Source organism: Stenotrophomonas lacuserhaii (genome assembly GCF_014836545.1).
GTDB classification, from domain to species: domain Bacteria; phylum Pseudomonadota; class Gammaproteobacteria; order Xanthomonadales; family Xanthomonadaceae; genus Stenotrophomonas; species Stenotrophomonas lacuserhaii.
On record NZ_JACSQS010000001.1, the window covers coordinates 296,599 to 353,217 of the forward strand.

53 protein-coding genes (2 of these 53 cut by a window edge) are annotated in these 56,619 nt (G+C 68.0%); 31 read left to right on the forward strand and 22 right to left on the reverse strand.

The genetic code is table 11. The features are described 5' to 3' along the window. The 9 genes from H9654_RS01445 to H9654_RS01485 form a co-directional block, all read left to right on the forward strand. A protein-coding gene (locus H9654_RS01445; RefSeq protein WP_101100668.1) for a DUF2975 domain-containing protein crosses the window boundary here: on the forward strand, positions 1 to 254 show its 3' portion. 217 nt of this gene lie to the left of the window's left edge; only the last 254 of its 471 coding nucleotides appear in the window; its start codon lies off the left edge, out of view; its stop codon occupies positions 252 to 254. Beyond that, a complete protein-coding gene (locus H9654_RS01450) occupies positions 254 to 481 on the forward strand; it encodes a helix-turn-helix domain-containing protein (RefSeq protein ID WP_191768426.1) in 228 nt (75 codons plus the stop codon). The genes H9654_RS01445 and H9654_RS01450 overlap by 1 nt, the downstream gene beginning before the upstream one ends. A gap of 49 nt (positions 482 to 530) precedes the next feature. After that, entirely contained in the window at positions 531 to 2,075 is a 1,545-nt protein-coding gene (locus H9654_RS01455; RefSeq protein WP_191768428.1) for a TerC family protein, read from the forward strand. A gap of 219 nt (positions 2,076 to 2,294) precedes the next feature. Beyond that, positions 2,295 to 3,155, forward strand: a complete 861-nt coding sequence (locus tag H9654_RS01460) for an STAS domain-containing protein (RefSeq protein WP_191768430.1) — start codon at positions 2,295 to 2,297, stop codon at positions 3,153 to 3,155. Between the two features lies 1 nt (position 3,156). Continuing rightward, the gene (locus H9654_RS01465) at positions 3,157 to 3,519 is read left to right on the forward strand and encodes an STAS domain-containing protein (protein ID WP_101100628.1); all 363 of its coding nucleotides are present in this window, start codon (positions 3,157 to 3,159) and stop codon (positions 3,517 to 3,519) included. Continuing rightward, a complete protein-coding gene (locus H9654_RS01470) occupies positions 3,516 to 3,917 on the forward strand; it encodes an anti-sigma regulatory factor (RefSeq protein ID WP_191768432.1) in 402 nt (133 codons plus the stop codon). The genes H9654_RS01465 and H9654_RS01470 overlap by 4 nt, the downstream gene beginning before the upstream one ends. Beyond that, positions 3,908 to 4,927, forward strand: coding sequence for an ATP-binding protein (locus tag H9654_RS01475; protein ID WP_191768434.1), 1,020 nt, complete (start codon positions 3,908 to 3,910; stop codon positions 4,925 to 4,927). The genes H9654_RS01470 and H9654_RS01475 overlap by 10 nt, the downstream gene beginning before the upstream one ends. Then, positions 4,924 to 5,796: a sensor histidine kinase gene (locus H9654_RS01480; RefSeq protein WP_191768436.1), complete on the forward strand. Its 873-nt coding sequence runs from the start codon at positions 4,924 to 4,926 to the stop codon at positions 5,794 to 5,796. Before H9654_RS01475 ends, H9654_RS01480 begins: the two co-directional genes overlap by 4 nt. Further along, on the forward strand, positions 5,783 to 7,699 hold the full coding sequence (locus tag H9654_RS01485) for a response regulator (RefSeq protein WP_191768438.1): 1,917 nt from the start codon (positions 5,783 to 5,785) through the stop codon (positions 7,697 to 7,699). Before H9654_RS01480 ends, H9654_RS01485 begins: the two co-directional genes overlap by 14 nt. A 15-nt stretch (positions 7,700 to 7,714) precedes the next feature. Here the strand turns inward: H9654_RS01485 and H9654_RS01490 are convergent, their stop codons facing one another. The 9 genes from H9654_RS01490 to mdcA all read right to left on the reverse strand — a co-directional run bounded on the left by H9654_RS01490 (position 7,715) and on the right by mdcA (position 15,925). Further along, positions 7,715 to 8,434 carry a GntR family transcriptional regulator gene (locus tag H9654_RS01490; RefSeq protein ID WP_191768440.1) on the reverse strand — a complete coding sequence of 240 codons (720 nt, stop codon included), beginning with the start codon at positions 8,432 to 8,434 and terminating at the stop codon, positions 7,715 to 7,717. Positions 8,435 to 8,518: 84 nt separating this feature from the next. Then, the gene (locus H9654_RS01495; protein ID WP_191768442.1) at positions 8,519 to 9,865 is read right to left on the reverse strand and encodes an SLC13 family permease; all 1,347 of its coding nucleotides are present in this window, start codon (positions 9,863 to 9,865) and stop codon (positions 8,519 to 8,521) included. An 88-nt stretch (positions 9,866 to 9,953) separates the two neighbouring features. Next, positions 9,954 to 10,871, reverse strand: coding sequence for a malonate decarboxylase subunit epsilon (gene mdcH, locus H9654_RS01500; protein WP_191768444.1), 918 nt, complete (start codon positions 10,869 to 10,871; stop codon positions 9,954 to 9,956). Next, a complete protein-coding gene (gene mdcB / locus H9654_RS01505; protein ID WP_191768446.1) occupies positions 10,868 to 11,719 on the reverse strand; it encodes a triphosphoribosyl-dephospho-CoA synthase MdcB in 852 nt (283 codons plus the stop codon). The genes mdcH and mdcB overlap by 4 nt, the downstream gene beginning before the upstream one ends. Beyond that, the gene (gene mdcG, locus H9654_RS01510; protein WP_191768448.1) at positions 11,716 to 12,354 is read right to left on the reverse strand and encodes a malonate decarboxylase holo-[acyl-carrier-protein] synthase; all 639 of its coding nucleotides are present in this window, start codon (positions 12,352 to 12,354) and stop codon (positions 11,716 to 11,718) included. Before mdcG ends, mdcB begins: the two co-directional genes overlap by 4 nt. A 3-nt stretch (positions 12,355 to 12,357) precedes the next feature. Beyond that, a complete protein-coding gene (mdcE, locus tag H9654_RS01515; RefSeq protein ID WP_191768450.1) occupies positions 12,358 to 13,062 on the reverse strand; it encodes a biotin-independent malonate decarboxylase subunit gamma in 705 nt (234 codons plus the stop codon). After that, positions 13,059 to 13,949, reverse strand: coding sequence for a biotin-independent malonate decarboxylase subunit beta (locus tag H9654_RS01520; protein ID WP_191768451.1), 891 nt, complete (start codon positions 13,947 to 13,949; stop codon positions 13,059 to 13,061). The genes mdcE and H9654_RS01520 overlap by 4 nt, the downstream gene beginning before the upstream one ends. Next, the gene (gene mdcC, locus H9654_RS01525) at positions 13,946 to 14,269 is read right to left on the reverse strand and encodes a malonate decarboxylase acyl carrier protein (protein WP_191768453.1); all 324 of its coding nucleotides are present in this window, start codon (positions 14,267 to 14,269) and stop codon (positions 13,946 to 13,948) included. Before mdcC ends, H9654_RS01520 begins: the two co-directional genes overlap by 4 nt. Positions 14,270 to 14,281: 12 nt before the next feature. After that, the gene (gene mdcA, locus H9654_RS01530) at positions 14,282 to 15,925 is read right to left on the reverse strand and encodes a malonate decarboxylase subunit alpha (RefSeq protein ID WP_191768455.1); all 1,644 of its coding nucleotides are present in this window, start codon (positions 15,923 to 15,925) and stop codon (positions 14,282 to 14,284) included. A gap of 174 nt (positions 15,926 to 16,099) precedes the next feature. On the opposite strand from mdcA, the gene H9654_RS01535 reads away from it, so the two are divergent. Beyond that, positions 16,100 to 16,396 carry a DUF3817 domain-containing protein gene (locus H9654_RS01535; RefSeq protein ID WP_225211830.1) on the forward strand — a complete coding sequence of 99 codons (297 nt, stop codon included), beginning with the start codon at positions 16,100 to 16,102 and terminating at the stop codon, positions 16,394 to 16,396. 11 nt (positions 16,397 to 16,407) lie between these two features. On the opposite strand, the gene H9654_RS01540 is transcribed toward H9654_RS01535, so the two are convergent. Together H9654_RS01540 and H9654_RS01545 are read right to left on the reverse strand one after the other, a co-directional pair. Next, positions 16,408 to 17,544 (reverse strand): MFS transporter, encoded by a 1,137-nt coding sequence (locus H9654_RS01540; RefSeq protein ID WP_191768459.1) that lies wholly within the window; start codon positions 17,542 to 17,544, stop codon positions 16,408 to 16,410. 20 nt (positions 17,545 to 17,564) lie between these two features. After that, the gene (locus tag H9654_RS01545; protein WP_225211789.1) at positions 17,565 to 18,413 is read right to left on the reverse strand and encodes a DeoR/GlpR family DNA-binding transcription regulator; all 849 of its coding nucleotides are present in this window, start codon (positions 18,411 to 18,413) and stop codon (positions 17,565 to 17,567) included. A gap of 238 nt (positions 18,414 to 18,651) precedes the next feature. On the opposite strand from H9654_RS01545, the gene moaA reads away from it, so the two are divergent. From moaA to H9654_RS01650, 21 genes are all read left to right on the forward strand, one after another. Beyond that, positions 18,652 to 19,647 carry a GTP 3',8-cyclase MoaA gene (moaA, locus tag H9654_RS01550; RefSeq protein ID WP_191768882.1) on the forward strand — a complete coding sequence of 332 codons (996 nt, stop codon included), beginning with the start codon at positions 18,652 to 18,654 and terminating at the stop codon, positions 19,645 to 19,647. A gap of 8 nt (positions 19,648 to 19,655) precedes the next feature. Further along, positions 19,656 to 20,654, forward strand: a complete 999-nt coding sequence (gene moaCB, locus H9654_RS01555) for a bifunctional molybdenum cofactor biosynthesis protein MoaC/MoaB (RefSeq protein ID WP_191768461.1) — start codon at positions 19,656 to 19,658, stop codon at positions 20,652 to 20,654. Next, positions 20,651 to 21,907, forward strand: coding sequence for a molybdopterin molybdotransferase MoeA (locus H9654_RS01560; protein WP_191768463.1), 1,257 nt, complete (start codon positions 20,651 to 20,653; stop codon positions 21,905 to 21,907). Before moaCB ends, H9654_RS01560 begins: the two co-directional genes overlap by 4 nt. Continuing rightward, complete coding sequence (locus H9654_RS01565) at positions 21,904 to 22,164, forward strand: MoaD/ThiS family protein (protein WP_191768465.1); 261 nt, start codon at positions 21,904 to 21,906, stop codon at positions 22,162 to 22,164. The genes H9654_RS01560 and H9654_RS01565 overlap by 4 nt, the downstream gene beginning before the upstream one ends. Before the next feature lie 2 nt (positions 22,165 to 22,166). Beyond that, a complete protein-coding gene (locus H9654_RS01570; protein WP_191768467.1) occupies positions 22,167 to 22,658 on the forward strand; it encodes a molybdenum cofactor biosynthesis protein MoaE in 492 nt (163 codons plus the stop codon). 14 nt (positions 22,659 to 22,672) lie between these two features. Continuing rightward, a complete protein-coding gene (modA, locus tag H9654_RS01575; protein ID WP_191768469.1) occupies positions 22,673 to 23,416 on the forward strand; it encodes a molybdate ABC transporter substrate-binding protein in 744 nt (247 codons plus the stop codon). A 3-nt stretch (positions 23,417 to 23,419) separates the two neighbouring features. Beyond that, a complete protein-coding gene (gene modB, locus H9654_RS01580; protein ID WP_191768471.1) occupies positions 23,420 to 24,103 on the forward strand; it encodes a molybdate ABC transporter permease subunit in 684 nt (227 codons plus the stop codon). Next, entirely contained in the window at positions 24,093 to 24,788 is a 696-nt protein-coding gene (locus tag H9654_RS01585) for an ATP-binding cassette domain-containing protein (RefSeq protein ID WP_191768473.1), read from the forward strand. The genes modB and H9654_RS01585 overlap by 11 nt, the downstream gene beginning before the upstream one ends. A 394-nt stretch (positions 24,789 to 25,182) precedes the next feature. Beyond that, a complete protein-coding gene (gene glgA / locus H9654_RS01590) occupies positions 25,183 to 26,721 on the forward strand; it encodes a glycogen synthase GlgA (RefSeq protein WP_191768474.1) in 1,539 nt (512 codons plus the stop codon). Next, complete coding sequence (gene glgB / locus H9654_RS01595; RefSeq protein WP_191768476.1) at positions 26,718 to 28,955, forward strand: 1,4-alpha-glucan branching protein GlgB; 2,238 nt, start codon at positions 26,718 to 26,720, stop codon at positions 28,953 to 28,955. The genes glgA and glgB overlap by 4 nt, the downstream gene beginning before the upstream one ends. Further along, positions 28,952 to 30,691 (forward strand): malto-oligosyltrehalose trehalohydrolase, encoded by a 1,740-nt coding sequence (treZ, locus tag H9654_RS01600; RefSeq protein ID WP_191768477.1) that lies wholly within the window; start codon positions 28,952 to 28,954, stop codon positions 30,689 to 30,691. Before glgB ends, treZ begins: the two co-directional genes overlap by 4 nt. Further along, entirely contained in the window at positions 30,688 to 32,562 is a 1,875-nt protein-coding gene (locus H9654_RS01605) for a 4-alpha-glucanotransferase (RefSeq protein WP_191768479.1), read from the forward strand. Before treZ ends, H9654_RS01605 begins: the two co-directional genes overlap by 4 nt. After that, positions 32,559 to 35,099 (forward strand): malto-oligosyltrehalose synthase, encoded by a 2,541-nt coding sequence (gene treY / locus H9654_RS01610; protein ID WP_191768481.1) that lies wholly within the window; start codon positions 32,559 to 32,561, stop codon positions 35,097 to 35,099. Before H9654_RS01605 ends, treY begins: the two co-directional genes overlap by 4 nt. Continuing rightward, on the forward strand, positions 35,089 to 35,268 hold the full coding sequence (locus tag H9654_RS01615) for a DUF2934 domain-containing protein (protein WP_101100656.1): 180 nt from the start codon (positions 35,089 to 35,091) through the stop codon (positions 35,266 to 35,268). Before treY ends, H9654_RS01615 begins: the two co-directional genes overlap by 11 nt. Then, positions 35,255 to 37,360, forward strand: a complete 2,106-nt coding sequence (gene glgX, locus H9654_RS01620; protein WP_191768483.1) for a glycogen debranching protein GlgX — start codon at positions 35,255 to 35,257, stop codon at positions 37,358 to 37,360. Before H9654_RS01615 ends, glgX begins: the two co-directional genes overlap by 14 nt. 163 nt (positions 37,361 to 37,523) lie before the next feature. Further along, complete coding sequence (locus H9654_RS01625) at positions 37,524 to 37,925, forward strand: response regulator (RefSeq protein ID WP_318241103.1); 402 nt, start codon at positions 37,524 to 37,526, stop codon at positions 37,923 to 37,925. Between the two features lie 7 nt (positions 37,926 to 37,932). Then, positions 37,933 to 39,930: an HWE histidine kinase domain-containing protein gene (locus tag H9654_RS01630; protein ID WP_225211790.1), complete on the forward strand. Its 1,998-nt coding sequence runs from the start codon at positions 37,933 to 37,935 to the stop codon at positions 39,928 to 39,930. Positions 39,931 to 40,096: 166 nt separating this feature from the next. Beyond that, on the forward strand, positions 40,097 to 40,789 hold the full coding sequence (locus H9654_RS01635) for a YjjG family noncanonical pyrimidine nucleotidase (RefSeq protein WP_191768487.1): 693 nt from the start codon (positions 40,097 to 40,099) through the stop codon (positions 40,787 to 40,789). A 137-nt stretch (positions 40,790 to 40,926) separates the two neighbouring features. Continuing rightward, on the forward strand, positions 40,927 to 41,346 hold the full coding sequence (locus H9654_RS01640) for a host attachment family protein (RefSeq protein ID WP_191768488.1): 420 nt from the start codon (positions 40,927 to 40,929) through the stop codon (positions 41,344 to 41,346). 3 nt (positions 41,347 to 41,349) lie between these two features. After that, positions 41,350 to 41,673: a thioredoxin family protein gene (locus tag H9654_RS01645; protein ID WP_191768490.1), complete on the forward strand. Its 324-nt coding sequence runs from the start codon at positions 41,350 to 41,352 to the stop codon at positions 41,671 to 41,673. Between the two features lie 77 nt (positions 41,674 to 41,750). Then, entirely contained in the window at positions 41,751 to 44,105 is a 2,355-nt protein-coding gene (locus tag H9654_RS01650; protein ID WP_191768492.1) for a GH92 family glycosyl hydrolase, read from the forward strand. 284 nt (positions 44,106 to 44,389) lie between these two features. Here H9654_RS01650 and H9654_RS01655 read toward each other — a convergent pair whose 3' ends face one another. From H9654_RS01655 to H9654_RS01705, 11 genes are all read right to left on the reverse strand, one after another. Beyond that, positions 44,390 to 44,995 carry a nucleotidyltransferase family protein gene (locus H9654_RS01655; RefSeq protein WP_191768494.1) on the reverse strand — a complete coding sequence of 202 codons (606 nt, stop codon included), beginning with the start codon at positions 44,993 to 44,995 and terminating at the stop codon, positions 44,390 to 44,392. Beyond that, positions 44,992 to 45,993 carry an XdhC family protein gene (locus H9654_RS01660; protein WP_191768496.1) on the reverse strand — a complete coding sequence of 334 codons (1,002 nt, stop codon included), beginning with the start codon at positions 45,991 to 45,993 and terminating at the stop codon, positions 44,992 to 44,994. The genes H9654_RS01655 and H9654_RS01660 overlap by 4 nt, the downstream gene beginning before the upstream one ends. Further along, complete coding sequence (gene paoC, locus H9654_RS01665) at positions 45,990 to 48,188, reverse strand: aldehyde oxidoreductase molybdenum-binding subunit PaoC (protein WP_191768498.1); 2,199 nt, start codon at positions 48,186 to 48,188, stop codon at positions 45,990 to 45,992. The genes H9654_RS01660 and paoC overlap by 4 nt, the downstream gene beginning before the upstream one ends. A gap of 3 nt (positions 48,189 to 48,191) precedes the next feature. Then, positions 48,192 to 49,142, reverse strand: coding sequence for an FAD binding domain-containing protein (locus H9654_RS01670; RefSeq protein ID WP_191768500.1), 951 nt, complete (start codon positions 49,140 to 49,142; stop codon positions 48,192 to 48,194). Beyond that, positions 49,139 to 49,783, reverse strand: coding sequence for an aldehyde dehydrogenase iron-sulfur subunit PaoA (gene paoA / locus H9654_RS01675; RefSeq protein WP_191768502.1), 645 nt, complete (start codon positions 49,781 to 49,783; stop codon positions 49,139 to 49,141). The genes H9654_RS01670 and paoA overlap by 4 nt, the downstream gene beginning before the upstream one ends. 153 nt (positions 49,784 to 49,936) lie before the next feature. Then, entirely contained in the window at positions 49,937 to 50,572 is a 636-nt protein-coding gene (locus H9654_RS01680; protein WP_191768504.1) for a M23 family metallopeptidase, read from the reverse strand. Between the two features lie 71 nt (positions 50,573 to 50,643). Then, positions 50,644 to 53,043: a PAS domain-containing protein gene (locus H9654_RS01685; RefSeq protein ID WP_191768505.1), complete on the reverse strand. Its 2,400-nt coding sequence runs from the start codon at positions 53,041 to 53,043 to the stop codon at positions 50,644 to 50,646. Beyond that, on the reverse strand, positions 53,036 to 53,509 hold the full coding sequence (locus H9654_RS01690) for a response regulator (RefSeq protein WP_101100981.1): 474 nt from the start codon (positions 53,507 to 53,509) through the stop codon (positions 53,036 to 53,038). Before H9654_RS01690 ends, H9654_RS01685 begins: the two co-directional genes overlap by 8 nt. After that, the gene (locus tag H9654_RS01695) at positions 53,506 to 55,737 is read right to left on the reverse strand and encodes an ATP-binding protein (protein WP_191768507.1); all 2,232 of its coding nucleotides are present in this window, start codon (positions 55,735 to 55,737) and stop codon (positions 53,506 to 53,508) included. Before H9654_RS01695 ends, H9654_RS01690 begins: the two co-directional genes overlap by 4 nt. After that, on the reverse strand, positions 55,734 to 56,321 hold the full coding sequence (locus tag H9654_RS01700) for a biliverdin-producing heme oxygenase (protein ID WP_191768509.1): 588 nt from the start codon (positions 56,319 to 56,321) through the stop codon (positions 55,734 to 55,736). The genes H9654_RS01695 and H9654_RS01700 overlap by 4 nt, the downstream gene beginning before the upstream one ends. Positions 56,322 to 56,466: 145 nt before the next feature. Further along, positions 56,467 to 56,619, reverse strand: partial view of a YqaA family protein gene (locus H9654_RS01705; RefSeq protein WP_191768511.1) — the 3' portion only. Its footprint extends 273 nt past the window's final position; 153 of the gene's 426 nt are visible here — the last part of the coding sequence; its start codon lies off the right edge, out of view — the gene reads right to left on this strand; it ends in the stop codon at positions 56,467 to 56,469.

Below are 56,619 nucleotides of genomic sequence, written 5' to 3' on the forward strand. Positions count from 1 at the left end.
TGCGCGACCGGCAACCGTTCACCCGGGGCAATGTCACCCGCCTGCGCCGGATGGCCTGGCTGATGCTGGCGATGGAGCTGCTGTCGATCCTGATCGGCGTCTACGCCAGCTGGATGGGACCGCAGTTCGCCTGGATGGAAATAGGCGGCGGCATGTCGATCACCGGACTGGTGGCGGTGCTGATGCTGTTCGTCATCGCCCATGTGTTCGCCGTGGGCACTGCGATGCGTGAGGATCTGGACGGGGTGGTCTGATGGCGATCGTCATCACCCTGGACCGCATGCTGCAGCAACGCGGGATGACCCTGTCCGAGCTGGCCGGGCGCATCGACATCACCTTGGCGAACCTGTCCATCCTGAAAACGGGCAAGGCGCGTGCGATCCGCTTTTCCACGCTCGATGCGATCTGCCGCGAACTGCGCTGCACGCCCGGTGACCTGCTCGGGCACGATCCGGCCGCGGCCCAGGACGACGGCGCCTGATCCGGCAGCACCCGCACTTTCCCCTTCAATCACAGAAAAGAACCTACGCATGGAATGGCTGGCTGACCCCTCGATATGGATGGGGCTTGCAACCCTGGTAGTGCTTGAGATCGTGCTGGGCATCGACAACCTGGTGTTCATCGCGATCCTGGCCGACAAACTGCCCCCGCACCGGCGCGACCGCGCGCGGGTGATCGGCCTGACCCTGGCGCTGCTGATGCGGCTGGTGCTGCTGGCCGCGCTGTCCTGGATCATGAAACTGACCGAGCCGCTGTTCGAGGTGCTTGGCCATGATTTCTCGGGGCGCGACCTGATCCTGCTGGTGGGTGGCCTGTTCCTGCTGTTCAAGGGCACCATGGAACTGCACGAGCGGCTGGAAGGCCGTACGCACGAGGGCGGCGGCAACCGGGTATACGCCGGCTTCGGTACCGTGGTGGCGCAGATCGTGGTGCTCGATGCGGTGTTCTCGCTGGACTCGGTGATCACTGCGGTCGGCATGGTCGACAACCTGGGCGTCATGTATGCAGCGGTGACCATCGCGATGGCGCTGATGCTGCTGGCCAGCAAGCCGCTGACGCGCTTCGTCAATCGCCATCCCACCGTCGTGGTGCTGTGCCTGGGCTTCCTGCTGATGATCGGCTTCAGCCTGGTGGCCGAGGGCCTGGGCTTCAGGATCCCGAAGGGCTATCTGTACGCGGCGATCGCGTTCTCGATCCTGGTGGAAGGCTTCAATCAATGGGTGGGCTTCAACCGCGAGCGCGACCAGGCGCAGCTGCCGTTCCGCCAGCGCACCGCCGATGCGGTGATGCGCATGTTCGGGGTGCGCGATGCCGGCGCGCAGGAGGACGAGGGTGATCCGGCTGCTGGCGTCGGCGGGGAGCGTCTGCAACCGGTGGAGCAGGACATGATCCGCAGCGTGTTGACCCTGGCCGAACGGCCGGTGTCCAGCGTGATGACCGTGCGCACCGATGTGCAGTGGATCGATATCAGCCGTGGCACCGAAGATGTCATTGCACGGTTGATCGCCAGCCCCCACACCCGCCTGCTGGTCGCCGACGGCGACCTGGACCGCCTGCGTGGCGTGGTGCAGAGCCGTGACCTGCTGGCCAACCTGCTGCAGGGCAGACCGCTGCAGCTGGAGACCAGCCTGCGCGAGGCCCAGTTTGTTTCTTCCAACGCCAGCGCGCTGCAGGTGCTGGAGCTGATCCGACAGCATCCGGTGCCGCTGGCGGTGGTCGTGGATGAGTACGGCAGCGTGGAAGGGCTGGTGACCGCCAACGATCTGTTGGCCGCCATCGCCGGCGACCTCGCCGACACCCAGGATGAGCGTTATGGCATCACCGTGATCGCCGACCAGCAGTGGGAGGCCGACGGCGCGCTGACCCTGGACGACCTGCAGCGCATGGCCGGCATCCGCTTCGAGCGCAGCGGCGACTACCAGACGTTGTCCGGGTTGGTCCTGCATGCGCTGGACAGGATGCCGCTGGCCGGGGATGTGATCGAACACGCGGGCTTCCGGCTGCGGGTGCTCTCGATGGAGAAGCGCAGGGTGGGACGGGTGGCCTTGCAGCGCATTTCTGAACAAGTCAGCTGACGCCGGCCTTGGCAATGCGGAGCACACGACACGCCGCGTCGCGAGTCGCCTTGAACGTCTTCACGCGTTGAACACATTGCTGATTGCGTAATGTGAAGGTTGTCCGGTCGGGGAAGGGGAACGCACCGTACTGCGTTACGTCATACCCGGCTGGAATCCTTCCGGCCAGATGTCCATGCAATGGCATGCACTGCTGGCCCCACCCAGCAGGAAACTCCCATGGCGGCATTGCAGCAGCGCACCCTTGATCTCATCCGCAGCAACGAGGAACAGGTCCTCACGCAGTGGCAGCAGACCCTTGCCGCCGCGGGCCAAGGACAGGACAACCGCATTTCAAGCCACGAAGTGGATTCGCAGCTTCGTGAGTTCTGGCGGCTGTTCCTGCAGTCCGTCCCGGCCGCCGATGTAGGCAGCCTGCAGGGCCCGGAATGGCAGGGCCTGCGCCGCTTCCTTGAAGACCTGTCCGCCGATCGCGCGCGCAGGGGCTTCAATTCGTCGGAGACGGCGAGTTTCATCTTCTCGCTGAAGCGCCCGTTGTTCGCCCAGGTCCAGGCAGCCCTGGCAGCCGATCCGCAACAGCTGGGCGACCAGCTGTGGGCCATCTCCGAACTGCTGGACCTGCTCGGGCTGCAGACCGTTAAGGCATTCCAGAAGAGCCGCGAAGAGGTCATCCAGCGCCAGCAGGAAGAAATGCTCGAGCTGTCCACCCCGGTGGTGAAGCTGTGGGAAGGCGTGCTGGCGCTGCCGATGATCGGCACGCTGGATTCGCAGCGTACCCAGGTGGTGATGGAATCGCTGCTGCAGCGGATCGTCGAAACCGGATCGGAAATCGCCATCATCGACATCACCGGCGTACCCACGGTGGATACGCTGGTGGCCCAGCACCTTCTGAAGACCGTCACCGCCATCCGCCTGATGGGCGCCGATGCGATCATCAGCGGCGTGCGCCCGCAGATCGCACAGACCATCGTGCACCTGGGCCTGGACCTGCAGGGCATCGTGACCAAGGCCAACCTGGCCGACGCCCTTGCACTGGCGCTCAAGCGGACCGGCCAGACCGTGACCAAGGTGGCTGGCTGAGATGGATCGCATCCCGATCCTGCAGATGGGCGATCTGCTGTTGGTGACCATCCAGGTGGACATGCACGACCAGCTGGCGTTGACGCTGCAGGATGACCTGACCGACAAGATCCAGCGCACCTCCGCACGTGGCGTGCTGATCGACATCTCCGCGCTGGATATCGTGGACTCGTTCATCGGGCGCATGATCTCCACCATTTCCGCGCTGGCGCGGATCATGGATGCCACCACCGTGGTGGTGGGCATGCAGCCGGCGGTGGCGATCACCCTGGTGGAGCTGGGCCTGGACCTGCGCGGCGTGCGTACCGCGCTGAACGTGGAGCGCGGCATGAAGTTGCTGCAGCTGCCCGCAGGCGACCCATGATCGCCGAGAACGGATCCCTTCCGATTCGCATCGAGCAGGACGTGGTGCTGGCGCGGCAGGCCGTGCGGCAGCTTGCGGTCCGCTTCGGGCTGCGGCTGGTGGACCAGACCAAGCTGGTCACCGCCGCCAGCGAACTGGCACGCAACGCGGTGATCTATGGCGGTGGCGGCGACATGCACTGGCACATCGTCGAACGCGGTGTCCGCCGCGGCATCCAGTTGCAGTTCGCCGACCAGGGGCCGGGCATTCCGGACCAGGTGAAGGCGCTCACCGATGGCTGGTCATCCGGGTCCGGGATGGGCCTGGGCCTGTCCGGCTCGCGTCGGCTGGTCGATGATTTCGATCTGGACACGGCCGCAGGGCAGGGCACGCGGGTAACCATCACCAAATGGATCTGAATTTTTCCGGTCCGCTTACCCGGGTCGTGGTCGTCGAGGAAACCACCCAGGTCGGGCAGGCACGGCGCGAAGCGTTGCGCGTGGCCGCCGAAGCCGGCTTCAACGAAATCGATGCCGGCCGCGTCGCGCTGGCCGCCACGGAAATGGCGACCAACCTGTGGCGCCACGGTGGCGGCGGCCGCATGACCTTGTCGGTCATCGCCGGTGCCTGCGGCCAAGGGGTGGAGCTGTGCACCTTCGACCGCGGCCCGGGCTTCGTGCTGGCCCAGTGCCTCCAGGATGGGTATTCCACCGGCGGCAGCCAGGGCCTGGGCATGGCCGCCATCGCACGCCAGGCGCGGGTGATGGAGGCCTGGTCCGATGCGCGCGGCTCGATACTGGTGGTGCGGATCCATCCAGAGCGGGCGCCGCGCGATGCGGACCTTGCCTATGGTGCGGTGCGGTTGCCGATGAAGCATGAGCTCGCCTGCGGCGATGCCTGGCACCTGCGCGTGCAGGACCAGAAACTGGCGTTGACGGTGATCGACGGCCTGGGCCACGGCGCGCTGGCGGCGGAGGCCTCCGAAGGCGGAGTGCGTGCGCTGGCAGCGCTGCCAACCGCAGGTTCGGCCGTGGACGCCATCAACGACCTGCACGCCGCATTGTCGGGCTCGCGCGGCGGTGCGGCGGCGGTCGCCTGCGTTGCGCTGGGCAGCGGTGAAATCGACTATGCAGGCGTGGGCAACATCGCCGGCAGCCTGCTGATCGGCGATACCTCGCGTGGCATGGCTTCGATGCCCGGCATCGTCGGCGTGCAGTACCGCAAGGCGCAGGCATTCAGCCTTCACGCCCCCGCTGGCACGCTGCTGGTGATGCATAGTGATGGACTGCAGGCGCGGTGGAGCCTGCGCGATTACCCTGGGCTGCAGCATCGCCATCCTGCCTTGGTGGTTGCCGTGCTGCAACGTGATTTTGATCGTGGTCGCGATGATGTCTGCGTCGTCGCGCTGCGCGTGGGAGCCTTCCGATGAGCGTCACCGATCTGTCCCTGCAGCAGGAAATGGAGCGTCTCCGCGCGGAGAACGAAGGCCTGCGCGCTGAGCTGGACGAGACCAACCAGGGGGTGCTGGCGCTGTATGGCGAACTGGACCAGCAGGCCGAACAGCTGCGCCAGGTGTCCGAGTTGAAGAGCCGCTTCCTGTCCTACATGAGCCACGAGTTCCGCACGCCGCTCGGGTCGATCCTGAGCATGACGCGGCTGCTCGACGATGGCATGGACGGCGAGCTCAGCAGCGGACAGCGCCAGCAGGTGCTGTTCATCAGCAACGCCGCCAGCGAGCTGCGCGAGATGGTCGACGACCTGCTCGACCTGGCCAAGATCGAAGCGGGGCGTATCACCATTTCACCGGGCTGGTTCGACTTGATGGATCTGTTCTCGGCCTTGCGCGGCATGTTCCGCCCGTTGGTCGAAGGCAACGACATAGAACTGGAGTTCATCGCGCCGCCGCAGCTGCCGATGCTGTACACCGATGACAAGAAGCTGGCGCAGATCCTGCGCAATTACGTGTCCAATGCGTTGAAGTTCACCCCGCGCGGCCGGATCGTGGTCTCCGCCGAGCTGGAAGGCGATGCGGCGGTGCGCTTCAGTGTGCGCGACACCGGCATCGGCATCCCGCAGGAGATGCAGGCGGCGTTGTTCGAGGATTTCATGCAGGTCGATTCACCGCTGCAGAAGCGCCTGCGGGGTACCGGGCTGGGGCTGTCGCTGTGCAAGCGCTTCGCCGGACTGCTGGGTGGCCATGTCGGGGTCAACAGCGTGCAGGGCGAAGGCTCGGAGTTCTTCGTGGTGGTACCGGTGAACCTTGAAACCGCAGCAGAGGCCATCGATGCCGCACCGTGACCGCATCCTGATCGTGGATGACAACGTAGCCACGCGCTATGCAGTGCGACGGGTGCTGGAGCATCACGGTTTCCGCGTGGATGAAGCCGGGATGGGACAGGACGGGCTGGATGCGGTGGCGGTCAATGACTTCGCAGCGCTCGTGCTGGATGTGAACCTGCCCGACATGAGCGGCTTCGACGTGGTCCGCGAGCTGCGCGCACAACCGCGTACCGCGCTGCTGCCTGTGGTGCACGTGTCGGCGGCTTCGATCAGCACCGGGGACATGATCACCGGGCTGGACGCCGGTGCCGACGGCTACCTCACTCACCCGGTCGATCCGGAAGTGCTGCTGGCTACCTTGCGCAGCCTGCTGCGGGCCCGCCGCGCCGAAGATGCGCTGCGCGAGGCCGAGGCCCGTTTCGGCGAGATCTTCCGCCAGATCAACGCGCCCATCGCAGTGTTGAACGCCGACCTGAGCGTGCGCGATGCCAATGATGCCTTCGCCCGGTTGCTGGGCACCGGCATCAGTGGCGGCTCGCCCCTGGACCGGCTCGGCGGGGCAGGCGATTTCATCGATGGGCTGCGGGGGGCGCTGCAGCGGCGGGAGCGCTGGCAGGGCACCGTCGCCCTGCCCAATCCGGGCGGGACCCCGCGCATGACCCAGTGGCGCCTGACCCCGTACCAGCAGCCCGACCAAGGGCTGGTGGTGGTGGAAGACATCACCGCCCACCATGAGCGCGACCGCGAACAGCGCCGCGAACTGGCGTACCAGATTTCCGAGCGCGAGCGCACCGAAGCCGAGCTGCTGCAGGCGCAGAAGATGGACGCGCTGGGCCAGCTGACCGGCGGCATCGCGCACGACTTCAACAATCTGCTGACCACCATCATCTCCGGCCTGGACATGATCGAACTGGCGGCCGACAGCGGCAAGCTGGAGCGTCTCGGCCGCTACATCGATGCCGCGTCCAGTTCGGCCACACGTGCCGCGGCGTTGACCCAGCGCATGCTGGCCTTCGCGCGCAAGCAGCCGCTGGATCCGCAGCCGTTCGACGTGGCCCAGCGCGTGCATTCGCTGGAAGACCTGCTGCGGCGGACCATCGGCGAGAACATCGAGCTGGAGTTCGAACTCGGTGACGAACCGCTGGTGGCGCTGGCCGATCCCAACCAGTTCGAAAGCGTGGTGCTGAACCTGGTGATCAACGCGCGCGATGCGCTGGGTGGTAACGGCCTGATCCGCATCCGCGGCGAGCGCACCACGGTGGAAGGCGACTACAGCCTGGCCGCCGGCGACTACATCAGCGTGAAGGTGATGGACAACGGCAGTGGCATTGAAGCGCACCTGCTGAAGAAGGTCTTCGAACCGTTCTTCACCACCAAGCCACAGGGCGAGGGCACCGGGCTGGGCCTGTCGATGACCTATGGCTTTGCCCGCCAGAGCGGCGGCGTGGCACGCATCAGCAGCGAACCCGGGGTCGGGACCGAAGTGGAACTGCTGTTGCCATTGGGCGATGCGGCCAAGATCGAGGTGGCCGGTGAGCGCGGTGAAACACCGGTAGGCCGCTTCGAGCGGATCCTGGTGGTGGACGACACCGATTCGGTGCGCCAGATGGTGCAGGACATGCTGCGTGAGGCAGGATACGAGGTCATCGCGGTGGCCGATGCACGGCAGGCGCTGCGCGAACTGCGCGACGACGAGGGCATCGCGCTGCTGCTGTCCGATGTCGGCCTGCCGGGCATGAACGGTCGTGAGTTGGCCGATGCCGCTCGCGAGCTGCGTCCCCGCCTGCCGGTGCTGTTCATCACCGGCTACACCGAACGCGCAGCGGTGCGCAATGAGTTCCTCGGGCCGGGCATGGGCCTGCTGCCCAAGCCGTTCAACCTGTCCGAACTGCTGCGCGCGGTGAGTTTCGCCCTGCGGTGAGCCAGGCGCTGGTGCTTAAACGCCGCCTTCGCGCGGCAGTGGCGCGGGAACATTCAGCTGCCCGCCGGCCGCGACGTAAGCGGCCAGCGCTTCACCCTGGCTGAGCAGATGGCGGTTCATCGTCGCTTCGGCGGCAGCTGCATCCCGACGGCGGATGCAGTCCATCAGCTCGCGGTGTTCTGCCAGTGACTGCGCCATCCGGCCCGGCGTCAGCAGCTGGCGGCCACGGTGCATCTTCAGGATCCGGTGCAGGTCGTGGGTCACCCGGATCAGCCACGGATTGCCGGCGTGGGTCTGCAGGGATTCGTGGATGAAGTAGTTGTTGCGGTAGTACTCGGCCAGGTCGCCGGCTGCGGCCGCTGCTTCCATCGCATCGTGCAGGGCCTGCAGCTGGGCGATGCCGGCGTCATCGATGCGGCGCACCGCATCGTGCGCGCAGCGGCCTTCCAGCATCGCCATCACCGGGAACAGCTGGTTGAGGTCTTCCAGGGTGAGGCGGGTGACCCGGCTGCCACGCCCTGCATCGATCTGTACCAGGCCCTCGGCAGCCAGCAGTTTCAGGCTTTCGCGCAGCGGCGTACGGCTGATGCCGAGTTCCTCGGCCAGTGCCGGTTCGTCGATCCATTCGCCCGGTGGCAGGAGGTAATCGTAGATCTTCTGCCGCAGTTGTTCGGCCACCTCTTCATAGAGTGGCACGCGGCGGGCGCTTTTACGGGGGCCGGGGGCCAGGGGCATGGTCAAAGTGCAGTCCAGGTGGATGCATCAGTCTAGCGGGTGCACCGGGAGGTGACGACCAATGGTCGCCACCTCCCGGGCCGATCACATCCAGCCCGGTACCACGAACAGCAACCATGCCAGCAGCGGGCCGAAGGCCACCACCAGTCCGCTGTAGACCAGGAAGCGACGGAACAGTGCCTCGCGCTCTTCCTTCGCCGCCGACGCCACCACCAGCGCGCCATTGGTGGAGAACGGGCTGACGTCCACCACGGTGGACGACACCGCCAGCGCGCAGATCACGCCAGCGGCGCTGAGGTGACCCTGCATCAGGAACGGGACCGCCAGCGGGATCGTGGCGCCGAGCACGGCCGCCGACGATGCGAACGCCGAGACGATGCCACCGACGTAGCAGACCAGCAGCGCACCCAGCAGCGGGATGCCGATGGCCCCGACGCCGTGGCCGACGAAGTCGACCGCGCCGGCCTTCTGCAGCACCGCGACATAGGTCACCACGCCGCTGATCAGCAGCACGGTGGACCAGCTGATGCCATCCACCGCGCCCTTCTGTGCCGAAGGCGAGGCCAGCGCGATGGCGACCGCGACGGTGATCGCCACCAGGCCCACGTTGAGGTCATACACCAGCGCCGCCACGCCCAGGCCCAGCAGGCCCACCAGGGTGATCAGGCGGTCGCGGTTGATACGGACTTCGTCCAGTGCCTGCGGGTCATTGGACAGCGTGCCGCCGCCGGCACTGACCACCGCGCCATGGCCTTCAATGGCGAACTGGCGCGATGACGCCTGCACGCCGGCGACCAGCGGTTCTTCTGCCACCGCACGCCCACGACGCAGCAACGCGATGCCGCCGAAGGCGAAGAAGCAGATGAACGCCATCAGCAGGTTGAAGCCGAGGCTGGTCAGGAACACCGCCATTTCCGTGACGTCCAGTCCCGCCTTCTGCACCACCTGGTTGGTGATGCCGCCATACACGCTGATCGGCGAGAAGCCGCCGGCCTGCGCACCGTGGATCACCAGCAGGCCCATCATCAACGGGTTGATCTTGTACTGCTTGGCAAAGCGCAGTGCGACCGGGCCGATGATCGCCACCGCCGCCGGACCCAGCGCACCGAATGCGGTAAGCACCGCAGTCACGATGAACATCACCCACGGGATGGCCACGATGTGGCCTCTCACTGCTTTCACCGCCCAGTGCACCAGCAGGTCGATGGTGCCGTTCTTCTGCGCGATGGCGAACAGATACGTGATGCCGACCAGGGTCAGGAACAGGTCGCCGGGGAATCCGGCAAGGACTTCCTTGCCGTCCATGCCGACCCAGATGCCGCCGATGATGAACGCCAATGCAAAGCCCACGGCACCCATGTTGATGGGCAGGGCCGTGGCCACGATGAACATGATCACCAGACCGATGATCGTTGCGATTTCCGGACTCATGCGCCCTCCCGAGACACTTGGTTCGTTGCTTCCGATGGCGACCCGCCATCCAGGGGTAGTGCTTGGACTGCGTGGCCGATGCGTCCGCTCATGCGCGCGCGCAGGCCGTTTCCACCCATTCCACGACGCCCTCCAGCGTGTGGAAATCCTCCACCGATCGCGCCTGCAGCTGCGGATGCAGTTCGCGCGCGAGACTGCTCAATGCACTGCCGGGACCCAGTTCCAGGAACACCCGCGCGCCGCGTTCGACGGCCTGCTGCATCACGCCCTGCCATTGCACGGTGTGGGCGATCTGGGCGGCCAGGGTGCTGCGGACCTGGTCCGGCGTGGCCACGCGGCGACCATCGACGCCGGCCAGCAGCGGCAGCCGTGGGGCGTGCACTGGCGTGTCATCCAGCACCTGGGCGAACGCGGCGGCGGCCGCAGCCAGCAGCGGGGTATGCGCCGGCACGTGGACCGGCAACACCACGCAGCGCGCGCCGCGTTGTTCGGCGTCGGCCTGCACGGCCAGAAGGTCGGCACGCAGGCCGCCCAGCACGATGTGGTCGTCACCGTTGACGATGGCGACGGTCACGCCGCGCCAGGCGCACAGCGCCTCGATGCTGCCGCGTTCCAAGCCCAGCACCGCCAGCAGGCCGGCATCGGCGGGACTGGCTGCATCCATGCAGGCGGCGCGGCGCACGGCCAGCTGCAGGCAGGTCGCCGCATCGCAGCTGCCGGTCACCGCGTGCGCGGCCAGTTCGCCGGCGCTGTAGCCGGCAACCACCGTGGGCACCGGCAGGCGTGCTTTCAGCGCCAGCCAATGGCTGAGTGCGCCGGCGCAGACCAGCGGTTGTGCGATGGCGTTGTCGAAACGTGTGGGTCGGTTGGCGGCCTCGGTGGGCGCATCGCCGAGCAGCACAGCCGCCGCCGCCAGCAACGCGCAGGCATCAGGGTCTGCCTGCACGCGGCGGAACATGTCCGGATGCTGGCCGCCCTGTCCGGGGCACAGGATGGCCAGGCTCATGCGGCCTCCTGCTGCAGCAGGAACAGCGCGCAGGCCAGCAGGTCGGCGCTGCCGCCCGGGCTGAGTCGACGCTGTTCGAAGGCGTGGCAGATGCGTGCCATGTGCGCGGGGGCATCGCTTGCGCGCACGCCGCCGGCGTCCAGGAAGCCGCGTGCCTGCGCCTGTGCGAACGCCAGGCCTTCGGCGCCGCCACGATGCAGCAGGTTGAGATCATCGGTGACCGCGACCAGCTGCATCAACGTCTGCAGCAGGGCGGCATCGCGCGCCAGCCCATCGGCCAGCGCGGCGCGCAGCACCGGTACCGCCACCCCGTGCAGCAGCGGGAAGCCGGCGGCGGCCTGTTCGCGCACCCCCGGCACGGCATGGCGGACACGCGCACGCTGGCCGGGGCTGCCGGCATCCAGCGGCGCCTGCAGCAGGGCGTGGCGCCACCGGCGCACGCCGTCGCACACCGCATCGGCGGAGGGGGCAGGGCAGCCTTCAGCGTGCAGCCGCGCCGCCGAAGCCACCAGCAGGCCGAGGCTGAAGATCGCGCCGCGATGCGTATTGACGTTGCCGGTGGCGGCCAGCATGTCGCGCTCGGCGTGGATGCCGAGCTGGCGCAGCGGCGCGAAATCGGCGCTGGCGGCGGCCTGTGCGGCGATCGCCGTGAAGTAACCGCGCAGCGCGAACAGGCTGCGCAGGAAGGTGCCGGCATCCATGTCCTGGTGGCTGCCACGGCTGAAGGGAGTGACCAGTCCGGGCTTCGGGCTGCAGGCCAGTTCGGCGTGCAGCGCGACGATCGCAAGGCGACCGAGCGGACGCGCGCGCGGCACGGCCGTGGAAAGCGGGCGGGCCAGCGCACTCATGCGGGCAGCTCCGCGCCGGCAAGGCATGAACGCGCCGCCAGCCAGCAGGCGGCATCGCCCTTGACCAGCACCTGCGCGGCTTCGCCGGCGTACTCACGCCAGTTCACGGCCTGGGCCGCATCGAACAGCAGTTCGCCATCGGCACGCAGCCCGTGCAGCGCTTCCCAGTCCTGCAGCAGTCGGCAGACCTGCGATGCCTGGCGGGGTCCGTCAACCTGCCAGAGCAGGTCCAGGTCGGAGCCGGCATGCAGGTACTCCAGTCCGGTGATCGCCTGCCAGGCGTGGCTGCCAAACACGCGTGGAAACAGTGCCTGGGCCGCGCAGCGGTGCTGCAGCGCCTGCAGGGCCGGGCGCCACGGCGCCGACAGCGCATCGATGACCTCGGTCAACCGTGGCGGGGCCGCGTGACGGATGACCGCCTCGCGCTTGATCCGCAGTGACAACCGTTGCCGCCCCTCATCCAGCGGCAACGGCACGCCCAGCCGCAGCTGCACGCCGTCGACGGCCGGGTCACGCCGGGCGACCACCAGCGGCAGGCGCGCCTGCATCCACGCGCGCAGGCGCGGTTCGGCCTGCGGACTCAGCGTGGTCCACGTCGCCTGCGGGTCGATCCAGACCAGGTCGTGGCGATGCATTTCTCAGGCCTCGCCTGCGGCCACGGCGCGGGCGACGTCGTGCGCCAGCAAGCGACCGCCACGTTCCAGCCCGCGCTCGCGGCGCAGGTCCAGCCGTTGCGGTTCGCTCAGCGCGGCGGCCAGCGCGGCGGCCAGGTCACCCTGCCAGACCGCCTCCACCGCGCCCATGCGCACGTAGTTGTCCACGCCGGGTGCGAACACCGGCGAGCTCAGGCTCAGTGCCTGCAGCTTTTCCAGCGGTTGCTTGGTGACACGCGCCATCGCGCGCAGGTCCATCACCCGCACCTGTGCCTCGGGCAGGGCGAAGATGCGGTCGGCCATCAGGCCGAAAGACAGGAAACCGCCGCTGACCGATTCACCGTAGACCAGGCTGACCAGAGCGGCGCCGCGCCGGCGCGCCAGCTCCAGGCTGCGCGCCAGGTGGGCGAAGCAACCGTTGATGCCCAGCAGTTCATCGCGCCGCGCCAGCCGCTGGCCGGCGGTATCGACCAGCATCACGATCGGTCGTGTGGGATGGCTGCGGGTGCTGGCCAGCACGCAGGCCGACAGTGCCAGTGCATGGTCCACGCCGACCTCCAGCTTGTTGGCGGTACCGATCACCGTCACCTCGCCGGCGGCGGTGGTTGCCGTCCCGGTGAGCACGTCGTCATTACGTTCGATGCGATGGCCGGCGGGGAACAGCGCCGGCAGTAACTGGTCAAGGTTCATGGGACGCTCCGCGCGGCAACCGCGTCGAGGAAGGCGGCCGTATCGAGCAGCGGCAGCCGATCGGGATCGACGATTCCCTGGCGGGCCCAGATCTCCAACCCGTCACGGCAGTCGCCGTAAGCCGCGATCCGCGCTTCCAGCTGCTGCTGTGCCTGTTCGAGCGCGGCCAGCGGATCCTGGTCCGGGTCGCACGCGGCGATCGCGGCGACCGCGGCATCGGCGAACGCCTGCATGTGGTCGGCCACCAGCGCGGATGCCTCGCCTGTCAGGTAGCGGTGCTTGCCACCGGTCACCCGCCACACCAGCGCGCGATCGCGCGAGTCGAACTCTTCCACGCCGCGGACGGTTTCAATCACTTCCGGGCCTGACAGCGACAGACGGCCTTCCTCGGACATCAGCACGGCCGAGCAGCAGCGGGCGACGATGCCCATGCCGCCGAATGCACCATTGCCGCTACCCACCAGCGCGATGACCGGAACACCCTCGGCGCGTGCGGCAAGGACCGCGCGCATGATTTCGGAGATGGCGACCAGCCCGGCATTGGCCTCGTGCAGGCGCACCCCGCCGCTGTCCAGCAGCAACAACACTGCTTCCGGGCGCTGCTCGCGGGCGCGTTCCAGCAGGCCGGTCAGCTTGGCGCCATGCACCTCGCCCACACCGCCGCCCATGAAGGCGCCTTGCTGTGCAGCGACCAGCACCTCGCGCCCCTGCAGGCGCCCGGCACCGACCACGATGCCATCGTCGAATGCGCCGGGCACGTCCAGCTGCGCCAGATGCGGGCTGATGGTGCGGCGGCGCGGTCCGAAGAATTCGCTGAAGCTGCCGGCATCCAGCAGGCCCTCGATGCGCTCGCGCGCATCGGCTTCGTAGTAGCTGCGCTGGTTCATGCGGCACTCCCGCGTTCGGCAAGGGTTTCCAGCGCCTGCTGCAGGCGCAGGCTGACCACCGCCGGGGTGGCGCCGGCATCATTCAGTGACAGGCGGACATCGCGCAGCGGGTGGCGGGCGGCGAAATCGGCCAGCACCGCCTGCCAGACATCGCCGAAACCGCGCGCGGAGGTGATCACCTCGATCTCCATCGCGCCATCCAGGGGGGCCGGCTCGACCAGCACTTCCAGATTGCCGGAGGCGACCACGCCGACCAGCGCATGCAGCTCGGCGCTGCCAAGTTCCTGGGTGCCGGGAAAGCGATAACGAAGGGTTTCCATGCAGAGTGTCCCTTACCAGTTGCGGAAACGTTTGGGCGGGTCGTACAGGCCGCCGGACCAGTGCACCAGGTCCTTCACCGAGCGCGCGGCCAGCAGGTCGCGGCTGGCATCGCGGCTGCGCACGCCAAGGTCTTCGGCGCGGCGGATCACCCCGCGGTCGCGCAGGTTCTCCACCATCGCCTTGTCGCGCGCCATGCCGACGGCGGTGTAGCCGGCGACCCCGCGGATCGCCTGTTCGCGCTCTTCCGGGGTGCGGCACAGCAGCAGGTTGGCGATGCCTTCTTCGGTGAGGATGTGGGTGACATCGTCGCCATAGATCATCACCGGCGGCAGCGGCATGTTCGCCCGCTCGGCCAGTTCCCAGGCGTCGAGACGGTCGACGAAGGCCGGCGCCATGTGTTCGCGGAAGGTTTCCACCATCTGCACCACCAGCTTGCGTCCGCGCGGCATCTGGCCGGGCAGGGCAGCCTGCTGGCCGGCCTTCAGCCAGGCCGGACTGGCGTGGCGGCGGCCGCGGGCGTCGGAGCCCATGTTCGGCGCGCCGCCGAAACCGGCAATGCGGTCGCGGGTTGCGGTGGAACTGTTGCCCTGCAGGTCGATCTGCAGCGTGGACCCGATGAACATGTCGCAGGCATACAACCCGGCGGTCTGCGAGAACGCGCGGTTGGAGCGCATGCTGCCGTCGGCGCCGGTGAAGAACACGTCCGGGCGGGCCTGGATGTACTTCTCCATGCCCAGCTCGGACCCGAAGGAATGCACGGATTTGACGAAGCCGGATTCGATCGCCGGGATCAGCGCCGGATGCGGGTTGAGCGCCCAGTGGCTGCCGATCTTGCCTTTCAGCCCCAGCGACTCCGCATAGGTGGGCAGCAGCAGTTCAATGGCTGCGGTATCGAAACCTATGCCGTGGTTGAGGCGCTGCACGCCGTATTCGGCGTAGATGCCCTTGATCGCCATCATCGCCATCAGCACCTGGATCTCGGAGATCTGCGCCGGATCACGGGTGAACAGCGGTTCGATGTAGTTGGGACGCGGCGCCAGGGTCACGAAGTCGACCCAGTCGGCCGGGATGTCGACGCGGGGAAGCGTGTCGAGGATCTCGTTGACCTGGGCGATGACGATGCCGCCACGGAACGCGGTGGCCTCCACGATTACCGGGGTGTCCTCGGTATTGGGACCGGTGTAGAGGTTGCCGTGGCGGTCGGCGGCCTGCGCGGCCACCAGTGCGATCTTCGGGGTGAGATCGATGAAATAGCGGCCGAACAGCTCCAGGTAGGTGTGGATGGCGCCGATGTCGATGCGGCCTTCGGCCACCAGCCCGGCCAGCCGCGCGCCCTGCGGTCCAGAGAACGAGAAGTCCAGGCGCTTGGCGATGCCACGCTCGAACACGTCTAGATGCGAAGGCAGCGACAACACCGACTGCACCATGTGCAGGTCGCGCACCCGTTCTGGATTGACCTGGGCCAGCGACTCGGCAAGGAAGTCAGCCTGCTTCTGGTTGTTGCCTTCCAGGCAGACCCGGTCGCCCGGTTCGATGACCGCCTCGAACAGATCGGTCACGCGGGCGTGCGGCACCTCGCGCTGCAGTCCGGCCTCGGCGGCCCGCTGCAGCCGCTGTTGGCGCTGTTGCTCAAGGGTATTCCAGACACGGGTCATGCCACTGACCTTTGTAATTACGGAGTAATTACGACGCTATCACCGGATTCCCGACCCTGCAAGCGCGAGTGCAGCAGAAATACCAGCGCACTCGAATCACTGCGGATGCGTATCATCCGTATCTTTGACCCGCCGCCGGAGTCCTGCTTGACCTCTCTTCACCCGATCAGTCCGATGGGCCGCGTGTTCGCGTGGACCGCTTTCTTCGAAGCCCTGACCTGGGCAGGCCTGCTGCTGGGCATGTGGCTGAAATACGGTCCGCAGACCACCGAGTCGGTGGTCTGGCTGTTCGGCCGCCTGCATGGGGTGGTCTTCATGGCCTACGTGGCGGTGACCGTGGTGGCTGCACTGCGGCTGCGTTGGCCGTGGTGGGCGACCCTGCTGGCGCTGTTGGCGGCGGTGCCGCCGCTGGTTACCCTGCCGCTGGAATGGTGGTTCCGCCGCCGCGGATTGTTGTCGGCCCAGCGCTGAGGCGCAGCCGCTCAGCGCACCGCGCGCGCCGCGATGCCGACCAGCAGCAGGGCGATGGCCACCAGGACGAAGGCGGTCACCAGGCTGCTCAGCTGGGCCACCAGCCCGACCAGTGCCGGACCGGCCAGAACGCCGGCATAGCCCAGCGTGGTGACCGCGGGAATCGCAAGGCTTTCCGGCATCGCCTTCTGGTTGCCGGCCAGGGTGAACAGCACCGGCACGATGTTGGCGCAGCCCAGGCCGACCAGCGCATAGCCGATCAGTGCCATCGGCAGCGCGCTGGCGAAGGTGGCCAACAGCAGGCCAGTGGCTGCCACCGCACCGCCGATCAGCACCGCACGCTGCTGGCCCAGCCACGCCACAGCGCGATCACCGAACAGGCGGGTGACGGTCATCGCGACCGAAAAGACCAGGAAGCCCAGGCCCGCACGGCCCGCCGGCACACCCTGCACCTGGTTGAGGAACACCGCGCTCCAGTCCAGCATCACGCCCTCGCCGAGGAAGGCAACGAAGCACAACACACCGATCAGCAATACGATGCCGCGCGGGATGGCGAACATCGGCGCATCGCCGGGCGCGCGCTCGCTACGCCAGTACGGCGCGGCCACCAGCACCACCGTGGCCATCGCCGCCACCAGCAGGCAGGCGCCGACCCACGGCGCCACGCCGAGCGCGAGCAGGCCGGTCATCGCCGCCGCGCCGATCGCCCCGCCGATGCTGTAGAAGGCATGGAATCCGGACATCATCGGGCGCCGGGCATCGCGCTCGACCATCACCGCCTGCAGGTTCATGACGCAGTCGCAGGCGCCGATGCCTGCCCCGAACACGAACAGGGCCAGCGCCAGGCTTATCGCCGATGGGGCGAGGGACAGCAGCGGCAGGGTCAGGCCGGCCATCAGCAGGGTCACCAGCATCACCGCGCGGCAGCCGAAGCGGGCCGCCAGGGCGCCGGCCACCGGCATCGCCAGCAGCGAGCCGGCGCCCAGGCAGAGCAGGGTCAGGCCGAGGCCGCCTTCATCCAGGCCGGTGCGTGCCTTGGCGAAGGGAATCAGCGGGGCCCAGGCCGCGATGGCGAAGCCGGGCAGGAAGAACACAGCGCGCGTGGCATGCTGCTGCCGCGCGCCAACGGGGAAGGAGGCTGCAGACATCGGTAGGCTCGGTAGGGGAGTCAGATGGAAGGAGCGGCGCTGACGATCACGTCCAGTCCCTGCAGGCGCAGCGCATCGACCAGCGCGGCGGGCGCATCGGCTTCGACAAGCAGCACGTCAACCTGCTCGCGCGAGGCGATCCGATGGCTGGCGATCGCGCCGAGTTTTTCGTTGCTGACGACCACCACCACGCGGTCGGCGCAGCGCACCAGTGCACGCTTGAAGGCGGCTTCCTCGCCGTCCACCGCCCAGGCGGTGCCCTCGCTGTCGATCGCGCAGGTGCCGGCGAAGCAGACATCCACGTGCAGGCCGGCGAGGCATTCCATCGCCTGGCTGCCGAGCACCCCGCCGGAACGCCGGTCCAGGCGGCCGCCGATCAGGCTGACCTCGATCCCCTCGCGCGCCATCAACAGCAGGGCGATGTCCGGTGCGTTGGTGACCACCCGCAGTTGCAGATGACGCGGCAACATCGCGGCGATGGCGCTGTTGGTCGATCCGGCATCCAGCGCGATGAGCTCACCGTGGCGGACCAGGCCGGCCGCCTGCTCGGCGAGTGCCCGCTTGCGCGGCAGGTCCTGCTGCTGGCGCTCGGCCAGCGGCGGGAAGGTCGGGGTGAGTGGCAACGCACCGCCGTGCACGCGCCGGCAAAGACCGCGCTGGGCGAGGTCGCGCAGGTCGCGGCGGATGGAGTCCTCCGACACGCCGAACTGCAGCGCCAACGGCGTGGCAAGGACGCGGCCGTGTTCGCGCAGCAGCTGCAGGATGGCCTGCTGGCGCTCGCCGGGCAGGGTGTCGGTAATGCTCATCGGAGTGGTGCCGCAGGCAACGGGGAGGGCATGGGCGGGCACGCGGTCTGGGCGGATTGTCATCCTATCGAGTCGATGCGCGTTCGTGCAATAGCGTGCATCATCGTGCATACGTATTCACTGACCTGCTGCGCGTCCGCTGCCCGTGCCGCGATCAACCGCGCCCTGCAACGCGGGGCGCCGCAACGTGATGCGCGCGAAAGTCATCCCATCGCGACGGCACGACCGGTACGCTGCAGCGCATGATGGCGACGGGAACCGGAAGGATGGTCAACGCATGGTGGTAGGACGGAGTGGCGCGATGGTCGATGGGAGCGCGCCTGCGCTCGGGGACAGCTTCGGCCGTCGTTTTCCTTACCTGCGCCTGTCGCTAACCGAGGCCTGCAACTTCAGCTGCAGTTACTGCCTGCCCGATGGCTATCACGGCGAAGCCGGCCCGGGGTTTCTTGGCGTGGCGGAGATCCAGCGGCTGGTGCGTGGCTTCGCGGCACTGGGCATGCACAAGATCCGCCTGACCGGCGGCGAGCCCAGCCTGCGCAAGGACCTGGAGCAGGTCATCGAAGTGGTTGCCGCCGTCCCGGGCATCCGCAAGGTGGCCATCACCACCAATGGCACGCTGCTGCCCCGTCGGTTGCCCGGCTGGCATCGTGCCGGCCTGACCGCGCTCAATGTCAGCATGGACAGCCTGCGGCGCGATCGTTTTCATGCCCTGACCGGCCACGACCGGCAGCCGGAAATCCTGCAGGGCCTGCAGATGGCGCAGGCACTGGATATTCCATCGGTGAAACTCAATGCGGTGCTGCTGCGCGGGGTCAACGATGACGAGCTGCCGCAGTGGATGGACTTCCTGCGCGAGCGACCGGTCAGCGTGCGCTTCATCGAACTGATGCGCACCGGCGACAACGAGGCCTACTTCCTGCAGCACCACCGGCGCGCGGACGAGGTCATCAGCCAGTTGCTGGAGGCCGGCTGGAGCGAGCGCCCGCGTTATCCCGATGCCGGGCCGGCGCGCGAGTTCGGCCATCCGGGGCACCGTGGCACGGTCGGCATCATCGCCCCGTACGCCCGTGATTTCTGCAGCAGCTGCAACCGCCTGCGGGTGACCGCGCGTGGTGACCTGCGGCTGTGCCTGTTCGGTGAGTTCGGCGTGCCGCTGCGCCCGCTGCTGCAGTCCGACGACGACTTCGACGCCCTGCTGGCCCGCATCACGACCCAGCTCGGGTTGAAGGCGGCCGGCCACGGCTTGCACCAGGGCCAGACCGGGTTGATCCCGCACCTGGCCTCCATTGGAGGATGAAAGACAGCATGAGTGGTGAGATGAGCGCGGCCTTCCACATGGCCGATGTGCGTGACAAACGGATCACCCGACGCCGCGCGGTGGCGGTCGGCGAGCTGTTGGCCGGCCCGCTGGCCTATCCGATGATTCTCGAGCGCCGCCTGCCCAAGGGCGATGCGCTGGTGATGGCAGAAATTGCCGGGCTGCAGGGCGCCAAGATGGCATCGGCGCTGATGCCGCTGTGCCATCCTCTGCCGCTGGAACTGGTGCGCGTGCACTGTGCGCCGGTGCCCGGACGACACGCCATCCGCGTGTGGTGCGAGTGCGCCAGCGAGGCCCGTACCGGTGTGGAGATGGAAGCCTTGGCGGGGGTCAATGCCGCGCTGCTGACGCTGTACGACCTGACCAAACCCGTGGAACCGGCGCTGGAGATCAGTGGCGTGCGGCTGCTGTTCAAGGAGGGGGGCAAGCGCGGGGTATGGATCCATCCGCAGGGCCTGGATGCGCAGGAAACCGAACGCTTCGCGCCGCGTCCGCCGCTGCAGCTGCAGGGCGCGCGCAGTGCGGTGCTGACGCTGAGTGATCGTGCCAGCGATGGCCGCTATGAGGATCGTTCCGGGCCGGTCCTGGTGCAGGGCCTGCAGGCGTTGGGCGCGGAGGTCGCGTTCGCCGAGGTGCTGGCCGATGGCATCGAACCGCTTGCCTCGCGCCTGCGCGCGCTGGCGGCCGAGGGCGTGCAGCTGTGCCTGTGCACCGGCGGCACCGGACTGGGGCCGCGTGACCTGACTCCCGAAGCGCTGCAGTCGCTGGGCGGCCGGCGGGTCGAGGGACTGGCGCAGATGCTGCGCGCGCTCAGTGCCCAGCACACACCGATGGGCTGGCTCAGTCGGGCCGAGGCGGTGCAGCTGGGCGGCATGCTGGTGTTCGCCCTGCCGGGCAGCCCGCGCGCCGCCGCGCAATGCCTGGAGATGCTGGCGCCCTTGCTGGGCCATGCCCTGGCGATGGTGACGGGCAGGGGGCACGCGTGATCGCCTATGCCGAGGCGCTGCGCATCGTGCTGGAGGCGGCACCGTTGTTGCCGGACGAGCCGGTCACGCTGGACCAGGCGTGCGGCCGCACGCTGTCCGCGCCCGTTTACAGCCCACAGTGCGTTCCTCCGTTCGACAATTCCGCGATGGACGGCTTCGCGCTGCGCCTGGACGGATCCATGGCCACGGCGGGCAGTGAATTCGATGTGTTTGGTTGGCAGGCCGCCGGGGATGCGGCAAGCGTCGCGGGCAACGGGGCATGGGAGATCATGACCGGTGCACGTCTTCCGGATGGCCTGGACAGCGTGGTGCCGGTGGAGCAGGTGGAGATCCTGCGCAGCGAAGGCGGACGCCCGCTGCGGGTGCGCCTGCGCGCCGACGTAGCGCCTTTGCAGTTCGTGCGCCTGCGCGGCCAGGATGTGCAGTCCGGCGAACAGGTGCTGGCAGAAGGTGAGTGCCTGGACCTCAATGCGCTGAGCCTGCTGCATGCCATCGGCGCCGGGCAGGTGAGGGTCAGGACGCGTCCGCGCGCGGCCGTCATCGCCACCGGCAAGGAGCTGGTCAGCCAGGCCGGCCAGGCACTGCAGTCCGGACAGATCCGTGACAGCAGCCGACCCGCGCTGATCGCCCGGCTGCAGTTGGCCGGTGCGCAGGTGGTTGCCGATGCGCTGGTGGGTGATGAGGTGGCCGCCTTTGATGCGGCGCTGGACCAGGCGCTCGCGGCCGGCGCACAGGTGCTGGTGAGTACCGGCGCGGTGTCTGCCGGCCGCTACGACTTCATACCCGCCGCGTTGCAGGCGCGCGGGGCGCACATCCTGTTCCACAAGGTGGCGATCCGCCCGGGCAAGCCGGTGCTGTTCGCGCGGCTGCCCTGCGGCGCGCTCTATTTCGGCCTGCCGGGCAACCCGGTATCGACCGCGGTCGGCCAGCGCTTCTTCGTGGAGCCGCTGCTGCGCGGCATGCTCGGCCTGCCGGCGGAGATTCCCTTGCAGTTGCCGCTTCTGGCTGCTGCGGAAAAACCGGAAGGCCTGCGCTTCCATGCGCGTGCGCGGGTTGAGATCGATGCCGGTGGGCAGATGGGCGTGCGCGTGTTGGCCGGGCAGGAATCGTTCCGGCTGACGTCTTCATTGCGGGCCAACGCGTGGGCGGTACTGGACGAAACAGGTGACCATGCCCCGGCCGGAACCCGGGTGCAGGTGATGGGCTGGGGCCACGCGACGCCCCTGCAGTTGAATGGAAAGGAGCAGGCATGAGGCAGGTGACGGTGCAGTTGTTCGGCGCGTTTTCCGAACTGGATCCCACGCGCGAGATCGCGGTGGAGGTGGCCGGGGGGCGGGTGGCGGATCTGCGCGCGGCGCTGCAGGCGCTGCTGCCGGTGCGCTGGCCGGCATTCCGCGCTGGATTGCTGGAGTATTCGGCATTCTCCGACCAGCAGCGCGTCCTGCGCGATGATGACGCCCTGCCCGATGACGGGCGCGTGGCGATCCTGCCGCCGGTGAGCGGAGGATGAGCATGGCAGAGCAGGACCAGTGGATGATCGTCGACCGCGCCAACGCGGCCATCGACGCGGCCGAGGCTATCGCCTTCGTGTCCGATCCCGGCTTCGGCGGCATCGATGTGTTCATCGGCAAGGTGCGCGACCTCAACCAGGGACGCGCCGTACTGGGCATCACCTACGATCTGTTCGACCCGCTGGTAATGGCCGAGTTCGAACGACTGGTCGGTGAGGTCCGCGGGCAGTTCGGGCCCCGTGTGAAACTCTACGTGGCACATGCCAAGGGCCGTCTGGCAGTGGGCGATACGGCGGTGGTGGTGGCCGCCGGAACACCGCACCGCGACGAGGCCTTCAAGGCCTGCCGCGCGCTGATCGAAGCGGTCAAGCACCGCAGTCCGATCTGGAAACAGGAGCACTACCAGGATGGTGACAGTGTCTGGAGCGAAGGCTGTTCGCTGTGCCACGTCGCCGAGGCTGCCGGCCCCGCCTCGCCGCCCCCCGCAGCATGAAAGAGACCTGCCAGATGAAAGCCTGGATCACCGCGTTGCTGCTGCTCGCCGCTGCGCCCCTGGCGAGTGCGGCGGACCTGACCGTATCGGCCGCCTCGAGCCTGACCGAAAGCTTCCGCGACATCGCAACCGCCTACCAGAAGGCACATCCGGGCACCCGGGTCGACCTGAACTTCGCCGCCTCCGGCGTGCTGCTGCAGCAGATCGCGCGCGGTGCCCCGGTGGACGTGCTGGCATCAGCCGATGAAGCGACCATGGACCAGGCGGTGAAGGGCGGCCACGTGGACCCGGCCACGCGCCGGGTATTCGCGCGCAACGCGCTGTGGGTGATCGTGCCGCCGGACAGCCGCCTGCCCCTGACCGCGTTGCAGTCACTTGCGCAACCGGCGGTCACGCGGGTCGCCATCGGCAACCCGGACAGCGTGCCGGTGGGCCGCTATGCACGCGCTGCGCTGCAGTCCGCCGCACTGTGGACGGCCGTGCAGCGCAAGGTGATCACCACCCAGAACGTGCGCCAGTCGCTGGACTACGTGGCGCGCGGCGAGGTGGACGCGGGTTTCGTCTATGCCACCGACGCGCAGGCGATGCCGGGCCGTGTCAAGCGTGCGTTCCAGGTGCCGGTCAGCGCCGGCATTACCTATCCGCTTGCGGTGGCCTCGCACAGCAGCAGGGCGATCGAAGCGCAGCGCTTCGTCGCCTTCGTGCAGTCGGCAGCGGGCCAGGCGATCCTGCGCCGGCATGGCTTCAGCTCGCCCTGATCGATGGACCTGGACTGGAGCGCACTCGGGTTGTCCCTGAAAGTGGCCGGATGGGCCACCGCGATCAACCTCGTGCTGGGTGTGGCGCTGGGCTGGTTGCTGGCGCGCCGCCGCTTCCCCGGGCGCGAACTGCTGGACACACTGCTGACCCTGCCGATGGTGCTGCCGCCGACCGTGCTGGGCTATTACCTGCTGGTGCTGATTGGCCGCAATGGTCCGCTCGGGGGGTGGCTGCAATCCAGCTTCGGCATCAACCTGGTCTTCACCTGGCAGGCGGCCGTGATCGCCGCTGCGATCGCGGCCCTGCCGCTGGTGTTCAAGCCGGCCCGCGCGGCCTTCGAAGGCGTGGACGGGCAACTGGAGCAGGCGGCGCGCACGCTGGGCGCCAGCGAGGCGGCGGTGTTCTTCCGCATCACGCTGCCGCTGGCCTGGCGCGGCATCCTGGCGGGCCTGTTGCTGGCGTTCGCCCGCGCGATGGGGGAATTCGGCGCCACGCTGATGGTGGCGGGCAGCATTCCCGGGCGCACCCAGACCTTGTCCATCGCCATCTACGAAGCGGTGCAGGCCGGCCAGGATGGGCGCGCCAATGCGCTGGTGCTGCTCACTTCGGCGGTGTGCATCGTGGTGCTGCTGGTCGCGGCCCGGCTGGTCGGTGGACGACGCAGGGAGGTCCGCGATGTGGCTTGACGCGGACATACAGCGCCACCTGCATGCCTCGGGCGAACATTTCCGGCTGCAGGTGCACCTGCAGTGCACGCAGCGCCGCGTGGTGCTGTTCGGTCCCTCCGGGGCGGGCAAGAGCCTCACCCTGAAAGCAATCGCAGGGTTGCTCAGGCCTGATGCCGGTCGCATCGTGCTTGACGGGCAGGTGCTGTTCGACGCCGAAGCGGGGATCTGCGTGCCCGCACGCGCTCGCCGGCTGGGTTACGTTTTCCAGGATTACGCGCTGTTCCCGCACCTCACCGTGCGCCAGAACGTGGCCTTCGGCGTGCAGCGCGGATGGTGGAACGCACGGCGCGGCAACCGCCATGCCGAGGTCGAGCACTGGCTGCGCGTGCTGCGCATCGACCGTCTTGGTGAGCTCCTGCCGTCGCAGATTTCTGGCGGGCAACGGCAGCGCGTCGCGCTTGCCAGGGCGCTGGTGACGCGTCCCCGTGCGCTGTTGCTGGATGAACCCTTCGCTGCATTGGACCATGATCTGCGTGCGCACCTGCGCATCGAACTGCAGGCCGTGCTCGAGCAGGCCGGCATGCCGTTGTTGCTGATAAGCCATGATCCAGAGGACGTGGCCGTGTTCGGTGAGCAGGTCCTGCATCTGCTTGACGGCCGTCCGGCAGCGGCCGGCGAACGCGCTTCAGCGCCGTCGCGCTGAGCTGCCGGTCCGGTAGCGTGCAGGGTCGCAGGGATCGCGCAAACCGGCGCGCACACGGCGCCCGGCGCGCTGACCACGACGCGCGAATCTGAAATCTTCAGACAATCCGTGCGCGAATGCGTCGCCGCGCACTGCGGCGCTACCGGTAAGCGGTACGTGGCGATACCCGCCGCTGAAGCTGTTCAGATGATCGGCTCATGCGGCGATGTTCGTCGCACATCACGCGATGTCACAAAGACAACGCAGCGATTTCACGAAGGTTTGATTGATCGCAGGTATAGATTCACTGCAAGAGCTTCGCCAGCGTCCCCCACGCCCGCGCCGACTTTCCCTTAAGGCCCCGCTGCTTCCTGGCGGCTGGGCACGCCATTCTGCACGCCCTTCGAGCTACCTGATGAACACCATTGCCCCATTCAGTCGTCCGTCGCCGTCACCTGTCGCGCGCAAGGCGAGCCAGCGCCTGCGCCGGCGCGATGTGCGCGGCAGGTTCGTTCCCACCCTGGCCTCGATGGACCGCGGCGAGCCGGTGCTTTTCGTGGTGTCGGAGATGGCGGACTTCATCAAGGCCGGCGGCCTGGGTGATGTCGCCGCCTCGTTGCCGCGCGCACTGCGCAGCGCCTGTGATGTTCGGGTGTTGATTCCGGGCTACCCGGAAGTCCTGTCACGCCTTCGTTCGATCGAAGTGGTCGGCAGCGTGGCGCCGCGGGGTCACCTGCCTGCCTGCCGCATCGGGCGTGCACTGCAGACCGACGGGCTGCCGATCTATGTCCTGTTGAACGGCCCGTTGTTCGATCGCGAAGGGTCGCCCTACGTGGACGCCGCAGGCAAGGAATGGAAGGACAACGCGATCCGCTTCGCGACCCTCTCGCACGCAGCGGCGGAAATCGCCGCCGGCCGCACCGGGATGGACTGGGCCCCGGGGCTGCTGCACCTCAACGACTGGCCCACCGCGCTGGCCGCTGCCTACGTGCGCTGGGACGGCACCGAAGTGGCCACCTTGTTGACCATCCACAACCTGGCCTACCAGGGTTTGTTCCCGTATGCGCTTGCAGAAGCGCTGGGCATCCCGGCCGAACACCTGGAGGAAATGCATTTCTTCGGACACATGTCCTTCCTGCAGGCCGGCATCGTCAATGCCACGCGCTTGAACACGGTGAGCCTGCACTACGCCGAGCAGATCACCGCGCCGGCCGATGGCTGCGGGCTGGACGCGCTGTTGGCGCGGCGCGCCGCGCGCGGGCACCTGAGCGGCATCGTCAACGGCATCGATGCAAGCTGGGATCCGCGTTCGGATGCGCACCTGAGCGCGCATTTCAGCGTGCAGCAGTGTGCCGGTCGCGCCGCCAATGCGGCGAGCGTGCGGCAGGCGTTCGGCCTGCGCGACAGTGAGGGTCCGTTGTTCGCGGTGGTCAGCCGTCTGGTGCACCAGAAGGGACTGGACATCACCTGCGACGTCGCCCCGCAGATCATCGCCGCCGGTGGCCAGCTGGTGGTCATCGGCGGCGGCGAGCCGCAGGTTGAAGAGCAGGTGCGCGCCCTTGCGCGGCGCTTCCCGGGGCAGGTCGGTGCCTGGATCGGTTTTGACGAACAACTGGCGCGCCAGATGTTCGCCGGTGCGGATTTCCTGTTGATGCCCTCGCGGTTCGAGCCGTGTGGGCTCAGCCAGATGTATGCACAGCGTTTTGGCTGCCTGCCCATCGCCCACGCCACCGGCGGACTGGTGGACACCGTGGACGACGGGGTGACCGGGTTCCTGTTCCACGAGCCCACCGCCAACGTCATGCGCCGCTGCGTCGAGCGTGCACTGCGCACCTTCCGCATGCCCAGCCTGCTGCGTTCGATGCAGCGCGCGGCGATGCTGCGGCCCAGTGGCTGGGACATCGCCGGGCGGCAGTACCTCGACCTGTATCGGCAGGCACGGGTGGCTGCATGATGGAGGGTCAGCGCGTGCGGGAGTCGGCCATCGCACAGGAACCTGTCCAGACGACGGTGACAGAAACGCTTCCGGACGCGCTGCAGGCGCTGTCGCGGGGTGAGCCGGCCGATCCCTTCGCCTGGCTGGGCGTGCACGGCGACGGCAACGGCGGATACCTACTGAGAACGCTGCTGCCGGGAGCGCTGGCCGTCCATGCGCGGCTGCCGGGCGAATCCACGGAGCGGGCCATGGCCGCGGCAGCAACCTGCGATGGTCTGTTCCAGCTTGCCGTCGCCGGCCTTGGCCGGGCGAGCCTGCGCATCACCTGGCCCGACGGCGAGCAGCGGCTGGAGGATCCTTACGGGTTCTGGCCCGTGCTGCCGGATGACGTGCTCGATGGCGTGCGCGCGGGTGACGGCGAAGCCATGCGCGCGCTCGGAGCGGTTCCCATGCAGGTCGACGGCGTCGACGGGGTGCGGTTCGCGGTTTGGGCGCCCAACGCGCGGCGGGTCGCCGTGGTGGGCGAGTTCAACAGCTGGGACGGCCGTCGCCATCCCATGCGCCTGCGTCACGATGCGGGCGTCTGGGAACTGTTCCTGCCTGATATCGCTGCCGGTGCGCGCTACAAGTTCCGCATTACCGGGGCAGATGGGGAGGTGCTCGCCGACAAGGCCGACCCCATGGCGCGCTGGGCCGAGCTGCCCCCGGCCACCGCCTCACGGGTCGCCCCCGCGGCGCAGCGCGTATGGCAGGACAGCCAGTGGATGCAGCAACGCAGTGCCTGTACGCACGCGCCGTTGTCGATCTATGAAGTACATGCCGGCTCCTGGCAGCGCGACGGCGCAGGCCACGAGCTGGACTGGGACGCGCTGGGCGACCGGCTGATTCCGCACGTCCAGGCGCTTGGCTTCACCCACATCGAACTGTTGCCGGTGAGCGAACATCCCTTCGGCGGTTCGTGGGGCTACCAGCCGCTGGGCATCTACGCGCCGACCGCGCGCCACGGCACGCCGGGTGATTTCGCGCGCTTCGTGGAACGCTGCCACCTGGCGGGAATCGGCGTCATCGTCGATTGGGTGAGTGCGCATTTCCCCAATGATGCGCACGGCCTGGAGCGCTTCGACGGCACCGCGCTGTATGAGCACGCCGACCCCCGGGAAGGCTTCCACCAGGACTGGCACACCCTGATCTACAACTACGGTCGCAACGAAGTGGCGGCCTACCTGATCGGCAGCGCGCTGGAGTGGATCGAGCGTTTCCACATCGACGGCCTGCGCGTGGACGCGGTGGCTTCGATGCTGTATCGCGATTACAGTCGCAACGACGGGGAGTGGGTGCCCAACGAGCACGGCGGGCGTGAGAACCTGCAGGCGGTGGCCTTCCTGAAACAGATGAACGCCACGCTGCGCGGACGTTTCCCGCAGGTGATGGTGATCGCCGAAGAATCCACCGCCTGGCCCGGCGTCACCGCCCCGGTGGAGCAGGGGGGGCTGGGGTTCACCCATAAATGGAACATGGGCTGGATGCACGATTCGCTGCGCTACATGCAGCATGATCCCGTGCACCGCCAGCATCACCACAGCGAGATGACCTTTGGTCTGGTGTATGCGTTCTCTGAACGCTACGTGCTGCCGCTGTCCCACGATGAGGTGGTGCACGGAAAAGGGGCCCTGCTGGCGCGGATGCCGGGCGATGACTGGCAGCGCTTCGCCAACCTGCGCGCGTACTACGCGCTGATGTGGGCCCACCCGGGCAGCAAACTGCTGTTCATGGGCGGCGAGTTCGGTCAGAGCCACGAATGGAACCACGGTCAAGCGCTCGACTGGGAGCAGGCCGCACGCCCGCTCAACCAGGGCCTGGCACGGTTGGTCGGTGACCTCAACCAGCTGCTGCGCCGTCATCCGGCGCTGCACCGCGACGAGCAGGATGAGCGCACCTTTGAATGGAGCATCGGCGATGACCATGCCAACAGCGTGTTCGCCTTCGTGCGCCACGATCCCCAAGGGGTGACACCGCCCTTGCTGGTGGTCAGCAACCTGACTCCGCTGCCCCGCCATGGCTACCGGGTCGGTGTTCCGCGCGCGGGGCGGTGGCGGGAGATCCTCAACAGCGACAGCATGTTCTACGCCGGCAGCAACGTCGGCAACGGCGGCGCGCTGGAAACCGAGCCACAGGCGATGCACGGTCAGCCGCATTCGCTGCAGCTGACCCTGCCGCCGCTGGCCACGCTCTACCTGCAGGTGGATGCATGACGGCAGCGGTAAGGGAGCGACTGGGTGCATGGCCCCTTGGGGACGGCCGTTACCGTTTCTGCCTGTGGGCGCCCGACGCACGTGAGGTGGCGCTGGTGCTGGATGGCGAAGTACACGCGATGTCGCCGGGCGAGGACGGTTGCTTCCGCGTGGAGGCCACCGGCAGCAGCGGGACACCTTACCGGTTCCTGATCGACGGCCAGGCGCAGGTGCCCGATCCTGCCTCGCGCTGGCAGCCGCATGGCGTGGAAGGCGCCAGCGCGCTGCTGCCCGACGATGGCCATGTGTGGCAGGCGCGCTGGGAAGGCCGGCCGTGGCAGGAACTGATCATCTACGAGGTGCACCTGGGGTGCAGCGGGGGCATTGCCGGCCTGAAGGCACAGCTGCCTGCGCTGGCGGCGATGGGCATCACCGCGTTGGAGCTGATGCCGGTGGCGCAGTTCCCCGGCCGACGCAACTGGGGCTATGACGGTGTATTCCCCTATGCACCGGCCGAAGCGTATGGGCATCCGGATGAGCTGAAGGGGTTGGTCGACGCCGCCCACGCGCACGGCATGGCGGTGCTGCTGGACGTGGTCTACAACCATTTCGGTCCGCAGGGAAACCTGCTGGCCAGCTACGCATCGGCGTTCTTCAACGACCAGGCGCCGACACCCTGGGGCGAAGCCATCGACTTCAACCAGCCCCAGGTCAAGCGCTTCTTCGTCGACAACGCGCTGATGTGGCTGCAGGAATATCGCTTTGACGGTCTGCGGCTGGATGCGGTGCAGGCGATCACCCCGAACGCGTTCCTTGGCGAGTTGCTGCAGGCCATCCGCGCCGGCTGCGCCGACCGGCCGCACGTGCACCTGGTACTTGAGAACGAGCGCAACCAGGCCTCGTGGCTGCGCCAGGGGTACCAGGGGCAGTGGAATGACGACCTGCACAACGCACTGCATGTAATGCTCACCGGTGAGTCGGAAGGGTACTACGCCGACTATGCCGGGCGCGCCCCGCAGTTGCTTGCGCGGGCGCTTTCGGAAGGATTCGCCTGGCAGGGCGAGCGCAACCACAAGGGCGAACTGCGTGGCGAGCCGAGCGCCGATGTGGCCCCCCAGCATTTCGTGATCTTCGCCCAGAACCATGATCAGATAGGCAACCGGGCGCTGGGCGAGCGACTGGTTTCGCTGGTGCCCGCCGATCACGCCCGTGCCGCGCTGGCGCTGGTCCTGCTGGTACCGATGGTCCCGCTGCTGTTCATGGGTGAACCGTGGCAGGCCAGGCAACCGTTCCTGTTCTTCACCGATTACCTGCCGCCGCTGGACGAGGCGGTGCGCGAAGGCCGGCGGCGCGAGTTCGCCGGGTTCGCGGCATTCGCCGATGCCGACCAGCGGCAGCGGATTCCCGATCCCAATGCGCGCTCCACCTTCGAGGCGTCACGTGTCGCCCTGCCTGCGGCCGACGATGCGCAGGCCGCTGATCATCTCGCCGTGTTCACCACGCTGCTGTCGTTGCGCCGCCGTTATCTGCAGCCCGGGCTTGCGCATGCGCGCCCGCTGGGCGCCCGCGTGCTGGGCCCCGGTGCCGTGCAGGCGGGCTGGCAGCTCCCCGATGGCCAATGGTGGATCGCGCTGAACGTCGGCGAAGCTGCGCTGGGGCACGAACTTCCCGACGGGACACTGGTATGGCAACAACAGGACGCAGCGCCCGGGCAGATCGCCGCCGGCAGCGTGTGCGTGCATTGGGTGCCGCGATGAGCGAGCACGCGCTGCTGCGGCGCGCGGCGGAGGCCGGCCTGCAGGTCCGTTGGACCGACGTGGCCGGCGTCGAGCGGGAGGTCGCGCCGGATGTGGTCGAAGCGGTGCTGAGGTCGCTGGCAGACAGTGCCGGAGCGGGAGGCGCCGCGCCGCCTCTGCTGACCTGCGTGGTCGGGCACACGCTGTCGGTGCCCGGCGCGGGCAGCGGCGACGCCCACTGGGTTGCAGAAGACGGCACCGCGCATCCAGCGCGGCAGACAGGGGCAGGGCAGTGGCAGGCGCCCCCGACGCCCGGCTATTGGCACTGGGCCCAAGGCCCGCGCCTGCAGGCTGTGGCGGTGGCGCCGCAGCGCAGCTGGTTTCCCGCACCAGATGCCGGTTGCCGTCACTGGGGCGTCGCCGCACAGGTCTACAGCGTGCCTGGAACCGGGGACGGCGGGATCGGTGACAGTGGCGGCATCGCAGAATGGATCCCGCGCCTGCGCGCGCACGGGGCCACGGCGATCGCGCTTTCGCCGATCCACGCCAGCATGCCGATCCGCAGCGGCTTCAGTCCCTATTCGCCGAGCGACCGGCGCTGGCTTGAGCCCCTGCACGGCGCCCCCCTCCAGCAGCTTCCCGAAGCCGCCGCGGCGGTACGCGCAGCGGATGCCGACCTCGATGCGCGGCTTGCCGCGCACGAAGCCGATGAGCGGATCCGATGGGCCGAGGCGGCCGCTGCCAAGTGGCAGTGGATCGGCCGTTTGCCGGCCTGGCTGCAGACCCATCGTCCCGGACAGTGGCGGCAGATCGAATCCGAACTGAGGGCCGGTGGTGCGCCGTTGGCCTCATGGGCTGCCCAGACCGCGGCGTTGTCGCGCAGCCCGGCGTCTGTGCAGGCGTTTGGCCAGTGGCTGGCGCAGGCCAGCTGGCGCAAGTTGCAGCACGGCGCGCGCCAGGACGGGATGGCGATCGGCCTGATCGCCGACCTTGCGGTGGGATTCGATCCGGCCGGTGTCGAGGCGCAGGACAACGCAGGTGCCGTGCTGCAAGGCCTGGAACTCGGCGCGCCGCCGGACGCGTTCAATCCGCATGGCCAGGCGTGGGGCATCACCGGCTATGCGCCCGGCGCGCTGCGCGCCCAAGGCTACGCGCCATTCATCACCCTGCTGCGTGCAGTGATGGCGCAACGCGGCGGCGTCCGCATCGACCATATCCTGGGGCTGCTGCGGCTGTGGGTGTTGCCGCGCGGCGCAGGTGCCGGGCAGGGCATCTATCTGCGCTACCCCTTCGATGACCTGCTCAACCTGCTGGTACTTGAGTCCTGGCGCAACCACTGCGTGGTGATCGGCGAAGACCTGGGCGTGGTACCGCCGGGCATCCGTGATGCGCTTGCCGCGCGCGGCGTGCTGGGCATGGAAGTGCTCGCCTTCAACCGCGATGAGCAGGGCTTCCTGCCCACCGCGCAGTGGCGGAAATCGGCCGTGGCGATGTCCTCCACCCATGATCTGCCGCCGGTGGCGGGCTGGCTGCAGGGCCGCGACCTGCAGTGGCGCAGGCAGCTGGGCTGGAACGACGAGGACGCCGACCAGACGCAAACGGTACGACGCCAGGCCGAGGTCCAGCAGCTGGCTGCACGGGCGCAGGCCGAAGGCGTGGACAGCGGAGACCTGCAGCGCGATGCGCTGGCACTCACCGCGCGCGCACCGTCCGTACTGGCCCTGCTGCCGCTGGAAGATGCCACGGCAAGCATCGAACAGCCGAACCTGCCGGGCACCGTGGAAGCGCATCCCAACTGGTGCCGTCGGATGGCGCCGCACGGTGATGCCGCAGCGATCGAAGGACGGCTGGCGGCCTTCGCTGCACAGCGCAGGCAGGGAGCCACTGCATGACAACACTGCGCGCCACCGTTCGCCTTCAGCTGCACGCCGGCTTCGATTTCGATGCGGCCGCTGCCCAGGTCGACTACTTCGCCCGGCTTGGCATCAGCCACCTTTACCTGTCCCCGATTGCCAGCGCCGTGCCGGGTTCGACGCACGGCTATGACAATGTCGATCCCACCCGCATCAGCCCGGAGCTGGGCGGCGAGCAAGGCTTCCATCGACTGTCCGATGCCGCCCGACAGCATGGGATGGGCATCCTGCTGGACATCGTGCCCAACCACATGGCGGTGCATCCTGCCAATCCGTGGTGGAACGATGTGCTGCGCAATGGCCGGCGCAGCGCACACGCAGGTTGGTTCGATATCGACTGGGACGCCCCGGAATGCGACGGCAGGCTGTGGCTGGCGGTGCTGGACAGGCCGTTGGCTGCCGCCCTTGCGGACGGCGCGCTGCATCTGGACATCGGTGGAGAAGGGCCCTGCCTGCGCCACCACGATCTGGCACTGCCGCTGTCGCCGCTGAGCTATCCGGCGCAGGCAGAAAGCTGGCCCGGTTGGATCGCGCGTTGCCAGCGCAGCCTTCAACGGATGCAGGATGTGCTGCAGCGGCAGGCGTATCGCCTGGGCTGGTGGCGTACCGGCGCCGACCATACGAACTACCGGCGCTTCTTCGACATCGATGGCCTTGTCGCGCTGCGGATGGAGCTCCCGGAGGTCTTCGACGCCGTCCACGCATTGCCGCTGCGCCTGGTCGCCGAGGGCCATGTCGACGGTCTGCGCGTGGACCATGTCGATGGATTGGCTGATCCGCGGGGGTACCTGGGCCGGCTGCGCAGCGGCCTGGATCGGGCTGCCATAGCGTCCGGTCGGCCCGCCGAGGCGATCACCCTGCACGTGGAGAAGATCCTGGCCGATGACGAAGCGCTGCCCGCCGACTGGGCCTGCGACGGAACCACCGGCTACGATTTCATGGACCAGGTCGGGGCGCTGCTGCACGACAGCGAAGCCGGACCTGCCCTGCACGCACTCTGGCACTCGGTCAGCGGTGACGCCCGCAGCTTCGACCAGCACCAGCAGCAGGCGCGACTGCAGATGCTGCAGGGTTCGCTGCGCTGCGACTTCGACCGGCTGCTGCGGCTGCTTGACGCCCAGCGGCGGGCCGATCCCGCCGCGGCCGACATCACCGGCGGCATGCTGGAACGGGCCCTGCGGGTGCTGTTGCAGCATTTTCCGGTCTACCGCACGCATGGCCTGCGCTCGGCAGCAGATCGGGCGTGGCTGGCGCGTGCCGCCGACGCCGCCGCCGCCCAGTTGGGGGAAGGTGACCGCGCCGCGCTCGAGCAGCTGTGTGTCTGGTTGTACGGGAATCCCGCCGTGCTGACCCGGTTTGAACAGCTGACCGCACCGCTGAATGCCAAGGCCGTTGAAGACACCGCGTTCTATCGCTACGGGCGGCTGCTGTCGCGCAACGAGGTCGGCAGTGATCCAGGCAGGCTGCACCTGCCGCTGGAGGAGTTCCTGCTGAGGGCGCGGCAACGCGCGCAGCAGTGGCCGCGCGCGTTGCTGGCGGTGGCAACGCACGACCACAAGCGCGGTCCGGACGCGCGCTGTCGTCTGGCCGCGGTGAGCTGCAACCTCACGCACTGGTCAGCCCGGTTGGCGCAGTGGCACGAGCTCGCCACGCAGGCCGGTCGACCCTGTCCGCTGCCGGGTGCGGAGACCCTGATGCTGTGGCAGACGTTGCTGGCAAGTTGGCCCCTGCAGGCTGAACGCGTGGATGCCGGCTTCATCGGCCGCGTTGACGGGTGGTTGCAGAAGGCCCTGCGCGAAGCAAAGCAGGTGAGCAGCTGGAGCGATCCGGATCGCGCGCTCGAACAGGCGGCATCGGACTGGCTGGCATGGCTGGGCAGCAGCCCGCAGGCGGCGCCGCTGCGCTCGGCACTGGACGCGTTCGTGCACGCCATCGCACCGCACGCCGCGCGGCTGGGGCTGGTGCAGCTGGCGTTGCAGCTGTGCTGCCCCGGGGTACCGGATCTGTACCAAGGCAACGAAGGCTGGGACACCAGCCTGGTGGATCCGGACAACCGACGCGAGGTCGACTACCTGCAGCGGCGCGCATGGCTCGGCTCGCCGCCAGACTGGCAGCAGGCCCTGCAGGAGCACTGGAGCGGGGGCAGTGCCAAGGCGCTGCTGCTGGCGACCCTGCTCCGTCATCGCGCTGCGGTGCCATCGCTGTTCGCCGATGGCTCGCTGACGCTGCTGTCTGCCACCGCCGGCGCGTGGGTCCTGTCGCGCCAGCTCGGTGACCACCAACTGCTGCTGGTGCTCGACACGACGGCACGGCTGGAAACGCCCCTGGCGCCGGGCACGCTGTTGCGCGAAGAGGATAGCGAGCGCGCCCGCGTCGGCCTGCCCGCGGGCCACTGGCGCAGCCTGCTGGACGCGCGCCGCTGCGAGGGTGGGGATGACATCGAGGCCGATGCGCTGCTGGACGGGGCGCCGCTGGCGATATGGGTATTGGACAACGGAGAGAATGATGGACGCTGAGGAACGCAAACGGCGTACGGCCGCGCTGGCTCACCAGATCTGGGAGGCCGAAGGGCGTCCGGACGGCCAACAGGTACGCCACTGGCAGATGGCCGAGCGCCTGGTGCTGGCCGATATCGAAGCCGCCCATGGCAAGCAACCGGAGGAGGCAGCCGTTGGCGCTCCGTAAATGGACGCAGACCTCGCGCGTGCGCGAGGGTCTGCCGTATCCGCTGGGTGCAAGCTGGGACGGACTGGGCGTCAATTTCGCACTGTACTCGCGGCATGCCACCAAGGTGGAGCTGTGCCTGTTCGATGCCCGCGGGCGCGAGAAGGAACGCATCGCCTTGCCCGAGTACACCGACGAAATCTGGCACGGCTACCTGCCCGATGCGCGTCCCGGCCAGCGTTATGGCTATCGGGTGCACGGGCCCTATGCGCCGGACGCGGGCCATCGTTTCAACCCGAACAAGCTGTTGCTCGACCCGTATGCCAAGCAGATCGTCGGCGAGCTCAAGTGGGCTCCCCACCTGTTCGGTTACACCATCGGTCACCGTGACCGCGACCTGAGTTTCGACCGCCGTGACAGCGCCGCCTATATGCCGCGTTGCGCGGTGGTCGACCCTGCTTTCAGCTGGGGCAATGAACGCGCGCCCGCCACCCTCTGGGACCGCACGGTGATCTACGAAGCACACGTGCGCGGACTCACCATGCGCCACCCGTCGGTGCCGCAGGACGAGCGGGGCACGTTCTCGGCGCTGCGCCATGATGCGCTGGTCGATCACCTCACGCACCTGGGCGTGACCGCAGTGGAGCTGCTGCCGGTGCACGCCTTCATCGATGACCAGTACCTGCTGGATCAGGGCCTGCGCAACTACTGGGGCTACAACTCGATCGGTTTCTTCGCACCGCATCCGCGTTACCTGTCGCAGGGCACGGTGGCGGAGTTCAAGCAGATGGTGGCACGCATGCACCATGCCGGGCTGGAGGTGATCCTGGACGTGGTCTACAACCACACCGCCGAAGGCAACGAACTGGGCCCGACGCTCTCGTTCAAGGGCATCGACAACACCAGCTATTACCGGCTGGGCGATGACCGGCGTTACTACATCAACGATACCGGCACCGGCAATACCTTTGACCTCACCAATGCCGGTGCGCTGCGCATGGTGATGGATTCGCTGCGCTACTGGGTGACCGAAATGCGCGTGGATGGATTCCGCTTCGACCTCGCCACCATCCTCGGGCGCGAGAAGCATGGCTTTGATCCGTCCTGCAGTTTCCTCGACGCGGTGCGGCAGGATCCCGTGCTGAGCCAGGTCAAGCTGATCGCCGAGCCGTGGGACATTGGTCCGGGTGGTTACCAGCTGGGTGCCTTCGCGCCGGGCTGGGCTGAGTGGAACGATCGGTTCCGCGACACCAGCCGCGCGTTGTGGCGGGGCGATGGCGGCCAGCTTCCCGGTTTCGCCGCACGCTTCACCGGGTCGGCCGATCTGTTCGACCATCATGGGCGGCGCCCCTCGGCGAGCATCAATTTCATCACGGCCCATGATGGATTCACGCTGCACGACCTGGTGAGCTACCAGCACAAGCACAACCTGGCCAACGGAGAAGACGGACGCGACGGGCACGACCACAATCTGTCCAGCAACCATGGCGTGGAGGGCGAGACCGACGACCCGTCGATCCTGGCCCTGCGCGCGCAGCAGATGCGCAATCTGCTCGCCACGCTGCTGCTTTCGCAGGGCACCCCGATGCTGTTGGCGGGCGACGAGTTCGGCCATACCCAGCACGGCAACAACAACGTGTACTGCCAGGACAACGAGCTGGCCTGGATCGACTGGGAGCGCGCCGAGCAGCCCGCCGCGCAGGCGCAGGCCGCCTTCGTGCGGCGCCTGTTGCTGCTGCGCCGCCGCTACGGACTGCTCCGGCGCAACCGGTTCCTGCGCGATGCCGGGCAGCACAGCGGTGACATCCATTGGCTGACGCCGGAAGGCCACCGCATGCAGGAGGCCGACTGGCACGACGGCGAGCGCAGGGCGTTGACCATCGTGCTGGACGGTCGCAGTCCGGCGCCGGCGCACGCGTCCGGCCGCAACGTCAGCCTGGCCCTGCTGATCAATACCGGCGGCTCGCCGCAGGTGTATCGGGTCGCCCTGGAAGGCATGGATTTCCGCAAGGTATTGCTGCAGACGCCCGAGCTGCCGCTGCACCAGGATGACGAGGGGCTTTGGGAACTGCCCGGCCACAGCCTGTGCCTGCTTGCAGCCAGCAGCAGTTGAAGGCGGTGGGCAGGTGGCGCATCCGGCGGACGCGCCACCTGCCCGCAAACGGTGTCAAAGCGCAACAAACCATCCCGTCACGTTCCGTTGCGGTGCACTGCGTCCATCATCGTGCTGTATTCATGGCGCCGCGATGTGGCGGGGCTACTCCTGGAGGCAGTGTGTGACGGTGACGAACGTGGACAATGGCGGGCTGGCGGGCAAGCGGATACTGGTCGCCGAAGACGAATACAACATCGCCATGTTCCTGGTGGAATATCTGCAGATGAAGGACGTCGACGTGGTCGGTCCTGCCGGAAACCTCAAGGCGCTCGATGCGCTGCTGGACGCCCAAGCGGTGGACGGCGCGCTGCTGGACATCAATCTCGGCGGGGAGCTGGTATATCCGCTGGCGGACCGCCTGCGCGATGGCAACATTCCCTTCGTGCTGACGTCGGGTTACGACGACAACGTACCTGAGCGCTTTGCCGATGCCCCGCGCTGCGGCAAGCCCTACCGCCTGGAAGCATTGACCCACGCACTGGAACAGGCGCTGCAGGCACGCCACGTGCCCGGCAGCAGCTGACTTGGCCATGGCCAGCCATCTGAATCCGCGCCTTGCGCCGCAGTCCGGCCGTCCGGTCGATCATGCGGGGTTGATGGGCACAGGCGTCCGCGGCGGGATGCGCGAGCGCATCCAGGCCCATGACTGGGCGGGCTCACCGCTGGGGAGCATGGATGACTGGCCCCCGCACCTGCGCGCCTGCGTGGACCTGATGGCTGCCCACGGCTTCCCGATGATCGCGCTGTGGGGCCCCGACCTGCTCCAGATATACAATGATGGGTACGCTGAAATCATGGCGGAGAAGCACCCGGCCGGGCTGGGCCAGCCGACGGCGGAATGCTGGCCGGAAGTCTGGCACATCAATGAACCGCTCTACGAAGAGGTGTGGCAGGGCAGGACCCTGACATTTTCCGACAAATGCTATCCCCTGCGCCGCCACGGCCGCTTGCAGGATGTGTGGTTCACCATCACCTACAGCCCGATGCGCGACTGCGATGGCTCGATCAGCGGCGTGCTGGTGACCATGTTCGATACCAGTGCCGAGCACGTGGCGCGGCTGGAGCGCGAGCGTACCGAGCGGGAGCTGCGACAGACCAATGCCGCGTTGCAGGCCAACGAGGAGCGGTTCCACCAGTTTGCCGCCGCTTCGTCCGATGCGCTGTGGATCCGCGATGCCGACAGCCTGGACACCGAGCTGCTGAGCACCGCCTTCGATGCGGTGTACGGGCTGCGCCCCGGGCAGGCATCAGGCGCGCTGCGCTGCTGGGCGGCGCGCGTAGTGCCCGATGACCGGCAAGCCGCCATTGATGCGGTAACCGGAGTGCGCGATGGCCTGCCGCGCGTCCATGAGTTCCGCGTGCAGCGCGAGGACGACAGCCGGTTCCGTTGGGTGCGTGACACCGTTTTTCCACTGTTCGACCAGCAGGGACGGGTCAGCCGGATCGCCGGCATCGCCCGCGATGTCACCGAAGAACGACGCTGGGCCGAGCATCAATCCGTGCTGGTGGCCGAACTGCAGCACCGGGTACGCAACATCATGGCCACCATCGGCTCGATCACCCTGCGCACCCGCGAATCGGCAACCAGCGTGGATGACTACGCGCAACGCCTGTCCGGCCGGGTGATGTCACTGGCACGTACGCAGGCCCTGCTGACCCGCGCCGGCAACGTAGGCATCGATCTGCGGGGCCTGCTCAACGACGAGCTCTCTTCTTCGTCCTACGGCGCGCAGCGGGTCGTGCTGCACGGACCGACCGTCATGGTGCCGCCGAAGGCGGCCGAGGTGATGTCGCTGGCCATCCACGAACTGGCCACCAATGCGTTCCGGCATGGCGCACTGCGCGACCCTGACGGCAGGCTGGAGGTCAGCTGGCAGGTGCGCGAGGACCCGCAGCAGCAGCGCTGGGTCGACCTGCACTGGGTTGAAACCCATGCTGCACGGCCCGGTTGGGAACCGCCGGCCCGCCGCGGCTTCGGCACCTCGCTGATCGAAGACCGGATTCCGTATGAGCTGGAAGGCGAGGGCCATCTGCAGGTGGCTGAGGAGGGGACCGAGGCACGCATCTCCTTCCCGTTGCGGCATCGCGACAGCATCCTGCAGACGGACGCGCCGCAGGGCACGGCCATTGCCGGTGGTTCGGTCGATCTGGGCGACGCCGGGCTGCTTGCCGGTCATCGCGTCCTGGTGGTGGAGGATGATTTCTATCTCGCCCATGACACCGCCACTGCGCTGCGCAGCGCCGGCGCCGTGGTGCAGGGACCGTGCTCGACCCTGCAGGCCGCGCTGCAGCGGCTGGATGGCGGCGGGGTGGATGCGGCGGTAATCGACATCAACCTCGGGCAGGGTGCCGAGACCGGAGTCATCGCTGCCCTGCAACGGGCAGGGCTGCCGTTCGTGGTGGTCACCGGCTATGACGAAGGGGCTGCCTCGCTCGAAGCGGGTCGCTTCGTGCGGCTGCAGAAGCCGGCTACGCCGGCAGGAATCGCCCGCGCGCTTGCGCGTCTGGTGCACGCCGGGACGGCCTGATTCCCTGATGCGCGGAATCCTGAAACGCCGCCTCGCCTGCCTTGCTCGAATACCCCGGCGCCGCCGTCACGGGGCGTTCCCGTAACGCAGGCCAGCGGGCGGCGATGCTGGGACGGGGGCAGACGGCAATGCTAGCCTTTACTCCCCCTGCAATGCTGCCCCGCCCATGGATTACCGGCTTTTCCTGTTCGACCTGGACGACACGCTGCTGGATTTCCGCGCATCCGAACGGCTCTCCTTCGCCCGTACGCTGTCCAGCCTCGGTGTCGAAGCGGCGGTGGACCCGCTGTATGCCACCTACCAGCAGTGCAACCGTGCGCTGTGGGAGGCGCTGGAGCAGGGAAGGGTGGACAAGGATTTTCTCAAGGTCGAGCGCTTCGGGCGCCTGTTCGCCGCGCATGCCATCGACGCCGATCCGGCGCGCGCCGGCCAGGTCTACCTGGATTGGTTGCCGCAGACGGTGGTACTGGTGGATGGTGCACGCGCCGCCTGCGAAGCGTTGGCGGCGATCGGCGAGATCGGCATCATCACCAACGGCATCGAGCAGGTGCAGCGTCGGCGCATCGCGGTATCCGGGCTGGCCGACCTGATCAGCTTCGTGGCGACGTCCGAAGCCTGCGGCCACGCCAAGCCGGACGTGCGTTTCTTCGCTTACGCCACCGCCATGGCCCGTGCTTTCCAACCGCAGCGCACGATCATCATCGGTGATCGGCTGGAAGCGGACATCCTGGGTGCCAACCGCTTCGGGATCCACAGCTGCTGGTTCAATCCGGACGCTGTTGCGCTCACCGGCGAGGCCCTGCCGACCTGGCAGGTTGAAAAGCTCAGTGACCTGCCCGCCGTGCTTGGTGTGAGCTGAACCCTCGGCCGGGCGCGGCGCTGCGCCTGCTTCTGCGCAAGGATGCACGGCACGCACACGCCGGCATTGCAGGACGCTTACATGGCAGCCTCTACGGTGGGGTTTCACGCCGTAGCGCACCACACAGAGGAAAGACCATGACCGAGCACGCTCCCATCCCCGAAGGCACGTTGATTGTTGTCGCCGACGGCGGCTCGGCCCGCGTTTTCACCAATGTCGGCAGCAAGACCGAGCTCAAGCTCAAGCAGCAGGACGAACTGGTGCTGCGCGACGTCAGCCAAGCCGGCGTCTCCGGACAGGGGCCTTCCGGTGCGGTGCCCAAGGACATGAGCATCGCCCAGCTCAACGAGGCGACGTTCGCCAAGCAGCTGGCCGAGCAGTTGAACGATGATGCCCTGAACAACCGCTACACCCACCTGGTGCTGGTGGCCGATCCGCAGACACTTGGCCGGATCCGTCCGCAGCTGCACAAAGAAGTGCAATCGCGGCTGGTGCGTGACCTGGCCAAGGATCTCACCAACGCACCGCTGGAAGACATCCAGCGCGCACTGGGCTGAGTCATGACAATGCCTGCAGGAACGCCGCAACCGGAGCCACTGCGATCGGCTGTAGATGCCAGCGAGGGCTGGCTTCTGCTTGAGTTCGGAGCGACATGGTGCGGTCACTGCCAGGCCGCCAGGCCGGTGGTGCAGGCGTTCGTGCAGGGTCATGCGCTTGACCACCTGTGGGTGGAGGATGGCAAGGGGCGCCCGCTTGGGCGCTCGTTTGCGGTCAAGCTGTGGCCCACGCTGATCCTGCTGCGTGACGGGCAGGAGGTGGCGCGGGTGGTCCGTCCGCTGCGCGAGCAGGACCTCGCGCCGCTGCAGAATGCGATGGCGGTCTAGCAACAACGCAATGCAGCATGAACGACGCGCGCGGCGATGCTAGGATCAGGTTTCCTGAATCGATCTAAATGCCGCCCATGCCAAACCGTGCGAAGCGTCGATGGATACTTCTTGCTGCCGCAATGCTGCTGGGCTCAACGGCAACAGCGGCCGATGCTGCCAGCGTGGGTGAGCGCGCCTTCGCTGCCGTCGATCCGTTCATCGGCACGGCGGGAGAGGGGCATACCTATCCCGGTGCCACCGTGCCGTTCGGCATGGTGCAGCTGAGCCCGGACACCCGCATCCAGCCACGCGAAAAGGCCTATGACTGGGCCGCCGGTTACCGCCACGACGACACCAGCATCGTGGGCTTCTCGCACACTCATTTCTCAGGCTCTGGCCATTCCGACCTCGGCGATGTCCTGCTGATGCCCTACACCGGCGAGCCCGGGCTGGAACGCGGCGACCCGGACAAGCCGCGCAGTGGTTACGCGTCGCGCTTCAGCCACAAGGACGAGCGCGCCGAGCCGGGCTATTACGCAGTGAACCTGGACGACTACCGCGTACGCGCCGAGCTGACCGCGAGCGAGCGCGTCGGCGTGCACCGCTATCGTTTCCCGGCAGGGGAGCAGGCCAAGGTGCTGCTGGACCTGCGCACCAGCCTGTACGACTACCCCGGAAAGATCCTGTGGTCGCGCCTGCGCGTGCATGCAGACGGCACGGTAACCGGCTTCCGCGAAACCCGGGGCTGGGCACCGGGGCGCCAGTTGTACTTCGCGATGCGTTTCTCGCGTCCGGCCACCGGGCATGCGCTGCACAACACCGAAACCGACATCGCCTACAAGGGCTTCCCGCCGCCGGGGCACGGCTCGCCGCTGCAGCGGGCACAGGTGGAAGGCCGCCAACTGGTGGCGACCTTTGATTTTGGCAAGCTCGACGGTCCGCTGGTGGTGAAGGTGGCCATTTCCTCGGTGAGCGAGGCAGGTGCAATCACCAACCTGGATGCCGAGGTGCCGGCGTTCGACTTCGACCGCGTACGCGCCGATGCGAAAAAGAAGTGGATGGAAGCGCTAGCGGTGGTGGACATCGAAGCGCCGTTGCCGGACCGCCGCAGCGCTTACACCGCGCTGTACCACTCGCTGCTCGGGCCGACCCTGTCGATGGACGTGGATGGGCAGTACCGTGGTCCGGACAATGCGGTGCACCGTGCCGAAGGGTTCCGCCACCATTCGACGTTCTCGCTGTGGGATACCTATCGCGCCCTGCATCCGCTGCTGACCCTGGTGCAGCCGGAGCAGCGCAACAGTGATTTCATCAATTCGCTGATCGCCCACCAGGCGCACAGCCCCTACGGCATGCTGCCGGTGTGGTCGTTCCATGGCCAGGAAACCTGGTGCATGATCGGCTACCACGCGGTGCCGGTGATCGCCGATGCCTACCTGAAGGGCATCCGCGGCTTCGATGCCGACAAGGCGCTGGAGGCGATGGTCGCCACCGCCAATTACGGTCCCTACGACGGCATCGCGCAGTATCGCGAGCTGGGGTGGGTGCCGATCGACGAGGAAGGCGAGGCCGCCAGCAAGACGCTGGAGTATGCCTTCGACGACTGGACCATCGCACGCATGGCGCAGGCGATGGGTCGCACCGAGGTCGCCGCCGAGTTCGGCAAGCGCGCGGGCAACTGGCGTCATGCGTTCGACAAGGAGACCGGCTTCATGCGCGCGCGCAAGCGCGACGGCAGTTTCCGCACCCCGTTCGATCCGTCGGCCAGCGGCTATGGCACTGATTACACCGAAGGCAACGCCTGGCAGTATTCCTGGTACGTGCCGCAGGACGTGCAGGGCCTGGCCGATGCACACGGCGGCAGTGACGCGCTGTTGAAGCGGCTGGACCAAGTGTTCGAGGCCAAGGTCGACCCGGCCGTGTTCGAGCACATGGAAGACATCACCGGGCTGATCGGCTGGTATGCGCACGGCAACGAGCCCAGCCACCACGTAGCCTACCTGTACGCCCATGCAGGCCAGCCGTGGCGCACCCAGGCACGCCTGAAGCAGATCATGGACACCCAGTACGCCGATCGCCCCGATGGCCTGGCAGGCAATGACGACCTCGGCCAGATGTCGGCGTGGTATCTGTTCACCGCGCTGGGTTTCTATCCGGTGGCACCGGGCAGTGGCGAGTACATCATCGGCCGGCCGTTCCTGCCCAAGGCGACCTTGAACCTGCCCAATGGCAGGGTCTTCACCATCGTCGCCGAAGGACTGACGGCAGGACACGGCTACATTGCCTCGGCCACGCTCAACGGCAAGCCGCTGCAGCGTGCGTTCCTGCGCCACGACGAGATCATCGCCGGGGGCGAGCTGCGATTCGTGATGCAGGCCGAACCCAACACCGCATGGCCCGGAAAAAACGCCGAACGGCCGTATTCGATGTCCCGCGCGCTGCAGCAGTAACCGGCGCACCGTGTCCGGGTAGCGCCGACCCGTGGTCGGCGGAACGCCCCCTCCAACGGCCCGCTGCGCTCGCCGACCATGGGTCGGCGCTACCGCTTTTTATTTTTTAGTACGCGGGTGGCGGCGCCCGGACCCTGTCAGAGGGGCCGGCGGTGGGGCTGGGCGGGGGCGTTGAGCGCCATGGATGGCGCGAAACGAGGCCCGCAGGAGCGGCTTCTGCCGTCCCCCGCACAGCCTTAGCGTCCGGCCCCGCCCGTCATCGCCGACGCAGAACGGGTTCGGCATCAGGTATCCAGCAGCCCCAGCGAACGCGCATGCGCCAGGTCCTGCGGGGTGTCGATGTCCAGTTCCAGCCCGCCTGCCGGCAACAGCAGCAGCGCATCGTCGGCGAGCGCCCGCAGGCGGGCACGGAAGCCCGCATTCGACGCGTCTTGCGGCAACGCGCTGAACCAGTCACCGGGCACCACCGCAGGCACGCCGGCCAGCCCCTGCAGGCGGGTAGCTGCGCAGCCGGAGCGTGACCGGCGTGAACCCTCCAGCAGGCGCTGCAGGTGCGCGGTCGAAAGCGCCGGCTGGTCCGACATCAGCACCAGCACCTGCGCATGGCCGGCCACGTGCGATGCAGCAGCCTGCAGGCTGCTGGCCATGCCGCTGGCGGCGTTTTCGTTGATGACCCTCTCGTACGGCAGGTCCTGGAGTGCGGCCTGGTACGCAGACGGGTTGCTGCCCAGCACAACGATGAGGACCTCCGGGCCGGTCTCCAACGCGATGCGTGCCGCACGGTGCAACAAGGTCTCGCCGTCGCGGCGCAGCAGCTGCTTGGGCTGGCCCAGCCGCGTGCTGCTGCCGGCGGCGAGCAGCACCACCGCATGCCTACCGCGCTCACTCACGTGGGCGCCACGACACCATGGCGCCACGATTGCAGCTGGGCGGCAATGCTCAGTGCGATGGCGTCGGGGCCGCGCCCCCCCAGGTCCAGCCCAACCGGCGCATGCAGGCGTGGCTGCAACGCGTGCCGGGCGGCATCAGGCAGCAACGAGAACAGGTCATCGCGGCGCCGGGTCGGGCCCAGCAGGCCGATGAACGGCACGGGGCAGGGTGCCAGCGCCTCCAGTGCCTGCAGGTCGAGTTCGAAATTGTGATGCATCACCAGCACGACATCGGGCACGGCGGGGGCATTGGCCAGCGCGGTCGAGGCAGCCAGTGGCTCCACCTCTACCGGGCTGCGGGCGCGCCACGTTGCGCGCGGGTCCGCTACCCGGACCTGCCAGCCGAGGCCACGCAGCGTTGGCCACAGCGCCGCCACCTCGGGACCGGCGCCGAGCAGCAGGGCGCGCGGTGGCGGCATCCAGCGCAGCGACCACAGTCCCTGCGGCGCATCGAAACCACAGCGATCGGCGGGAAGGCGCTGATCCACCGCGACCTCTGCACAGCCGATGCGCGCGCCGCCGCCGGCATCCACGTCGAGCCGCATCGGACCCTCGCCACGCAACCATCCCTGCAGCACCGCGGCGACCCCAGGCAGCGCGGACAACGGCAACAGCAGCAGGCGCTGGCAGCCGCGGCAGCCCACCGCGTTACCGGAGAACAACGCGGAATCGTCGCGGGTATCGATCTCCATCCAGCCGATGCGGCCGCTCGTGGCGCACTCCCGCGCCATGCGCTCTATCTCCGGCTCCAGGCAGCCGCCGCTGAGCCAACCGACGTGCGTGTGTTCGCCGAACAGCACCAGGGTGCCGGCCCGCGCGTAGGTCGAGCCTTCGGTCTCCAGCACCACCGCCAGCGTCACCGGCTGGCCAGCGGTGCAGGCAGCGGCCGCGGCCTCCACCACGCGGGCCATCCCGGCATCGGGTACGTCCACTACCGGGCTGGCAGGCAGCCGGGTCATGCGATGTCCGGCAGTCCACCGAGCAGCTTGTCCAGCGTGATCGGGTAGCTGCGCACGCGCACGCCGGTCGCGTTGTAGATCGCGTTGGCCACCGCGGCGCTGACACCGCACAGGCCCAGCTCACCCACGCCCTTGGCCTTCATCGGCGAAGAGATCGCATCGGCTTCGTCCAGGAACACGACCTCCTGGTGTGGGACATCGGCATGCACCGGCACTTCATAGCCGGCCAGATCGTGGTTGACGAAGAAGCCCAGGCGGGTATCGACGGCAAGCTCTTCGGACAGCGCCGCGCCGATGCCCATCGTCATCGCACCGATCACCTGGCTGCGCGCGGTCTTCGGATTGAGGATGCGGCCGGCGGCGCAGACGGCGAGCATGCGGCGGATGCGGCTTTCGCCGGTGGCCACGTCCACGCCGACTTCCACGAAATGTGCAGCGAAGGTGGACTGCTGGTATTTCTCTTCCAGGCTGGCGAACTCGATGCTGTCTTCGACCACCAGGTCACCATCGGCGGCGGCCTTGCCCAGCGCCGCCGACCTGTTGCCATCGCGGACCTTGCCGTCGGCGAACGTGGCGCTGTCCGCGTCGTAGCCGAGCTTGCCGGCAATGGCCGCGCGCAGCTTGGTACACGCCGCGAACACGCCGGCGGTGGCACTGTTGGCGCCCCACTGGCCGCCCGAGCCGGCCGAGGCCGGGAAGCTGGAATCGCCCAGCTTCACCGTGACCTGGTCCAGGCTCACGCCGAGCATTTCCGCAGCGGTCTGGCCGAGGATGGTGTAGCTGCCGGTACCGATGTCGGTCATGTCGGTTTCCACGGTGACATGGCCCTTGCCGTCCAGCCGCACCCGCGCGCCGGACTTCATCACCAGGTTGTTGCGGAAGCCGGCGGCCACGCCCATGCCGACCAACCAGCGGCCATCGCGGCGCTGGGCTGGCGCGGCGGACCGCTTGTCCCAGCCGAAGCGTTGCGCGCCCTCCTGCAGGCACTGCACCAGCTGCCGCTGCGAGAACGGCCGTTCGGGGTTGGACGGGTCCACCTGGGTATCGTTGCGGATCCGGAATTCGACCGGGTCCAGCTTCAGCTTCTCGGCCATTTCGTCCATGGCGATTTCCAGCGCCATCAGCCCCGGTGCCTCGCCCGGTGCGCGCATGGCGTTGCCTTCGGGCAGGTCCATCGTGTGCAGGCGCAGGCCGGCCAGTCGATTGGCGCCGGCATACAGCAGCTTGGTCTGCTGTACCGCCTCTTCCGGCGAGCCTCCGGTCAGGTTGCCCGACCACGATTCATGGCCGATCGCGGTAAGCGTGCCTTCGGCCGTGGCACCCAGCCGGATGCGCTGCACGGTGGCAGGCCGGTGGGTGGTGTTGTTGGCGATCAACGGCCGCTGCAGCGCCAGCTTGACCGGGCGCTTGGCCGCACGCGCGCCGAGCGCTGCAAGCACCACGTCGGAGCGGATGAACAACTTGCCGCCGAAGCCACCGCCGATGAACGGCGACACCAGCCGTACCTTGTCCTCCGGCAGGCCGAGCGTGGTGGCCAGGTCCTTCTTGCCCCAGGCGATCATCTGGTTGGAGGTCCACACGGTCAGCTGGTCACCCTCCCAGGCCGCCAGCGAGGCGTGCGGTTCCATCATCGCGTGCGACTGGTCAGGGGTGTGGTACGTGGCATCCAGCGTCACCGGTGCATCACCGTAGGCTTTCTCGAAGTTGCCCACGCGTGCATCGGGATCGGTGTCCTGCAGCTTGTTTCCGGCCTTTTTCGCAGCGTCCAGGTCGAACACCCCCTTGCTGGGGGCATAACGGATCCGTACCAGGTCTGCGGCGGCGCGCGCCTGCTCGAAGGTTTCGGCCACCACCAGAGCCAGTGCCTGGTGGTAGTGGTCGACCTGCGGGCCACCCAGCAACGGGGCGGTATTGCGGTCGCCCTTGTGCAGGGGGCCGGCGTTGTCGGCGGTGACGATGGCGAGCACGCCGGGCGAGGCACGTGCGGCGTCGAGGTCCATCGCGCTGACCCGTCCCTTGGCGATGCCGGCGCCGACCACGTAGCCATAGGCCGGCGATGCGGCGACGTCGTGCCACTCATACGCATAACGGGCGTGTCCGGTGGTCTTCTGCGGGCCGTCGATGCGATCCAGCGGCTTGCCGACCACCTTCATCTGGTCGATGGGATTGGTGCCTGCGGGGGTATCGAATTTCATGGATCAGCTCCTCGCCTGCAGCAGGACCGAGGCCAGCGTGCGTTCGGCAAGCTGTACCTTGAACTGGTTTTCAGGACTGGGCGTGGCGCCCTGCAGCAGGTTGCCGACCACCGCACGGGCGCCCTGCGGCAACAGCGCGTCGGCGGCATCGCTGCGCCATGGCTTGTAGGCCACCCCACCCAATGCCACGCGGCCGCTGCCGTCGGCCTGCAGCACGGCGGCGACCGAAACCAGCGCGAACGCGTAGGACGCGCGGTCGCGCACCTTGCGGTAGATGTGGGTACCGCCCAGTGGGGCAGGCAGGAGGGCCGCGGTGATCAGCTCATCCTTTCCCAGCACCGTCTCGATGTGCGGGGTCTTTCCCGGAGCGCGGTAGAAATCATCCAGTGCGATGCGGCGCGTGCTGCCGTCGGCGCGCACGGTCTCTACCGTTGCATCCAGCAGCATCATGGCTACGGCCATGTCGCTGGGATGGGTGGCGATGCACGAAGGGCTGGTGCCGATCACCGCCAGCTGCCGGCTGACGCCGCCGATGGCTGCGCAGCCGCTGCCGGGCAGGCGCTTGTTGCAGGGCTGGGCGGTATCGTAGAAATAGGGGCAGCGAGTGCGCTGCAGCAGGTTGCCGGCGGTGGTGGCTTTGTTGCGCAGCTGTCCGGACGCGCCTGCGACCAGCGCACGGGTCAGCAGGGCGTAGTCGCGGCGGATCCGGCTGTCGGCGGCCAGGTCGGTGTTGCGCACCAGTGCCCCAATGCGCACGCCGCCGTCCTCTGTGGCCTCGATCGTATCCAGCTTGAGCCCATTGACGTCGATCAGATGGCTGGGGATCTCGATCTCCAGCTTCATCAGGTCCAGCAGGTTGGTGCCGCCGGCGATGAAACGGGCTCCCTGGGTGCGGGCGGCGGCCGCGGCGGCTTCGGCCGGGGTACGCGCGCGTTCGTAGGTGAAGGCTCTCATGCGCGCTGGCCTCCGACGTCTTCGATGGCTTCGATGATGTTGGAGTACGCACCGCAGCGACAGAGGTTGCCACTCATGCGCTCGCGTATTTCTTCAGCGCTTGCCTCGCTGCGCCCGGTCAGGTCGGCGGTGACATGGCTGGGGATTCCCTGCTTGATTTCCTTCAGTACCGCAACGGCCGAGCAGATCTGCCCCGGCGTGCAGTAGCCGCACTGGTAGCCATCATGTTTGACGAAGGCGGCCTGCATCGGGTGCAGGTCATCGGGTGATCCCAGACCCTCGATGGTGGTGATCTCGGCACCCTCGTGCATCACCGCCAGGCTCAGGCAGGCATTGATGCGACGGCCGTCGACGATCACCGTGCAGGCGCCGCACTGGCCGTGGTCGCAGCCCTTCTTGGTGCCGGTGAGGTGCAGGTGCTCGCGCAGCGCGTCCAGCAGGGTGACACGCGTATCCAGCTTCAGTGCGCGCACCCTGCCATTGACCTTGAAAGCCACCTCGGTGGTGACCGGCGCGCGCGCGGGGGCGCCGATTCCAGGCACGTCAGCCATGGCGGAAGGGGCGACCAGCACCGATGCCGAGCCCGCGCCGAGCTTGAGCAGGGTGCGCCGGCTGAGCGCGAATTCGGGAGGGGTATTCATGCAAGGCGGATCCTCTATGGCGGGTGCAGGCATGGCTGAGGGGATCGCGGCGCTCCGATCCAGGCAGGGCGCCGAGGACTCCAGCATGGCCGCAGCGAAGTAGTCAGGGGGTGAACCGACGCCCGGAGGGAGAAAGGAGCAGAGCCCGCGGCGTCACCGACCCGACGCAGGTGGCGGGCGCGCTGCCCAGGCTTTCAGCAGTGGCAGCGGATCGTAGGCGCCCTGCGCGCCATAGATGCCCCAATGCAGGTGCGGCGGCGTGCCTTTCGCATTGCCGGTATCCCCGACGTAACCCAGCAGCGTGCCCGCATCGACCACCTCGCCGCTCGCCAGCCCGTCCCGCCAGCCATCCAGGTGGGCGTAGTAATAACGTTCCCGCGCAGGCCCCTGGATCCAGACCTGGCGCCCGCCCAGGCCGCCCTCGCGCACGTCCATCACGATGCCGCGGGTGGCGCTGCGCACGGCGGTGCCGCGTGCGGCGAAGATGTCCACCCCGGCATGGGTGCGATCGGCGCCGCGCGGGGCACCGAAGGTGTCGGCCACCTGGCGTGCGCGGACGCCTTCGACCGGTACCGGCAGGGCGGTGGGCGCGGGCATCCGCGAGATCTCCCACATCGCGCGCGGCACAGCGGCCCAGCGACTGTTCCAGAGCGCACCGCCGGCCACGATCAGCACGGCGATCCAGATCACGCGCAACAGCCAGCGGCGGAGTTTTCGCGCGGGCGACGGCCCTGCAGGTGCGGCGGGATCAGTCAAGAGGCAGGCCGGTCGTGGAGGACGGTCCAGCATGCCAGCGGCGGCATCAACGATGCGTGGCCGCCGACGGGCTGATCGGACCTGCCGCACGCCGGGCGGGCCGGTCAACCGGCGCGTTCTTCGTCCAGGGTGCCACGTACCGCCCGTGCCAGGTCGATGCGGGTGAACGGCTTGGGCAGGATCGCGATGTTCCGGCCAAGCTGGTTGTTGGACTGGTGGTCGCGCGGATACCCCGAAGTGAACAGGATGCTCAGCGCGGGCTTGCGCTGGCGTGACTGGCGGGCAAGCTCCCAGCCGGTCATGCCGGGCATCACGATGTCCGAAAACAGCAGGTCCACGTCCACATCGGGACGATCCAGCAGGCGTAGCGCCGATGGCCCGTCATGCGCTTCCAGGACGCGGTAGCCGAACTGCCGCAGCGCTTCAACGGTATAGGCCCGCACGTCGTCGTTGTCTTCGGCCACCAGGATGATTTCATCCCGTGCCTCGTACTCGGCATAGCCATTGTCCTCGGCCAGCCGCGGGCCCGGCAGCGGCAGGCTGGAACGCGGGAACAACATGGTGATCACCGTGCCGCTGCCGGGGGTGGAATCCAGTTGCACGTGGCCACCGGACTGCTTGACGAAGCCATACACCATCGACAGGCCGAGACCGGTTCCACGACCGACTTCCTTGGTGGTGAAGAACGGTTCGAACACCCGGGCCATGGTGTCCGCGTCCATGCCATGCCCATCATCGCGCACCCGCAGCACCGCGTACTGTCCGGGCGGGACGTCCGGATTCTGTTCGGCGAACTCCTCATCCAGCACGCTGGTGCCCGTCTCCAGCATCAGCGTACCGCCGTCGGGCATCGCATCGCGCGCGTTCACCGCCAGGTTGAGGATGGAAGCTTCCAGCTGGCCCGGATCGACCTCCACGCACCACACATCCGGCGCGGTCGCGATCTCCAGCCTGACCAGTTCGCCGAGCGCACGCTGCAGCATGTCCTGCATGCCCTGCACCTGCTCGTTGAGGTTGACCGCCTGGTTCAGCAGCGGCTGGCGGCGTGCGAAGGCCAGCAGGCGCTGGGTGAGGCTGGCCGCGCGCAGCACCCCCTTCAGTGCGTTGTCCAGCGGACGCGAAACGGGGGCTGCCTGCTCGCCGAGGCGATCGGTCAGCAGCTTGGCATGCTCCACGTTGCCGGCAATAACGGTCAGGATGTTGTTGAAATCATGGGCGATGCCACCGGTCAGCTGGCCAACCGCCTCGATCTTCTGGCTCTGCCGCAGCGCCTCTTCGGCCTGCCGGCGCGCGGTGGTTTCCACGGCTTCGGAGACCACGGCGGTGACCGTCCGGTGGTGATCGAGCAGCGGGCGGAAGGAGAACTCGAACGAGCGGGTGCCGGTGGGCAGCTGCAGCTCCAGTTCCTGCCGGGATTCGTTGCCGGCGGCCGCCGCCTGCACGGCGCCGTGTACGGCGGTGGCCGCATCCGGGCTGCCCGAAAACCAGGCTGAGTCCCAGAACAGCCGGCCGCTGACATCGCTTTTCTCTGCCAGGATCGCCGCCAGCGAGGCCCGGTTGGCATCCAGCACGCGTCCCTCCGGGCTGATCAGCACCTGCAGCTGGAAGCTGGATTCAAACACGGCCTGCAGCCGGCTTTCGCTTTGGCGCAGGTCGGCGGTGCGCTGCTCGACCTGCTGTTCAAGCGATTCGTTGGCATCACGCAGCAACAGCTCGGCCTGCTTGAGATCGCTGATGTCGCGGGCCAGGGTGTAGTAGCCGGCCACCTGGCCATCGGCGGCGATCTCCGGGACGCCGTCGAGCAGCACATGGCGTGCACTCCCGTCGGCGCGCGGGACCTCCAGCTCGAAGCTGACCCGTTGACCCTGCAGTACCTGCTGCAGGTGGGGCAGGGCGGCATCGAACATGCCCGGGCCGGCCACGTCACTGATCTGCAGGCCGATCATCTCCGCTGGCGGCCGTCCGTGCCAGGCCTGGTAGGCATTGTTGGCGAATCGGTACCGATGGTCCGGGCCCAGGTGGGCGATCAGGGCGGGCATCGAATCGGTGATCAGCTGCAGGCGGTCACGGCTCTGTTTCAGTTCCACCTCGGCCCGGCGAAGCTTCTCTCTGGCCTCCGCTTCACGGATGGCGCGCAGGATGGCATCGGGGAGGCGCTGCAGGCGCTGCTTGACCACGTAGTCGCGCGCGCCGCGGGTAAGCGCCTGCACGGCCAGTTCTTCGGTCAGGGTGCCGGAGACGAAGATGAAAGGCAGCTGCGGCACCCGCTCGCTGGCCAGGGTCAATGCGGTGTCGCCATCGAAGCCGGGCAGGACGTGGTCGGCAAGGATCACGTCGTGCCGATCACCATCGAGCTCGGCGAGGAACGCCTCCCGCGTCCACACGCGCTGGATCACGAACGCCATGCGCGCGCGGGACAGCTGCGCTTGGATCAGTTCCGCATCGAGCGCACTGTCCTCGAGCATGAGGATGCGGATCGGCGCATCCCGGGGCGTTTCAGTCATTCGTGCGGCCTTGGCCTGGCGGGCGGATGGGATGCGGCGGCGGATTGTTGGTGATGCCCCAGAACATGCCCAGACCCTGGATGGCGTCGAAGAATTCCTTGAAGTCCACCGGCTTGACGACGAACGCATTGACGCCCAGCTCGTAGCTGCGCACCAGGTCCTGCTCTTCGCGCGAGGACGTCAGCATCACGATCGGGGTGCGGCTGAGGTGGCGGTCACCGCGTACCTCGGCCAGCACTTCCAGGCCGTTCAACTTGGGCAGCTTCAGGTCAAGCAGCACGACCACCGGGCCCCCGTGGTTGAGGTCCTTCCAAGCGCCTTCGCCGCGCAGGTACTGCAGTGCCTCGACCCCGTCGCGCACATGGGTGACCTGGTTGAGCAACTGGCAGCGCGCCAGCGCATCGAGGGTCAGCTCGGCGTCTTTCGGATTGTCTTCCACGAGCAGGATCGGTCGCAGGTCCCTCATGCAGTACCTCGTTGGGAATACGGTAAGGTGAAATGGAGCGTAGCGCCGACGCCCGGCTCGCCTTCGGCCCAGGTGCGGCCGCCGTGCCGGCTGACGATGCGGTGGACGTTGGCCAGCCCGATACCGGTGCCTTCGAACTCGTCGGCGTGGTGCAGTCGCTGGAAGACCCCGAACAGCTTGTCGACATAGCGCATGTCGAACCCGCAGCCGTTGTCGCGGACATGGAAGACGTGCTCGCTGCCGTTGTCTTCGTGGCCGATTTCGATGGTCGGCTCGGCGCTGTCACGGGTGAACTTGATCGCATTGCCCAGCAGGTTCTGCCATACCAGCCGCAGCATGCTGGAATCGGCCTCGACCCGCGGCAACGGTGCGATGGACCAGGTGATGCTGCGCCCGCCGGTTTCCATCACCAGGTTGCGCCGCACGTCTTCCACCAGCGTGGCGACATCCACGCTCACCAGGCCCATGCTGGAGCGGCCCATCTGCGAGAAACTGAGCAGGTCATCGACCAGCGTACCGGCGGATTTGGCCGATTCCACGATCGTGGCCAGGAAGCGTTTTTCGGTGTCGGTCAGCTTGTCCGCCGCCGAACTGCCCAGCAGTTCGGAATAGCCGACGATGTGGCGGAAAGGCGCGCGCAGGTCGTGGCTGACCGAATAGGAAAACGCCTCCAGCTCCTTGTTGCTGCGCAGCAGCTGTTCATTGAGTTCGGCCATTTCCTCGGCCTTGCGCAGCACGATATCCACGATGGCCGTGCGCAGCTCGATCGCTGCGTCGCGGTCCACGTCCTGCCAGGGCGTGGACTGCTCGCGCACCGTTTCCTTCCATGCCTCGAAGGACAGCCGCGGCGAGAGCCTGCCGTCGACGGCGGCCTTGCGGGGTTCGCCGCCCCAGCGCACCGTGCGCATGACTTCGGCGCGGAACCACAGCACGAAACTGTCGTGCAGCTGCGAGATTGAAATGGCCATGACGCCGCTGGCTAGGTCGGCGAAGGCCGCCGCTTCCGGCCAGATCGCGGGCAGGGCATCGGTGTGGAACACGTCCTCGGCAGGGTGATGGCGGGTCAGCCAGTCCACCAGCGCGTTGACGTCGGTCTGGCCCGGGGTCTGCCCCAGCAGCACGCATTGGCCGCGGTGGACGATCGCCGCGCCGGTGGCGCCGGTGAGGTCCAGCAGGCTTTTCTGGTCGCGACCCAGCGCCGCCATGAAATCTTCGTCGCCGGCCATCCGCCCGAGCAGGCGGACCTGGATGGCGCGCCGCGCGATGCGCTCCTCCACCGCCAACGCGCGCTCCTTCAAGGCGATCTGCAGCGAAAGGATCTGTCCGATGAACTCACACGCGGTGCGCACGTGATAGGGCACGCGGCGCGGCAGCTGGTTGTGGCAGGACACCAGCCCCCACAGGCGGCCTTCTGCCAGCAGCGACACCGACAGCGAGGCGCCGGTGCCCATGTTGCGCATGTACTGCAGGTGCACGGGCGAAACGCTGCGCAGGACCGCCAGGCTGAGGTCGGTGGGGGCGGCGTCGGCCAGGCCTGCACTGCGCAGCAGCGGCACCGCCCGGTAGTCGTTGTCGGCGATCAGCCGCACGCGGTTGCGGCGATAAAGTTCACGTGCCTGCGCCGGGATATCCGATTCGGGGAAGCGCAGGTCCATGTAGGACGGCAGCCGGTCATTGCGATCCTCGGCCACCACCGCGCCGTTCCAGTCCTTGTCGAACTGGTAGATCAGCGTGCGGTCGAAACCGGCCAGGTCGCGCACGTGGCGCGCACCGATCTCGCACAGCGAAGCGATGTCCGGAGCCACCTCGACCTCGCCCATGAAGCGGCGTATGTGGGGGTACAGGTCTTCCAGGGAGCCGGGTTCGCCGTCGACCGGCTCTTCCAGTTCGATGATGAAATGGGTTTCGCTGCGGTGCGCCAGCGCATGGTGGCGACCGGACCGCCCCAGCTGGACCGAGCCGAGGAACACCGTGGATTCCGGTGCCAGCAGGTCCAGGTGTCGTCGATAGGGCACCAGCGCGCCGCCGAGTACACGGTCCAGGTGCTGGTCCAGCGGATCCCCGAAGTCCTCCAGCACCTGCGCCTGGCTTACGGCGCGTTCCTGTACCCGCATCGACAGCGGGTCCACCACCAGCAACAGCCCGTACGGCTGGATTGCCCCGGGCGTATGGATCGGTTCACGCGCGCAGCTGGATAGATCCAGGTCGACATCAGGGGCGTCGTTCATGGGAACTCCTCGGTAACGAACCTGCCCACGGCAGCGAAGGCAGCGCGTGCGCCGTCCTCCACGTGCCGTTCGTCCGCCGCGGGCAGCGCGATGGCATTCAATGCAGTCGTGAAGTGGCGCCAATGGGCCGCAACGCCCCCGGCAGGAGGAGCAAGATGGCGTGCGCCGAAGGCCCGGTCCACGCCCAGCGGGGCAGCCAGCTTGTAGATCACCGCGCCGCCCAACGCGGATCCCTCGGCCACGTACAACCAGCCCAGCGCGGCGGGCAGGGGCAGGGTGGCGGGCAGCACCGGGACCGGCGCAGGCAGGGGCGACTGCAGGTCGGAAAGGTCGCGGCTGATCCCTTCCAGCCGGCGCCGGGCAGGCAGGCCGGGCAGCAGCGGTTGCAAGGCCGGTGCGGCGTAGAGACTGTCCACGTGCTGGTGCAGGCGGTGCTGCACGCGCAGGAAGGCGGCGAAGCGTTCTCGGCTTTCGAAGATGCGTTGGGCCATGATGCGCTGGTCCAGCCGCTCGTGCGTTTCATGGGTGGCGCGTTTCAGGCGCTCGGCACGGGTAGGCGGCAGGGCCGGGTCAGGTACTGGCATCGACGACGACGGGCAGGATGCACGATGGGGGAGACGCTGCAGAATATCAGACCGCCCGATGGCCTCGTGTCAACGGAATTTCATCCGTTGCGGTGATGCACCAACGGCCCGCTGCGCTCGCCGACCCTGGGTCGGCGCTACCGGTCTACATCAGCCCCAGGGTCACCAACGCGAGCACGAGGTAGCGCATGGCCTTGGCGATGAATACCAGCGGCAGGAACACCCGCAGCGGCTCGCGCATCACGCCGGCCGCCAGCGTGATCGGGTCGCCGATCACCGGAGCCCACGACAGCAGCAG

Coding starts and splice junctions, on each gene's coding strand:
- H9654_RS01650 (WP_191768492.1), top strand. CDS start 41,751: ATGCCAAACCGTGCGAAGCGTCGATGGATACTTCTTGCTGCCGCAATG.
- H9654_RS01495 (WP_191768442.1), bottom strand. CDS start 9,865: ATGAGTCCGGAAATCGCAACGATCATCGGTCTGGTGATCATGTTCATC.
- H9654_RS01570 (WP_191768467.1), top strand. CDS start 22,167: ATGGCAGAGCAGGACCAGTGGATGATCGTCGACCGCGCCAACGCGGCC.
- H9654_RS01645 (WP_191768490.1), top strand. CDS start 41,350: ATGACAATGCCTGCAGGAACGCCGCAACCGGAGCCACTGCGATCGGCT.
- H9654_RS01450 (WP_191768426.1), top strand. CDS start 254: ATGGCGATCGTCATCACCCTGGACCGCATGCTGCAGCAACGCGGGATG.
- H9654_RS01535 (WP_225211830.1), top strand. CDS start 16,100: ATGGGCCGCGTGTTCGCGTGGACCGCTTTCTTCGAAGCCCTGACCTGG.
- moaCB (WP_191768461.1), top strand. CDS start 19,656: ATGAGTGGTGAGATGAGCGCGGCCTTCCACATGGCCGATGTGCGTGAC.
- H9654_RS01695 (WP_191768507.1), bottom strand. CDS start 55,737: ATGAACGACGCCCCTGATGTCGACCTGGATCTATCCAGCTGCGCGCGT.
- treZ (WP_191768477.1), top strand. CDS start 28,952: ATGACGGCAGCGGTAAGGGAGCGACTGGGTGCATGGCCCCTTGGGGAC.
- H9654_RS01690 (WP_101100981.1), bottom strand. CDS start 53,509: ATGAGGGACCTGCGACCGATCCTGCTCGTGGAAGACAATCCGAAAGAC.
- glgB (WP_191768476.1), top strand. CDS start 26,718: ATGATGGAGGGTCAGCGCGTGCGGGAGTCGGCCATCGCACAGGAACCT.
- H9654_RS01475 (WP_191768434.1), top strand. CDS start 3,908: ATGGATCTGAATTTTTCCGGTCCGCTTACCCGGGTCGTGGTCGTCGAG.
- H9654_RS01460 (WP_191768430.1), top strand. CDS start 2,295: ATGGCGGCATTGCAGCAGCGCACCCTTGATCTCATCCGCAGCAACGAG.
- H9654_RS01635 (WP_191768487.1), top strand. CDS start 40,097: ATGGATTACCGGCTTTTCCTGTTCGACCTGGACGACACGCTGCTGGAT.
- mdcC (WP_191768453.1), bottom strand. CDS start 14,269: ATGGAAACCCTTCGTTATCGCTTTCCCGGCACCCAGGAACTTGGCAGC.
- H9654_RS01455 (WP_191768428.1), top strand. CDS start 531: ATGGAATGGCTGGCTGACCCCTCGATATGGATGGGGCTTGCAACCCTG.
- H9654_RS01565 (WP_191768465.1), top strand. CDS start 21,904: ATGAGGCAGGTGACGGTGCAGTTGTTCGGCGCGTTTTCCGAACTGGAT.
- H9654_RS01630 (WP_225211790.1), top strand. CDS start 37,933: ATGGCCAGCCATCTGAATCCGCGCCTTGCGCCGCAGTCCGGCCGTCCG.
- modA (WP_191768469.1), top strand. CDS start 22,673: ATGAAAGCCTGGATCACCGCGTTGCTGCTGCTCGCCGCTGCGCCCCTG.
- glgA (WP_191768474.1), top strand. CDS start 25,183: ATGAACACCATTGCCCCATTCAGTCGTCCGTCGCCGTCACCTGTCGCG.
- paoA (WP_191768502.1), bottom strand. CDS start 49,783: ATGAATACCCCTCCCGAATTCGCGCTCAGCCGGCGCACCCTGCTCAAG.
- H9654_RS01540 (WP_191768459.1), bottom strand. CDS start 17,544: ATGTCTGCAGCCTCCTTCCCCGTTGGCGCGCGGCAGCAGCATGCCACG.
- H9654_RS01685 (WP_191768505.1), bottom strand. CDS start 53,043: ATGACTGAAACGCCCCGGGATGCGCCGATCCGCATCCTCATGCTCGAG.
- H9654_RS01640 (WP_191768488.1), top strand. CDS start 40,927: ATGACCGAGCACGCTCCCATCCCCGAAGGCACGTTGATTGTTGTCGCC.
- H9654_RS01585 (WP_191768473.1), top strand. CDS start 24,093: ATGTGGCTTGACGCGGACATACAGCGCCACCTGCATGCCTCGGGCGAA.
- moaA (WP_191768882.1), top strand. CDS start 18,652: ATGGTCGATGGGAGCGCGCCTGCGCTCGGGGACAGCTTCGGCCGTCGT.
- H9654_RS01680 (WP_191768504.1), bottom strand. CDS start 50,572: ATGCTGGACCGTCCTCCACGACCGGCCTGCCTCTTGACTGATCCCGCC.
- H9654_RS01485 (WP_191768438.1), top strand. CDS start 5,783: ATGCCGCACCGTGACCGCATCCTGATCGTGGATGACAACGTAGCCACG.
- H9654_RS01520 (WP_191768451.1), bottom strand. CDS start 13,949: ATGAACCAGCGCAGCTACTACGAAGCCGATGCGCGCGAGCGCATCGAG.
- modB (WP_191768471.1), top strand. CDS start 23,420: ATGGACCTGGACTGGAGCGCACTCGGGTTGTCCCTGAAAGTGGCCGGA.
- H9654_RS01670 (WP_191768500.1), bottom strand. CDS start 49,142: ATGAGAGCCTTCACCTACGAACGCGCGCGTACCCCGGCCGAAGCCGCC.
- mdcA (WP_191768455.1), bottom strand. CDS start 15,925: ATGACCCGTGTCTGGAATACCCTTGAGCAACAGCGCCAACAGCGGCTG.
- H9654_RS01490 (WP_191768440.1), bottom strand. CDS start 8,434: ATGCCCCTGGCCCCCGGCCCCCGTAAAAGCGCCCGCCGCGTGCCACTC.
- H9654_RS01470 (WP_191768432.1), top strand. CDS start 3,516: ATGATCGCCGAGAACGGATCCCTTCCGATTCGCATCGAGCAGGACGTG.
- H9654_RS01465 (WP_101100628.1), top strand. CDS start 3,157: ATGGATCGCATCCCGATCCTGCAGATGGGCGATCTGCTGTTGGTGACC.
- mdcH (WP_191768444.1), bottom strand. CDS start 10,871: ATGAGCCTGGCCATCCTGTGCCCCGGACAGGGCGGCCAGCATCCGGAC.
- H9654_RS01660 (WP_191768496.1), bottom strand. CDS start 45,993: ATGACCCGGCTGCCTGCCAGCCCGGTAGTGGACGTACCCGATGCCGGG.
- H9654_RS01615 (WP_101100656.1), top strand. CDS start 35,089: ATGGACGCTGAGGAACGCAAACGGCGTACGGCCGCGCTGGCTCACCAG.
- H9654_RS01480 (WP_191768436.1), top strand. CDS start 4,924: ATGAGCGTCACCGATCTGTCCCTGCAGCAGGAAATGGAGCGTCTCCGC.
- H9654_RS01545 (WP_225211789.1), bottom strand. CDS start 18,413: ATGACAATCCGCCCAGACCGCGTGCCCGCCCATGCCCTCCCCGTTGCC.
- H9654_RS01605 (WP_191768479.1), top strand. CDS start 30,688: ATGAGCGAGCACGCGCTGCTGCGGCGCGCGGCGGAGGCCGGCCTGCAG.
- H9654_RS01700 (WP_191768509.1), bottom strand. CDS start 56,321: ATGCCAGTACCTGACCCGGCCCTGCCGCCTACCCGTGCCGAGCGCCTG.
- mdcB (WP_191768446.1), bottom strand. CDS start 11,719: ATGAGTGCGCTGGCCCGCCCGCTTTCCACGGCCGTGCCGCGCGCGCGT.
- paoC (WP_191768498.1), bottom strand. CDS start 48,188: ATGAAATTCGATACCCCCGCAGGCACCAATCCCATCGACCAGATGAAG.
- mdcE (WP_191768450.1), bottom strand. CDS start 13,062: ATGAACCTTGACCAGTTACTGCCGGCGCTGTTCCCCGCCGGCCATCGC.
- mdcG (WP_191768448.1), bottom strand. CDS start 12,354: ATGCATCGCCACGACCTGGTCTGGATCGACCCGCAGGCGACGTGGACC.
- treY (WP_191768481.1), top strand. CDS start 32,559: ATGACAACACTGCGCGCCACCGTTCGCCTTCAGCTGCACGCCGGCTTC.